We start from the raw sequence: 57061 nt of genomic DNA on the forward strand, positions 1-57061 counted from the left end.
CTGACAGCGCAGGACTACATCATTACAGCCGGCTACCAGAGTGTGAACGAGGGGCAGCCGGTTGTCTTCAACCAGGAGAGCATCGCGCAGCAGTAACCTTTTAAGCCGAAAACTATGAAATATTTCAAGCCGACCAATTGGGCCATTGATAATAGAACGAGTATCTACATCATCACCCTGATCATCGCGGTATGGGGTATATTCTCATACATCACGCTTCAGAAAGAGAACTTTCCCGACATCGTGATCCCGACGGTGTTTGTTGGCACGGTATACCCGGGCACCTCCCCGGCTGATATCGAAAACCTCGTAACACGGCCCATTGAAAAGCAGCTGAAGTCCATTTCAGGGGTGAAGAAGGTGAGCTCCAATTCCATTCAGGACTTCTCCATGATCACGGTGGAGTTCAACACCGATGTGGATGTGGTGGAGGCCAAGCAACTGGTAAAAGACGCTGTGGACAAGGCCCGCACCGACCTGCCGACCGACCTCGACCAGGACCCGGACGTGCAGGAGGTGAACTTCTCTGAATTCCCGATCATGTACATCAACGTGTCGGGCAACTACAGCCTCGACCGTCTGAAAAAGTACGCCGAGGACATCCAGGACCGCATTGAGGCGCAGCCCGAGATCACGCGCGTGGACATGGTGGGCGCGCTGGACCGGGAGGTGCAGGTGAACGTGGACCTCTACAAGATGCAGGTTGCGCAGATGACTTTTGCCGACATCAGCCGGGCCATCGCCTCTGAAAACGTGACGGTGTCGGGTGGCAACATTTCGGTGGGCGAGATGAAGCGCTCGGTGCGAGTGGTAGGCCAGTACACCGACCCGAACAAGATCGGCGACATCGTGGTGAAGTCGCTGTCGGGCGCTAACGTACAGCTCAAGGAGATTGCGGAGGTGAAAGAGGGTTTTGAGGAGCAGGAGAGCTTTGCCCGCCTGGACAACTCACCCGTTATCACGCTCAACATAATCAAGCGAAGCGGCGAGAACCTGATCGAGGCGTCCGACAACATTCATGCCTTGGTAGAAGAGATGCAGGCCAGCGTGCTGCCAGGCGACCTCAAGATCACCATCACCGGCGACCAGTCCACCATGACGCGCCATACCTTGAACGACCTGATCAACACAATCATCATCGGCTTCGTGCTGGTGACCCTGATCCTGATGTTCTTCATGGGTACCACCAACGCCATTTTTGTGGGCCTGTCGGTGCCGATCTCCATGTTCATTGCCTTCATGCTGATGCCGGTGCTGGGCTTCTCGCTCAACATGATCGTGTTGTTCTCCTTCCTGCTGGCGCTGGGCATTGTGGTGGACGATGCCATTGTGGTGATCGAGAACACGCACCGTATTCTGCACCAGTCCAATCTGGGTATAATCAAGTCGGCGAAGCTGGCTGCGGGCGAGGTGTTTATACCTGTGCTGGCCGGTACGCTCACTACCGTGGCGCCGTTCCTGCCGCTGGCCTTCTGGCCAGGTATAGTAGGGGAGTTCATGTTCTTCCTGCCCATTACACTCATTGTTACACTGATGGCCTCGCTGTTGGTGGCGTTCATCATGAACCCCGTGTTTGCCGTGTCTTTCATGAAGAGGGAGCACGAACAGGAAGCTGACGTGTCGCCGCGCGCCCGTCGTAACTTCTGGCTACTGATAGGGAGCGCCGCATTGGTGGCCATCGTGGGTTATCTGGCTGGCTGGTATGGTACGGCCAACCTGATCATGCTGGTTGTGGTGCTGGTGCTGCTCAACCGCTTTGTGTTCCGCCGCATGATCCACGGCTTCCAGAACACTACCTTGCCGCGCTTCATGCGGGGCTACGAGCGCCTTTTGCGCTGGATGCTGGTGGGCAGGCGCCCGGTCTGGATGTTTCTGAGCATGTTCGGGCTACTTATTTTCTCTATTTTCCTGACAGCGGTTCGGGCTCCCAAAGTTGTATTCTTTCCGGATTCTGATCCCAACTTCGTGTATACCTACATCAGCATGCCGGTGGGCACTGATCAGCTTGTGACTGACTCGGTTACAAAAGAAGTCGAGCGGCGCATCTACCGCGTGATCGGCGAGGGCAACACCGACGTGGAATCGGTTATTTCCAATGTGGCCATCGGCGCCGGCGACCAAAACGACCGCAGCGTGACTGCACAATCTCATTTAGGAAAGGTTACCGTAGCCTTTGTTGAGTATCAATACCGGACCGGCGAGCGCAGCACGCAGGATTACATGAACGAAATACGGGAGGCGGTGCGCGGTATACCGGGCACCAACATCACGGTGGACAAAGAGCAGAACGGTCCGCCGGTGGGCAAGCCGATCAGCGTCGAGATTGCCGGCGAGGACTTCGAGGGACTGGTGGCGCTGTCGAAGCAAGTGCAGACCTACATCGAGCAGCAGCAGATCGGAGGTATAGAGGAGCTTCGCAGCGACCTGGAGGACAGCAAGCCGGAGATCATCATCAACATCGACCGGGAGCGCGCCAACCGCGAAGGCATCAGCACCGGGCAGATCGGGATGGAGCTGCGAACGGCCATTTTCGGTGAGGAGGCCTCCAAGTTTAAGCTCGACGAAGAGGAGTACCCGATACAGGTGCGCTACGCTGAGCCATACCGCAAAAACATCGACGCCTTGCTGGGCATGCGCATCACGTACCGCGACATGAACAGCGGGCAGGTGCGCCAGATACCGCTCTCGTCGCTGGCAACAATAGAGTACGGTACCTCATACGGAGGTATCAAGCGCAAGGACCTGAAACGCGTGGTTACGCTGGAGTCGAACGTGCTGGACGGGTATAACGCCAATGAGGTGGTGCAGAACATCGGCAGTGCCCTGCAGAATTTCCAGACCCCTGAGGGCTATGAGATCAGCATGGGTGGGCAGCAGGAAGAGCAGCAGGAGTCAGCCAACTTCCTGATGATCGCTTTGCTGGCAGCGTTCCTGATCATCTTCCTGGTGCTGGTGACGCAGTTCAACTCCATCTCGAAGCCGTTCATCATTCTGTCCGAGGTGCTCTTCAGCATCATCGGTGTGCTGCTGGGCTTCTCCATTTTCGGCATGGATGTGTCGGTCGTAATGACAGGTGTGGGCATTGTGGCACTGGCAGGCATTGTGGTGAAAAACGGCATCCTGATTGTGGAATTTACGGACCTGCTGATAGAAGAGGGCCGCGACCTGAAAGAAGCGATTGTGGAAGCGGGCAAAACGCGCCTGAACCCCGTGCTGCTGACGGCGACGGCCACTATACTAGGCCTGATACCCTTGGCGTTAGGTATAAACCTGAACTTTTATACCCTGTTCACAGAGTTCAAGGCGAACTTCTTTATGGGAGGCGACAGTGCCGCTTTCTGGGGGCCGCTGGCCTGGACCATCATTTTTGGCCTGGGATTTGCGACCATCATCACGCTCCTGATTGTGCCGGTCATGTACCTGCTCAATGAGAAGCTAAGAGCTAAAGTAAAAGGAGAGAGAAAGCCCGCAGGCGGCGTAAAAATTATACCTCAGAATGAAACAGAGGTGCCTGTAAATGGAAAAGTAGTTAGAGAATACACCCAATAATATATGATTGCAACAACAGACAAGACTATTGAGCGTGAGGTAATCCGTATCATTAGCAAAACGAAGGAGATTAGACCTGCCCGTTTGCAGGCAAATGCCCGTCTGGAAAAGGATTTCGGCTTTGATGTGGTGGATGTAGTGGATATCATCCTGGAGCTGGAGAAGAATTTCCAGATCACTATTCCGGACGAAGTCCCGATTAACACAGTAGGCGACTTCGTGGACTTTGTGGCGTCGCACGCGATGCAGAAAGCCAGCTAATTAAAGGTATAACGTTATAAACAGAAGCGGCCGGGGTGCAAACCCCGGCCGCTTTTTATTTGGCCAGACAACAGCGCGAGAGGCAAGCTCCTGCGCAAGTGTTGTTTTGTGTATGTTTTCTAAAGCTTGAAGTAGTAAAGTAAGCGTTCTGTCAATAGGCTTCAGTTTAGTAAATGGAAATGCGGTAGGCTTTTAGTTTCTGGTCCAGTGCCTTGGAGTTCGGGCAAACCTTGTCGAGCAGGTTCCAGAAGCCCGGGCCGTGGTTCTTCTCAATGGTGTGCGCCAGCTCGTGCAGGATCACGTAATCGCAGAGTGAGTCGGGCAGGCGCATCAGGTGCAGGTTCAGGTTGATGTTGTTGGTGTGCGAGCAGCTCCCCCAGCGCGACTTGGCGTTTTTGATGAACACGTTCTGGTAGTCGAAGCCGAACTTGTCGGCAAAGAGCTTCACGCGCTCCGGCAGGTACGCCTTGGCCTCCTTGCGGTAGGCCTCCTCAATCGACTTGCGGATGAACTTCTGCACATCGTTGTCGCGCACGTCTTTATAGGCCGGGTAGAACACGTTGATGTAGCCGTTCTCGATCACACAGCGCATGGTATACTGGGCGTGCGTGAGCAGGCGCAGGGTATGGCTGCGGGTCCGGAAGTCGGTATTGCCATCGTACATGGTCACGCGCGCCTCCTGCTGCTTCATGCGGGCCTGGTGCTCCTTTATCCAATCGCTCTTGGTATAAATAAGCTGTTCGGCTTTCTCGAAGCTGATGTGAGGCGGCACTGCCACACGTATGCCTTTGATGGGGCGCACGCTAATGCTAAGGCGCTTGGCCTTGTCGCTTCGTTCGATCAGAACCTTCCCGATTCCGTCGATGTGAAGATTAACGGATGTTAGTCGTAGAAATGAAGAAGACACCTTGGCTAAAAGTTAAAAATACACAATCATCAGTCCAAATATAGAGAATAAATTCATTAAGAAACCAATAGCTGAGCGGCTTTTTTCTAAATTTTTTCAGATTTCAGTATTTGAATAGTACTATATTGTGCAGCTGTTATGTATTTTTTTAAGCTGTGTTATGGGCCTTTCTGATCGGTTTCGAAGCACTTATAGACCAGTGTAAAGGCCAAAAAAATAGCCGCCCTGCAAGTCGGCTATTTCTAATTTTTCTTTTGTAGAGCAGGCTTAGCGAATGTTGCCGCCGTCCGGAACATCGTCGTGCGGGTCTTTTGGAACACGGCTGCTGTCGGTGGTGGAGGCGCGCACGATGGGCTCGTGGTGACCTTTGTCTTCGGTGTCATGGCCCTGCGAAGCGTGTGCCGCGCTTTCGTGCTGCACTTCTGTGGTACCGGCAGGCTGATCGCTGTACTTGGGTGTGCCAAAAGAGCTGTCGGCGTGGTGCGGCTCCATGATGTGCACGGTCTGCTGACGCGCCTGGCGCTCGGCGTCCCACTCCTTAAAGCGGTCCAGCTCGGCCTTGATGCTGGCCATAAACCAGGCTAGCAGGGCAGCGTCGTCCAGCAGACCGACCACCGGTATAAAGTCCGGAATCAAATCAAGCGGCATCAGGAAGTACAGGATAACGGCCACGCCGCCTACCAGGGTGGTGTTCGGTATACCTTTGTACTCTCCGTTCACCGCAGCCCTGATCATCTGCGACAGCACCTGGAAACTTTCCCACACTTCGGAGGCGATGGTGCCGAGGCTTTTCTTGGCAGTGGCTTTCTTAAAGGCATCATTCAGAAGCTTGATCACCTGCGAAGGGTGCTCCAGGTATTTCTCAGCCTTTTTGAGGATGTTCTTGAAGAGCGGGCTTTGGGAGATGTTTTTTCCGTCCGGGCGCTCTTGTTGGTTTTGCGTATGCTGATCTGTCATAAAATGTCTGTGATTTTGTAAGGCCCCTTGTACAGGGGGTGTGCGAATCGGGCGCAAGTTGCTCAACTCCCGACAAGCTTCCTATACCTTGCTGCAAGTAATTTTGTTCTACCCTATAAACGAAAAACGGGCGCCTTATGCTGCAGCCCGTTTTTAAAATCTGTCACGAAGGTATGGGGTTAGTCCACACGGCCCGCCGCGTAGTAATAGTTGCGGTAGTAGGGCTCCTTCAGGGAGCTTACCATCACGCCGCCACTGGTGGCAGAGTGCACGAACTTGTTGTCTTTGAGGTAGATGCCCACATGGAAGATCGGCTGTCTGGGGCCACGACGGAAGAATACCAGGTCGCCGGTGCGCACGCTGTCTTTACGGATGCGGGTCACGTCGTCGAACATGGAGCGGGAGCTGCGGCTCAGGTCGATGCCATACACGTCGCTGTAAATGCGGGTCACGAAGCCGGAGCAGTCGGTCCCTCTTTTGGAGCTGCTGCCGTAGCTGTAGGGCGTGCCCAGCCACTTGGTAACGGTTTCGAGCAAGGTCTTGTCTTCGTTATAGTCGAGCTGGAGGCCAAGCTTGCGGGAATAGCGCTTGTAGAAGGCCGAGTCTACCGGTTCGCTCAGGTCCAGCGGCACTGTGAGGGCCAAGGCCCGGGCAATGTCCTCGCCGGTTTGCACCGGGTATAGCGTCAGGTTGGCGGCTTCTGTTTCGGCTGGCGTCGCCTCCGGCTTTTTTACATCGTAGAAGAAGGAAAGAGCGATGGAGATGAGTGCCAGTACGCTCAGTATGATTGTTTTTGTCATAGGGTTTAGCATGTTTAACACTGCCGGAGCAGCAAACTTTGTCACCTTATGGTTGCAGCGCGGTATAGGTTTTAAATTGCATTTTATACCTTACAACCTGCCCGATAGCTAAAATAACTTCCGAACGAAGTGACAAAAATAACTACAATTTTCTAAACTGACAATATAGCAATTGGCTGATGCTCACGGGGAACAGGTATAGGATTTACCCTTTAAAACGGAGCTTTCACCCGGCAGGGCGCTTTGAGGCGCCATTCTGGAAGCACAGCCTATAGGTATAACATGACGAAAATGAAGTACAAAATTGTTGAAAACTCGCCCTTCGCACGCATCGCCCGCCTGGTGCTCAAGAGCAGTAATGTGGCCATGGTATTGGGCAAAACGATACACCTGAGCGGTGTGAGGCGGGAGTCTTTTCTTAAAGACAGTGCCTGGGTAGCGCACGAGCTTTGCCACATCCGACAGTTTCAGGAGCACGGCTACCTGCGCTTTCTGTGGTTATACCTGCGCGAGTCGATGCGGGTGGGTTACTGGAACAACAAATACGAAGTGGAGGCCCGCTTAGCAGGTACAAAAGGGCGGCAGGAGTTTCTGGCAGAACTCAGGAAAGAAACGGATGCGCAGCTACCTGCCCAACCACACAGCAACATCCATCCAACAGGCTTGCCTATACCTGTTGATGTAAAGAAAAAGACTATCTGATTTTTAGCGCAGTACGTGCCTGCCAGCAAGGAAGGCCTCTGCAAAGCGGATTGCAAATCCGCGATTACTGTGCTTTCGGATTGCAAATCCGAAAGAGCATCAGCGACTGTTTGACAAAGGACTACATGACAAAAGACAAAGGACAAAAAACACGCGGGTCTTTTGTCCTTTGTCATATTATCCTTTGTCGAGTACTCCCTGAAGGAGTCGTGCTACTTGATACGTGTGTCGTGATACGCAGAATAAACTACGCTTCCCGCCACTTAATGGTGCAGCCGATTGCTTTGGTGTTTGGCTGGCTCACAGCTTTGCCGGCTACCAGTTCGTCGAGGGCGGCCTCGGCATATTTTTTCTGCACTTTCTCCGGCTCGCGCGAGTTGTCGTCGATCGTGCCGATGTAGGCTACTTTGAACTTGCCGTCTTTTTGCTTCTGCACCACATACAAGTGCGGCGTGCGGGTAGCTCCGTAGGCTTTGGTGATTTCCTGCGTTTCGTCATACACGTACGGGAACGGGAAGTTCTTTTCTTTGGCGCGCACCTGCATGTGCTTGTAAGAGTCCTTCGGCGATACTTTCACGTCGTTCGGATTGATGGCGATGATGGGGTAACCCTTCGGCGCATACTTGTTGTGCAGCTCGATCAGGCGGTCTTCATAGGCCACCGAATAGGGGCAGGTGTTGCAGGTGAAGGTCACGATAAAGCCCTTGGCATCTTTGTAATCAGCCATCGACACCATTTTGCCGTCCACGTTTTTGAGCTTAAAGTCGCGGGCCGTGTCGCCCACCTGGTAGCCTGAGTTTTCGGTGGCAGGTATAGCGGCCATCAGTACGCCCACCAATAGCAGGCAGGCCATGTACAAAAAGGGTATGCGGTTATTCTTCATAGTAGTTCGTTATGGTTTATACTTGGTGATCAGTTCCTCTAATTCCTGTTGCGAAATCTCGCGCTCGATAAACTCGTATTGCCCGCGCTTGTTGTTGAAAAACATGGTGGCAGGTATAGCGCCCGACCACTTCGGCTCGATGCGGTCGATCCAGGTGTTGCCATCGGGCTCGTCGAGCAGGTATAGCCGCGACTGCAGGTTGCGCTTCTGCACAAAAGGCAACACACGTTTCTCCTTGTCCTGCACGGCATCCATGCTTACCAGAATCACGCGCACCGGCTGGTCTTTGTATTTCGCATGGGCGGCTTCAAAATAAGGCATCTCCTTGATACAGGGCTTGCACCAGGTGGCCCAGAAATTCACCACATACAGCGTGTCGTGCGGCGCCTGGCGCAGCTCCTGCAACTGGTCGAACTTGATGGTGGTAACGGTCTGGGCCTGCGTTGCCATGCTGGTGACAAAGGCCAGTGTAATAAGCAGGAAAAACTGTTTCAGGTATACGGTCATAGTAGAATAACGAAGAAGCAAACTGCCCTATTGCGGTTGTTGCTTTCTAACAATTTGCCCTCTAAATCGTTTTGAATAAACTATACGCATGTTAAACTAAAAAAACGAATTTAGAATGGCTAATAATCTGGAAGGAAAAAAGATAGCAATTGTAGTAACCGATGGATTTGAACAGGTAGAGCTCACCGAGCCTAAGAAAGCGCTGGAGCAGGCTGGCGCCGAAACCCACCTCATTGCCCTGAAAGACGGCGAAGTGAAAGGCTGGAACCACACAGACTGGGGCGATAAGTTTAAGGTGGACAAGACGATCGACAGCGTGAACGCCGACGATTACAATGGCCTGCTGCTGCCCGGCGGCGTGATGAGCCCCGACAAGCTGCGCGCCAACGAAAAGGTGGTAAACTTTGTGAGCCAGTTTATGGAAAGCGGCAAGCCCGTAGCCGCCATCTGCCACGGCCCCTGGACGCTGATCGAAACCGGCAAGCTGCAGGGCAAGAAAATGACCAGCTACCACACCTTGAAAACCGACCTCAAAAATGCCGGCGCCGAGTGGGTGGACCAGGAAGTGGTGGTAGACAATGGCCTGATTACGAGCCGCAAGCCAGACGATATACCTGCTTTCAACAAAAAGATAGTAGAGGAATTTGCCGAGGGCCGTCACGAGCCACGCTAGTCAGGCATCCGGTCATAACAGAAACCGCCGCGCCGTACCGACAACAGGTATAGCGCGGCGGTTTTTTGTGTCTGTGCTTAACCTTGGATCAGGGGCAGCAACTGTTCGGCATGGCCCTCGAGCAACACCACCAGCGTAACATCCAGCGCCAACAGGAAAAGCGCCTGCAGCGTGATGGATTGCCCGTAGCCCAGGTACTGCTCTGCCCGGGGCGACGTCAGCGACCGCTCTTTCAGGTAGGCGGCCAGCATCAGAAAGGCCAGGTCCAGGCCAATGCTCAGGTATAGCAGCTTCAGATTCCAGGAATGGAACGCCACCGTCTCGGGCAGCGTACGTGCGGCGGCATCCACCGACAGGATATAGTAAAGCGCGCCGCCTGCTATGATCATGTTGACGATGTTCCAGTAGATGTTCATCTGGAAAAAGTAACGCTTGTTGCGCGATGACTTTGTAAGCTTAATGCTGCTGACCAGAATGTTGATCAGCGCCCAGACACCCAATGCCAGCATCCCAAACTTCAGCGTCTCTGCCTGTTTTAAGTTAATTGCCGCTGCGGCATTGCCCTGGGCGTTGGCCGTGAGGCAGAGTAGCAAAAGCGGCAACAGGCAAAGGAATTTTCTCTTCATATGCTCTCAAATGGTTTGACTAGGAACGAATCGAGGCTGGGTTTAGCGTGGGCGGGCCGGAATAAATACAGGAACAGTACAATTGCTGTAACGCAACTATGCCTGTAAGTGTTTGCTGGTTAGCTTATTGGCGATACGCTACTATGTCCAATCCAATATTGACGGCGGGGTAGATCGTCCTGTTGCCAAGAGAGTTGTCGGCCCCGTAGTTGAGCTTCCAGTGGGTGCGGTCGATGTTGAAGTTGGCTTTGGCGCGCAGCACCGAGTCTTGCAGCTCAATGCGGGCCGGAAAGCTGATGCTCCGGGTAATGCCCTTGATGGTGAGGTTGCCGGTCACTTTGTGGTTCGCGTCCTGGATGCGCATGCGTCTGGCATTGCCTTCGGGGCCAGGTGTCTGCTGGCGCTGGGTGCTGTCGAGCGGGGTGATGGTGGTGATGACAAAAGAGGCGACAGGATGCTGCTCCGCGTCAAAAAACTCGGGAGAGCGCAGGTGTTTTGTCAGCTTGGTGTTTCCTGCCTCGTCAATCGACTTGTCCTCCGAGCGCACACGCGCCATGTCGAAGATGGCCTTCCCACCACGCGGCCCTCCGTTGTGCAGCGTGACTGTGCCTTCCCGGACAGGTATAAAACCATTGTGCCGGCCTGTCACTTTAGCGCCTATCCACGTCACGGTGCTTTGGGAAGTATCGATCTGAAAGACCTGATCGGGGTTGGCCGGTGCCAGAAAACCCACGGCGGCACCAATTTCGGCTTCGTCCGTCTCCACGGTGGTGTCGCAGGACGTGCCGGCAATTGCCAGCAGGGCCCAGAGCAGGGTGCGGAACGGTCGTAGTCTGTACGGGTTCATAGGTATAGGCGCTGTGCCCGACGACACAGGGGGTGGTTTTCAGCTTTGTCTTATCAGTATAAAATACGGCATGCAGGGGCAAATGGCTGAAAAAGGGCAGGCTATACCTATGCTTTCGATAAAACAGGAATTTGCTGTAAGCCCCTGCCTCCGAAGGGAAGCGCCTTAAAATCCAAGGCCCAGGTATACCTGGAATACCCCGTGCTTTAAGTCCTGGTTAATTTTCTGGCCCTGATTATTCTCCTTGCGCAGATCCTCCAGTCCCAGGTTATACCGGGCGCCCAGCCTGAAGATGCTCAGACGCGCCTCGGCGCCGGCTGCCACCCCGTAGGCAAAAGTGTTGAGCGGCTCAATGTTCACCTCGGTGTCCTCTTCCTTGGCCGACATCAGGATGCCCACCTGCGGACCCAGGTGGATGCTAATGGTCTCTGTGACGTTGAACACGGCCAGGATGGGCACCTCCAGGTAGTCGAAGCGGAAGGTGGAGTCGTTGCGCTCGATGCCTTTGCGGGAGTAGATCGCCTCGGGCTGTATGGAAAAGGTGTTGCCGAGTGAGAACTGGGTATAGACCCCCGCATGAAAAGTAGTGAGGCCTTTGAAATTGCCCAGCACGTCTTTGTCGCTGCCGCGCAATGTGGCGAAGTTCACCCCGCCTTTTATGCCGAAGCCAGCGTTAGGGCCGGTGCCGCTAAACAGGTTGTGGTTCTGCTGCCCCGCTGAGGGGCCGTACTCAGACTGGGCAATGGCGCTAGCCGAGATCAGGAGTGCAATCAGGAAGAGGAAGGGTTTTTTCATGTTGTTGGCTGGTTGGTCTAGAGATCGATGAGGTGCGGTTGGGTGCCTTCTTTTATGTGTAGAACTCTATATACCGTTTTCTAAATAATAAAGGTTGCATCCGGCCAGATTCCAGGTGGTAGGTATAGCTTTTGGTCCGAAAAGGCTCTAAGCGTGTAGTGCTTTTATTGGACAACTCCAGGTATAGCCGCCTCTGTACAGGGCCCTCACCCGATGACAGTGAGGTAAAAATTTACCTGAAATTAACATGGAGTTAACACGGAATGGTGGATAATTCACGCTAATCAACATAGTTATCCACATTTTTCCACATGCTGAAGGCGCATTTGTGGGCAATTATATAGGGTTTCAAGAATTTATACACCTATGTGCACAGTGTGCTTTACATAATGTGTATTGCCTGTAATTGCACTGAAAACCAGGTAGAAGTGAGCTTGTGATAGAATAGAAAAGAGGCCGGTTTCCGGCTTTGAAGGAGAGGTATAGGAGCTTGGCCAGGATTAAAATGCGGCCGTGGATAAACCAGAGGACAGGTATAAATGTTAATTTTACGCTATGCTTAAAATTGCCTGGTCCGAGATATTCGCCCATTCCCTGCCCGAAGGTCACCGCTTCCCGATGGCCAAATATGACTTGCTGCCCGAGCAGCTGCTTTACGAAGGCACCATCACCCAGGACAACCTCTTTGCCCCCGAGCCGCTCGAAGAGCAGTACATCCTCGACACCCACGACGCCACCTACTGGCAACGCCTCCGCGACTTGCAGCTGAGCCCCTCAGAGATCCGCAAAACAGGCTTTCCGCTTTCTGAGCAACTGGTACAGCGCGAGGTCGTGATCATGAACGGTACGTTACAGGCATCCTTGTTCGCGCTGGAGTTCGGCATCGGGATGAACATTGCCGGCGGTACACATCATGCCTTTACCGACCGGGGAGAGGGCTTCTGTCTGCTCAACGACATCGCCATCGCCGCCAATCACCTCATCAAGTATAAAGGCATCAAAAAAGTGCTGGTGGTTGATCTGGATGTGCACCAGGGCAACGGCACGGCGCAGATTTTCCGGAACGAGCCACGGGTGTTTACTTTCAGCATGCACGGCGGGCATAACTACCCCTTCCACAAGGAACAGTCGGACCTGGACGTGCCGCTGGCGGAGGGCACGGATGACAAAACGTATCTAAAGCTGTTGGGAGAGCTCCTGCCGCGGCTGTTGGATGAGCAGGAACCGGATTTCGTGTTTTTTCAGTCGGGGGTGGATGTGCTGGCTACCGACAAGCTTGGGAAGCTGGGCATGAGCATAGCCGGCTGCAAACAGCGCGACCGCATGGTGCTGGAGGCCTGCGCACGCCACCGTATACCTGTCACGGTGAGCATGGGCGGGGGCTACTCCAAACAGATCGCGCACATTGTGGACGCGCACGCCAACACCTTCCGGCTGGCGCAGCAGCTCTTTTTCTAAGCCTAGGGCCTGGACTTCAGTTTATCGTCTTCGCTCTTGCCCCTTGCGCCCGGCAAGAGTAGCTTGAGCACGATGTAGATGATGGGCGCCAGTACCAGCACCAGGATAATAAACAACACCGCCTTGAGCACTTTCACGAAGATGGAGATAATCAGGGCGGACAGTATGATGGACACTATAAACAGGATCCAGAAGTTAAGCGTGCTTTTGTTCATGTCAGAAGGGTTAAATGAGCGATTCAGCTATACCTATTGCGTGCGTGGCGCAGCACTAGGTATACAGCCGGTTGCAGGGTGACCACCAGGGCCAGTGCCAGCCATACGTTTGTCACAAACTCACGGGACCAGGCGAAATAAAACGCCGTGGCAACCAGCAGGACCGAGAGCAGGTAAGGCACATTGATCCGTCGCATCATAATCGGGTAAGTTGGTATACCCAGTTAAGGTACTAATTGTTAGGCTTTTTTCAAAAGCAACTGCCACCGAAATGCCCACATCCAGCGCAGGCTATACTGGTCTATACCTGCCGCCTGCACCAGCCGGCCCAGTTCCTCCCGCCGGAAGGCCCGCCACACCGAGAGCGGCGCATCGTGCCGGACCAGGTGCGAGTCAGAGAAGAATTTTGTGAGCCACTTGATGGAGTGGTAAGCTAGCCAGTGCCGGTGCAGGTCGTTGACGATGACGGCTATACCTGCCTGCCGGTGCAGCTGCCGGAACATGTGCACGAGTTGCTCGTCGGTGAAGTGGTGGCAAAAGAGGCTGCACACGATGATGTCATATTGCTGGCGCTCGAACTCCTCTGAAAAGACATTATGCTGCTCCAGCTCTATTTCGGGGAATCCGCCGCAGCGCTGCCGGGCGTAGCGCACCATGTACTCGTTGGCGTCTATACCTGTGAGTTGCAGTTTTATGTTCTTGCGTCGGGCCCACTTGGCAATGTGGCGCAGCGTGTCACCGCCGCCGCAGCCAATGTCGGCCAGGCGTAGCGGCGGACCTGTATATCCGGCCAGCAGCCGCTCCAGCGCATCCGTCACCACTTTATACCCGCCCAGCCAGGTGTTGATCACTTCCAGCTCTTCGAGGTTGCGCCGCAGCTCGTCACCCGACAGACTGAGGTCGTCCATCAGCTCTGCTTGGTTAGACCTTTGCTTCAGCATAGTGCACCTTCAGTAACATCGATTCCAGAGTAAGGCCGGGGCCAAAGGCAAAGCTCAGCACCGGCTCGTCTTTTTCCTGTGTGGTCAGGCTGGCCATCAGCTCCTTCAGCACAAAGAGCACCGTGGCCGACGACATGTTGCCGAACTCGTGCAGCACCCGGTAGGCAAAGCGGTTGTCGTCGCGCGTCAAGCCCAGCTCTTGTTCGATCACCTCCAGGATGCGGCGCCCGCCGGGGTGTATGGCAAACAGTTTGATCTCTGAAACAGTCGTGCGCAGGCCTTGTAACAGGCGCTCGGTGAGTTGCTTGATGCCGTTTTTGATCAGGTCGGGCACGTAGGAGGTGAGTGTCATCTCGAAGCCCGTATCGCCAATATGCCAGGCCATTTCGCGCTTTCCGGCCGGGGCCAGGTCACAGTGAAAAGATTGCAGCTCGAGGCTCACTTCCTGGCAGGGTTGCCCTTGCATGAGCACTGCCGCCGAGCCGTCGCCAAACAACGCATTCGACACCAAATGATCCTCCTCCGGGTTCTTCTGAAAGTGGATGGTGCAGATCTCGGTGCACACCAGCATCACGCGTGCGCTAGGGTCGGCTTTGCAGATGGCGTCGGCCAGTTTGATGGCGTTAAAAGCCGCATAGCAGCCCATGAAATTAACGGCCGTGCGCCGCACGCAGGGGTTCAGTTCGAGCCGTTCCACGAGCTCAATGTCGAGGCCGGGTGCGTACATGCCGGTGCAGCTGACGGTGATCAGATGCGTCAGGCTCTGCAGCGGGGTGGCGCTGACCTGGTCCAGGCAGTTGCGCACGGCCTGCTCCGACAGGTCGAGGGCGTGTTTGCGGTATACCTCCATGCGCTGCTGCACTGTCGGGAAGGGCTCCAGGTCGTGGGTGTTGGGAAAGAAGGTATAGTCGCCGTTCTGGCGGGTAAAGTCTTCGAGCACACTGTAGCGCTGCCCTATACCTGACACCCGGTAAAGTGCTTTGAGCTTGCGACTTCCCTGTTCATCAAGCTGGTGGGCTGCTGCCATAAAGTCGGCCACCTGCATCTGCGGGACTTTGTTGGGGGGATTAGCTGTGCCGATTCCGCAGATATAGCTTTTCATAAGCTGGTGTCCGTTCTAAGATTTTGTTTCTGAGCAATAGAGTTGCTATACCTGTGTCCGGCTCGTCGGTTGCAGGTCTAAACAGCAACAGCCAGGCGATCACTATGTTTGGGCTTTCCCCCTGAAAGGATGCAGCCACAGGTTTGGATAAGTACGAAAGCGGCCGTTTTAAGATGTATGCGATTAGAAGGGTTGCCCGTGGGTCTGGCGCATGATGAGGCGCACCGCTGCCGGCAGGTGACGCAGCGTGCCCACCGCCGCCTCCGAAAGCAGGGGGTGGCCAAAGAGCCGCTGCACGGCGCGGCCTACCCGCAGGCGCTGCTCAAACTGTTTTTTCCAGGCCAAGGTATAGCCAGCCTCTAGGGCTTGCCGGTTGCGACCGCTCTGGAAGTAATGTACCACCTGCTCTGCTGCCAGTTTGCCTGCGTGAATGGCCATGGCCATGCCGTTGCCGCAAAGTGGTGTGATCATGCCGGCCGCATCGCCGCATAGCAGTAGGTGGTTCTCTACACAAGTTTTGGTGGCAAAGGAAATCTCGTTGATGACTTCGGGCTGCTCGTACAGGAACTCGGCCTCTGAGAAAATGCGGCGCAGGTGTGGGTTCTGCTGCAGGATGGCCCGCTCCATGGCAGGTATGGCCCCATGCCGGCGCAGGTTCTCACGGGTGGTCAGGTAGCAGAAACAGTAGCGTCCGTCTTCAATGGCCGAAATGCCGGCATAGCCATCCTGAAAATTATGCAGTGCGATCAGGTCTGTGGGCATGTCGAGCCGCAGGTGGTATTTGACGCCAAGGTATGGGGATCGCTTTGAAAAGAAGGAGCGGTTGAGCTGCCGGTCAAGGGTACTCCGCTTGCCAAAGGCGCCCAGCGCCACCTCAGCGGTAAGCGTATCGCCATCTGATAATTTGAGTAGAAACTGATTGCCTGCAAACTGCACGTCCTGCACCGCCGTCTGCAGCCGCACCTGCACGCCTTTTGACAAAGCCACCTGGTACAGAAATTGGTCGAAGGTATAGCGGCTCACACCGAAACCACCCAAGTCGAGTGGTGACTCCAGCACAACGCCTTTAGGGGAAGTGAGCCTGAAGCGGGAGATCGAAGCGGGTTGAAGTAGCGCCGGGTCGGCTCCGATGCTTCGCAGGTATGGCAGCACTTCATTCGAAACATATTCGCCACATACCTTATGCAGTGGGTAGGACTTTTTTTCGATCAGCGTTACCGAAAGTCCCTGATTGGCCATGGCAATAGCACTGGTCAGTCCAGCAAGGCCCCCTCCGATAACGGCTATCTGCATAATTGACAGACTTTATGTTTATAGTACAAAAAAACTTTCTTTTATTTGGTGAAAGCATCCGATTCTGTGCGTAAAATGCAAGAACAAATTATTGCTCAGAACGTTAACAATATGGAACAACTTTTGTATATACTCAGAAGGACTAGACTTTAATTCTCAATATGAAGCAAATTATACTTACTTTCTTTTTCTGTATGGCAGTTTTACTGTCACATGCTCAGGTACGCGAGCCGGCGCCCGGACAAGGCGACACTAAGAAGAGCCTGGAGCAGCAGGAAAAAGAAGTTGCTATTTATCCTAACCCCAACAACGGGGTTTTTACGATTTCGTTTGCCCAGCTTAACGCCCATCAGGTAGAACTGCGCATTTTGAATGTGATCGGGAACGAGGTGTATCAGGAAGTGATCAGCCGCCCCGACATCCAGAGTACCAAAACCGTAGACCTGACCCGGCTCGCTAAAGGGCTGTACTATGTGAAGATTGAAGCCGACGGCTACAGTTCCGTTCGTCGGGTTGTCGTTAAATAAGGAAAGAATTATAAAACAGAAAGGCCGCTCTGTTGCAAGAGCGGCCTTTCTGTTTTATGGCTTACCGGGTTTATTCGGGCAGGATAGCCTTGGATACAAAGCCAGTGTAAGCGGTGGTGTCAAGGTGCACGCGGGCTTTTACAAACATCACGTCAGTCGTGTCGAGCACCTGGATAAGTTGCGTGGTGTCGAAGTGAACCAGGCTGCCCCCTTGAAAGTTAGCCGTTTTGTACACTTCCCCGCCCATCAGGGGACGGGTTGCATACAGCACATCGGCAGGGAGTTCCCCGGTTTCGCTGGCTACAGTAGCTTCAGAACCATCCACTTCCGTGCTCCTCTGTTCGCTATTGCAGGCGGCAAGGCTGGCAAAGATGGCCAGCATGCATACTGTTAAGGTTGTTTTCATGGTGTAAGAGAGTGGCTTCTGCCCGAATATAGCGAATAAAATATGAAATCGAAAATATAGTGCTTTCGCGAAGTATTTCAGGCACTTACTATTAAAGCGTACCGGAGTGATTTAGTTCCCGGATCTTACAGAATAACAACTCTTGAAATGGTGGCCCTGAGCAGAATCGAACTGCTATCTAAAGTTTAGGAAACTCCTATTCTATCCATTGAACTACAGGGCCCTGGCAGTCATAAGGTTATATAGGCAATTTCAGGACCTGCCTATACCTTTCCCACAAGCATGTTTTATACTTTGGGTTACGCGCCTTTACGGATGAAAGCTTCGTATTGCAAAGTTTAACTTCTGTTGGCGCAAAGATAACTCTTATGGTTACATCATAAAAGACGTATTACGTTTAAAGTATGATTTACGCAGGTAAGAAATGGCTCCTGCCATCAACAGTATTTTTCTATAAGTAGATTTAGCTAAATTAGAGGCATTCTTTATACTCCTTTCATCGCAGAAGGTATAAAGGCAGACAAACTATCTTTTTAAACACCCGACGACACCTCAATGGAAATTGTCATTTTAATACTCCTGACCCTTCTTAATGGCTTCTTTGCCTTGTCGGAGCTGTCCATTATCTCCGTCAATAAGAACAGGATTGCAAATAAAGCGAAACAGGGAAGCAAGAACGCCGCCACGGTGCTGGAACTGATCGAATCCCCGGAAAACTTCCTCTCGGCCATACAGGTTGGCATTACGCTGATCGGGATTGTGTCGGGTGCTTACGGCGGGGCCGCCCTGTCCGACGACATGGAGCAGTGGCTGTCAGGTATCAGCTTTCTGGCGCCCTATGCCAGCACGCTCTCCATCGTTCTGGTAATCGGCCTTATAACCTATTTCACGATCGTAGTTGGCGAGCTTATACCTAAAACCGTTGCGCTCGGCAACGCCGACAACATCGCCCTTTTCGTGGCGCCCATCATCAAAGTGTTCACCTTCATCACCCTGCCGCTGGTGAAATTGCTCTCAGGCTCTACGAATCTGGTCATCAAGGTGCTCGGCATCAAGGAGCCGTCCGAGGAGAAGATGTCGGAAGAAGAACTCCGGCAGATCATCAAGACCGCAGGCAAGCAGGGCATTCTGGCAAAAGAGGAAATTCAGCTGCACCAGAATATCTTCACTTACTCAGAGCAGCGCGCCAAAAACCTGCGCACGCACCGCATGGACGTAGAGTACATCGACATCAACCAGCCTTTCGAAGCCATCAAGGAATTGATCCAGAGCAGCGCGCACTCCAAGTTCCCGGTGGCCGATGGCAACTTCGATAAAATACTGGGCATACTGACTGCCAAACGCTTCTACGAGTACCTGGCCGAAGATAGCGGGGCGCCGCTGGAGAGCATCCTGCAGCAGCCCATTTACATTCCCGAAACGATGATGGTGAGCGCAGTGCTGAACATATTTAAAAACCAAAAGCAGTACCTGGGCATTGTGGTGGATGAATACGGTTCAAGTGAGGGCATCATCACCCTGCACGACATTCTGGAGGCCATCGTAGGGGACCTGCCGGACGTAGACGAGCTGGATGAGCCGGATATTGTTAAGCGAAGCGACGGGTCACTTCTGGTGAACGGCTCGATGGAGGTATACGACCTCAACCGGCAACTGAAGCAGGAGGTTATACCCAAGGATGCCGACAATTACGTTACGCTCGCTGGCTTCATTTCCTACATGCTGGACAAACTTCCGGTAGCCGGCGACAAGTTTGAGGTGAGCGGCTATGAAATTGAGATCGTGGATATGGACGGGTTCAGGGTCGACAAGGTGATCTTGAAGCCCATCGAGAGCGAAGAGGCATCTTTGCATCCTTCAGACCGATAACTCATTATTAGGCTTCCTTCCCTTGAAAAAGAGCGCCCGGCATCAGTTGCCGGGCGCTCTTTCTGATTTATATCCAATACGGATTGTAAATACTGAGTTAGCAGCAATTAAGTGCCTTGGCATAAGGCTTATCTGCTGTTTTGCTCCTGTGGCGCGGGCTCCTGCGTGGTCTGCTCCTGTTGGGTAGGGTCAAGCACCGGTTCGTCGTAAAACGCGATCGAGATGCCGAAGGCGATCACCGTCAGTATGAGGCCCACCATGAAAATAGAGTAAGAAATGTGCAAAATCCTGTACTTACGGCGCAACACTTCACCTAGGTAATAGATGTCGGTGATCATGTTAGTGTACAGCGACTGCTTGTCGCGCATGATCTCGTGCATGCCGTTCTGGAAATCCTCCAGGGGAATGTTGGTGAAGTTGCCGAAGAAGAGCAGGTTCACTTTTCGGCTGTTTATCTTTTTCTTGTTAAAGTTGAAGCTGGTCACCTCTGGCTGGGCCGAAATGATGGCAAAGATCACAGAGCCGAGCGTGGTAAGCAGCAGCAGGCCCACCGGTACAAGCAACGAACGGTGCTGGGCAAACTCAGCCCCGGTAATGGAGGTCTTGGTGCTCAGGTAAGTGATGATCACGGACATAATGATGGCGTTGAGGCTGATCATCATGTTGGCCTTGTTGTCGGCGATGGCGCTCAGGTTGAGGTGCGTGCGATAGGTGTTGCGGAACATGGTTTCGATGCCGCGCTTGGGCTGGGCCAGCGTCTCGCGCTGTTCCTTCTCTTCCTGTTTCAGCTTCTTCGACTCTTTCTGCAACTGGTTGCGCTGCTCCTGAATGTTGAGGCCGAGCTGTCCGGCATACTTTTGCTGGGCTCTGGCCGTGTGGAAGGAGGTAGAAAGCAGGAAATCCATCTGAAACTGGGCCCACTCCTGGTCCGTGAAAAACTGCTCTTTAAAGATCTCCCACTCCACGCGCAGCAGCTCGGCTGTGGCAAAAAAGGTTTCCTTTCCAATGTTGGCCATGTCCGCATCCACGATTATTTCATGCAGCAGGGTCTCCGGCTTGAGGCCGTGTCGGGTGGCTTTGATGCAGTCCGTCACGCGGGCAATGCGCTCGGCCGGGTAATTCCTTTCCCCCAGCCAGGAGGTGGCGTAGTGCACGCTTTCTTCTTCGTGTCCGTCGTAGGTCTTCACATAGCCGGTGTCATGAAACCAGGCGGCAAGCTCCAGATCCTGCAGCTCCTCAGGGCTCAGGCCATACAGTTCGCCCAGTTGCCGGGCCTCGTTGGCCGTCTCGAAGGTATGTTTGTAATTGTGGTAGACAAGCTTTTTGGACAGTTGCTCCTTAAAAAGCCTGAAGACGTATTCACTGGCTTGCTTGACGATATCTTGTTCTTCCATAATGGTGTCTGCCGCCCTTGTCAGGTAGCTCTGCAGGTGATGCACAGTTATGGACGGCGGTTGTAGGTGGTGCTTGTATTCTTTTGCCGTTACGGTGAATAGCGCTTTTTGTTGAAAGGGCCGGCTGCAACGCGCACGCTGCCTATATAGTGAGACAAAAACTTAATGCAGGTGCCCTACGTTATTTATCTCAGCCCTGCCGCAACCCCGACGCTATATGCAGGCGCTGATACCAACCATGCTCTACCAAACCCAACCCTTGCTTTTAGTCCTTTCCGGCCGGCGGCAATCTTCCTCTGCGTGCTGCGGCAGGCACATTTGCCTTTGCTAGACAGGATACTCCCTACACACAGAACCCTATGAAAAACCGTCTACACGCTATACCTCTTTTCCTACGCCCCCTGGCTGTGGGCTTTATCTTAGTGCTTTTGCAAGCCTGCGCCACCCAAAAACCCTACTACAGCCGCGACGTGCTCAACTGGCAGCAAACTGAACCCAAGGCAAATAACAAGGTAAACTATACCGTCTTCCTGATCGGTGACGTGGGAGCGCCCGACCTGAAGCAGCAGGAGCCTTCGCTCAAGCTCATGCAAAAGCAGATGAACGAGGCCGGGGCCCAGAGTGCTACCATCTTTTTAGGGGACAACGTGTACCACAACGGCCTGCCCGAACCCGGCCGTTACGACCGCGAGGTGTCGGAGCAACGCCTGAATGCCCAACTGGATGTGCTACGGGGCTACCAGGGCGAGAAGTACATGATTCCGGGCAACCACGACTGGAACCACAGCGGCCGCGGCGGCCTTGAGTTTGTGGTGCGTCAGCAGAACTATGTGAACGAATACCTGACTGAAGAGGGCATAGTGGTGGGCGGCGACTTTTATGTGCCCGGCGATGGCTGTCCTGGTCCTTATGAAGTGAAGATCAGTGACGATTTGGTGCTGATTGCCCTGGACTCGGAGTGGTGGCTGCACCCCTGGGAGCGCCCTTATGGCGCGGGCAGCAACTGCTGGGCCTCTACGGAAGCCGATTTTCTGGTGAAGCTGGAAGACATCATCGAAAAGCACCAGGGCTCCAACATCGTAGTGGTAGCCCACCACCCACTGTTCACGCGCGGCAACCACGGCGGGTTCTTCACCCTCAAAGACCACGTTTTCCCGCTCACCATGCTGCGCGACTGGATTTACGTGCCACTGCCAGTGCTCGGGTCCATCTACCCGTTCGCCCGCAAGTATGGTGGCATCCTGCAGGACATTCCGCACCCGCGCTACAACGCCTACATCGAGGGGCTGCTCAACATCTTCGACAAGTATGATAACATTGTGTACGCTGCCGGGCACGAGCACTCGTTGCAGCACTACAAGCACAACAAACTGACGCACATTGTCAGCGGTTCGGGCTGTAAGATACAGCACGTGAAGGGAGGCGGCAACGCCATGTACACCCACCAGGTGAAGGGCTTTGCCAAGCTGCTGTACTACGACAATGGCGAGGCCTGGGTAGAGTACTGGGCACCGAAAGGCGACGGCTCGGAGGGTACCATGACCTTCCGGACTCCGCTCTATGCCAAGGAGCCACGGCGCAAGCGGGCAGCCATCGTAGACGAAACCAATTACGCCGACAGCACCATTGTGGTGGCCGCCAACGACAACTATACCGCCAAAGGGCTGCGCCGCACCATGTTGGGCGAGCACTACCGCCGCGAGTGGGCCACACCTGTAGAAGTACCTTTGCTGGACATGCGCAACGAATTGGGTGGGCTCACCCCATACCAGAAAGGCGGTGGTAGGCAAACGGCCTCCCTGAAAGTGCGCAACCCCGACGCCCGCGAGTACACCCTGCGCACCGTTGACAAAGACCCGACCATGGCACTGCCCGAGTATTTGCGACAAACCGCAGCCAAAGCACTCTTGCAGGACCAGGTGTCGGCCCAGCACCCTTATGGCGCGCTCGCTATACCTCGGCTGGCCAGCGCGGCTGGTGTGTTCCATACCAACCCGAAACTGGTGTACATCCCGCAGACGCCTTACCTACGCCAGTACATGGATGAGTTCAGCAACACACTCGCTTTCCTGGAAGAGGACGCTGACGAAAACCACGAGGACGTAGCCAGTCTGGGCTTTGCAGAAAACCTGGTGGGCACCGACAAGGTGCTGAAAGAGTTGCGGCAGGACAACGACAACAAAGTAAACCAGCAGGAGTTTGTACGCGCCCGGCTCTTCGACATGCTGGTAGGTGACTGGGACCGCCACGAGGGGCAGTGGCGCTGGAAAGAGGAAAAGACCGACAGCGGCAAGGTATACATTCCAGTGCCCGAAGACCGCGACCAGGTATTCTTTAAGGCAGATGGTGTTATACCCTGGCTGGCCACCCGGAAATGGGGCGTTCGTAACGTCCAGAACTTCAGCCATGATTTCGACGACATTGTGGGGCTCAACTTGAGCGCGCTCACCATCGACCGCACCTTCACCTCGGCCATCACCCGGCAGGACTGGATTCGCATTGCCAAAGAGGTGCAGGCCGGCGTGACGGACCAGGTGATTGAAGAGGCCATCAACCAGTGGCCTGAAGAAGTGCGGGCTATATCGGGGGAGGAGATCAAAGCCAAGCTGCGCTCGCGCCGCGACAAGCTGCCGCAGGCGGCCGAGACTTACTACGAGCACCTCGCCAAAATGGTGGACGTGGCCGGCAGCGACAAGCACGAGCACTTTGTCCTGAACCGCCTGAATGATAATGAAACCCACCTGACGGTCTACAAGATCAACAAGGAAGGCGTGCTCCGCGACACACTTTTCAAACGCACGTTCTATACCTCCGAAACCAAAGAACTGCGCCTTTACGGGCAACGCGGCAAAGACAAATTTGAAGTGAACGGCGACGTGGGCAAGGGCATCGTCGTGCGCATCATCGGGGGCAACGACGAGGACGTGATCACCGACAACTCCCGTGTGGCAGGCGTGAAGCGGCATACGATTGTGTATGACACGAAAGAGGGCAATGTGTTCAACTTCGGGCCGGAGACGAAAGACGAAACCAGCATCAGCCCGGATGTGAACTTCTACGACCGCGACAATTACAAACTGCCTTACCTGGGGCCCCGCCTGTCGCTGGAGTACAACGTGGATGACGGCCTGTTTGTGGGGGCTGGTGTGCTCGCCCGCACGCATAAGTTCCGTAAGTCGCCATACGCCACAGAGCACCTGCTGGAGGGCAATTACGCCTTCCATACCAACTCTTTTAATGTGCGCTATACCGGCGACGTGCGACAGGTGTTCGGCAACTGGAACATTGGCGTGAACGCAGCCCTGCAGGGGCCGCAGTACCAGCGCAACTTCTACGGCTACGGCAACGACACCCGCCAGCAGGACGGGGAGGATGATTCTTTCTACCGTGTCCGGTTTAAGCGGGCGAGCGTAGGGGCGACGCTCAACAACAACCTGGCGCCGTTCTTCAAAATAGGGATAGGCCCCACCTACGACCGCTTCCAGGTGGTCAACGCCGACCACGAGACCTTTCTGGTAAACGAGGCGCTGAACGGCCGGATAGAGCCGGGCACCTACGATGTGGAGCAGGGCCGCTTCGAGTCGCAGCACTACGTGGGCCTGATGGCCTTTGCCGACATGGATATATTGGGCGAGGGCAACCTGAAGAACCCGCGCATCGGCATGCGCCTGCACAACCGACTGAGCTTCAACAAGCAGACCGACGGCGAGAAGCTTAGCTATACCCACGTGAGTTCAGAGTTCGCCTTCTACCTGACACCGAACTTCCCGTTCCAGCTTACCTGGGCAGGTCGACTGGGCGCGGCGCATAACTTCGGTGACTTCCGCTTCTACCAGGCTAACACACTGGGCGGCATGGACAATATGCGCGGCTACCGTCGCACCCGCTTTGCCGGTCGCAGCGCCATCTTCGCCAACGCCGAGGCTCGCCTCTCGCTCCTTGACTTTAACCTATACCTGGCGCCGGGCAGGCTCGGGGTTTTGGGCCTCTACGATGTGGGCCGCGTGTACCAGGACGGCGAGCGCGACACTGCCTTCTTCCGCAGCCTGCACACAGGTATAGGCGGCGGCGTATGGGCCGACATTATGCAGAAAAACGTGATTGTGCTGACCTATGCCAAAGGCGATGTGGAACGGTTGTGGACTTTAAGCTTCGGCTTTTTGTTCTAAAATGATCCAAAGACGTATAGCAAAAAGTGCCTCAATTGCGGCACTTTTTGCATTTAACGGCATGTAATAACCCACAAACTATGAAATTAACCTTACCTAAACTGCTCCTTATACCTTTGCTCCTGATAGGAGAACGCGCACTGGCTCAGGAAACAGAGCAGGACCTGACTGATGTGCAGAGACAAACAAAAGAGTACGCCAGCCCCGGCGTAAGGGGCATGGGCAAAAGCCGCGGCATTGTGATCGGCTACGAGCGCCTGCCCCAATTCGACATCGAGTCGGAGTCGGACAACCCGGAGGTGGGCAACGGACGGGCGCGGGTGCGGCGCCACAACAAGTTTTTTGTGCGAGCGCTGGCCCCTGTTATGAACAAGCCGCAAACCAAGCTGATTCTGGGCATAGACCATAAGTTTGAGGAGTTCAACTTCGAGAGTGTATCGCCGGCCTCCTATAGCCTGTACCGCAACCTGGAAGACAAAAACCTGAAAAGCCTGGGCCTGCAGCTCGCTTTCCTGCATTCGTTTGACGAGGTGCGTTTTATACTCGTGCGGGCAAAAGGCGAACTGAACGGCGACTATACCCGCGACAATATCAACGTATCGGATTACCTTAAAACCACTGTGGATGTGGGCTATGGCTGGAAGCGCAGCCCGGACTTTGCCTGGGGTATCGGTTTTCAGTTGGGCTATACCTTCGGGCGGCAGCGCCTGTATCCGGGCATCATCTACAACCGCACCTTCAACGACCGCTGGGGAGTGGAGTCCATCTTCCCGGCCAACCTGCGCGTGCGCTACAATGTGTCTGAAAAGACGCTCCTTTACACCGGCTACCGCATCGAGGGTGCCAGCTACAACCTTTACGCCAGCGAGCCGCCGCTCTCACAGTTCAACGACATTGAGCTGCGTCGCACCGACATCAAAGGCCTGCTGCGACTGGAGCAGGAGATCTACGACTTTCTGTGGTTTGCCGTGGAAGGTGGTTTTCGGCAATATTACCGCCACCGCGCTTTCGACGATGTGGGCTCTCGCGATGAGCTGATTACCAATAAACTTGCCGGGGCAGGCTACATTGGCATAGAGCTCTACGCCGTGCCACCCCGCAAACTGCTGGAGCGCAGTCAGAACCGCTAAAAAACACAGGTATAGAAACGACAAAGCCCGATCTGCAGGTATAGCGGATCGGGCTTTGTCGTTGCTGTAAGGTATAGCTACTTCGATTTCCGGGCAGGCTTCATCCCCTCGGGGATCAACCCACGCAGGTACTCGTAGGTGGCGTACTGTGACCGGACGTGGGTAGGGCTTGCCTGCGCTACATAGTTGTTGTCAATGTCGCGGGCCTTGGTATCATCGGTTAGCTGTAGATCTATGATGGTGCGGATCTGCTCAATCAGGTCTTTCTGCAGGATCGGGAAGGCGACTTCCACGCGGCGGCTCAGGTTGCGCGTCATCCAGTCGGCGGAGGCCACGTAATACTCCTCCTTGCCGTCGTTGTGGAAGATGTATACCCGCGCATGCTCCAGGTAGCGGTCTACAATGGAGCGTACCCGGATGTTTTCGCTCAGCCCCTCCACACCGGGCACCAGGCAGCAAATGCCACGCACCACCAGTTCGATCTTCACACCGGCCTGGCTGGCTGCGTATAGTTTCTTGATCATGCGTTCGTCCTGCAGGGCGTTCATCTTGAGGATCATTTTAGCGGGTTTGCCTTTGGTGGCGTTCTTTATTTCCCTGTTGATCAGATCCATAAAGCGGTCGCGCATGTTGATCGGGGCCATCAGCAGTTTCTTGAACTTCTTGTCAAGCTGGCGATCGATGAAAAAGTTGAACACCTGCTCCACATCCTGGGTGATGACCTTGTTGGAGGTGAACAGCGCATGGTCGGCGTAAATTTTAGACGTGTCCTCGTTGTAGTTGCCTGTGCTCAGGTAGGCGTAATTCACCAATTGCCCATCCTCGTTGCGGGTAATCAGGCCCAGCTTGGTGTGTACCTTCAGGTCAGGCAGACCCAATATGACGTTGGCACCGGCCTTCTGCAGTTTCGCTGCCCAGAAAATGTTCGACTCTTCATCGAAACGGGCTTTGAGCTCCACCACCACCGTCACCAGTTTGCCGCTCTTGGCAGCCTTCACCAGCGACCTGGCAATGGCCGAGTTGTCGGCAACGCGGTAGAGGGTGGCGCTCATGGCGGTCACCTTCGGGTCGTTAGCGGCTTCCTCGAACAGGCGCAGCACGTAGTCGAAGGACTGGTAAGGGTAGTGCGCCAGGTAGTCCTGCTTTTTCATGGCCTCGATCAGGCTCTCTTCCTTTTCCAGCAGCGGGTGCACGAGCGTTGGCTGCGGCGAGTACTTCAGGTCCGGCAGGTCAAAGTCGGGGAAGCCAAAGAAGTCGCGGAAGTTGTGGTACTTGCTGCCTTCCACCAATTCGTCCTCCGAGATACCGGTATGTGCCATAATGGCCTCCAGTATAGGTCGGGGCGTAACGGGGTCGTAGAGTAGGCGAGCCGGGTAGCCGGTTTCGCGCTTCTTCAGGCTCTTCTGGATCTTGGCCATCAAACTGCCCGACACCTCTTCTTCAATGTCCAACTCAGCGTCGCGCGACACTTTCACGGCATGTGCCTCGAAGCGGCCATAGTCCGGGTATAGCGCAGGCAGGCAGAATCGGATCACATCATCGAGGAACATCACATAGCGCTGTCCGTCCACAGTGGGCAGTTTCACGAAGCGGCCACCGTGCTTTTTGGTAGGGATCTCGAGCATGGAAAAGCGCTCTGGCTTCAGGTCTTTCTCCTTCGGCTCGAAGAGCTGCACACCCAGGTATACGGTCTGGTCTTTCAGGAAAAAGTGGGTCTCGGTCTCGTCGAGCAGGAGCGGCAGGATGTGTGGCTGTATGTGCTCAGCAAAGTAAGCCTGCACCCACTTTTGCTGCTCCTCGTTCAGGTCGTTTTCGGTGAGCAGGTGGATGTTTTGCTGGCGAAGGTCAGGCAGAATGCTCTCTCTGAAGACCTTTCCGAATTCCTCCTGCTGGCGTTTTACCTCCTGCAGCACCTGCTCAAAGGTATCAGCGGGGTCCTCGGATAGTTTTTCGCGGGTCTTCTTTTTGAGCTTGATCAGGCGCTTGAGCGTGGCTACGCGCACTTTAAAGTACTCGTCCAGGTTCGACGAGAAGATGGCCATGAACTTGATGCGCTCCAGCAGCGGCACGGAGCGGTCTTGCGCCTCCTGCAGCACGCGGTAGTTAAAGGCCAGCCAGCTGAGTTCACGGTTGATCAGCGGCGTGGTGGTTGGTGTTTTATCTTTGGTATCGGTTTGCATGGTTTGGTTTGCTGCCCGGTGCGGGGCATTTGTGTAAAAGTATAAGCAGGGCAGTCGGGTATGGAGCTATACCTGGCTGTCCTGCTGTGCTGTGTTATTTATGGTTATTGGGTACATCGTAAAACAAAAGGCCAGCATTGCTGCGGTTGACGCCAGGCCAGTCCTCGCAGTCGAACCGAAGCGCGACCACCCCGGCCGTGGGCATGCGGGAAAGGTGCTTCGGCGAGAGTAGGTTGGCGAACTCCGAAATGGATTCGTTATGGCCCACGATCACCATGCTGTCTACATTGGCTGGCGCCTCGCGCACAATTTCCAGTAGTTCTGCCGCGCTGGCGCCGTAGATGCGGTCATCTATGGCAATGTCGTCGGCATCGTAGTCGAGCTCGCGTGCCACCAAGGTAGCCGTGGTAAGTGCCCGCACCGCAGGGCTCGACAGAATGAGTTGCGGATTGACGTTGTTGGCCGCCAGTTCCTGGCCCATGAGAGGCGCATCGGTGCGGCCACGTTTGTTAAGAGGTCGGTCATGGTCGCTCAGCTCCTCGAACTTCCAGCTGGACTTGGCATGCCGCATGATATATAAGGTTTTCATAAGGTGGTTCTCTTTCAGAAAGGTATAGCAGCGCGTCTGTTACATAGCGTGCATGCTATACATGGTGTTTACTGAAAGGAGTGTAAAATAGTTTTGGCGGGGTGGGGAGGATGGTGGTATGGCGCGGGCGCCCGCGCCCGTGACAGCTATGGTGTGGCCTCTGGCTCATGTATACTGGCAGTATGGCTATACCTATCGTAGCTAATTTCTTGCTATACCTAAGCTGAGTTGTTTCATAGCTTGCCCTGGCCGGGCGGGCCTTACTTTTTGTCTTGACACAAAAAGTAAGCAAAAAAGTCAAGACCCTCCAAATCGAGGGCCCCTACCCCCACTCGCTGACCGCTCGAACAGTGGAGTGTCATTTCGTGCACCTGGCACCGCTAGGTGTTTCATTGCTTCCGTGCAAGTTAGTCTTGCTATACCTGTCAGTGATAGTTTATGATAGTAGTGGTAGACTACTTCCTAGGAGGGGTTAGGGGTGGTTGGGCCCGGTATAGCAAAACAAAAACTACAGCGCTTATACCTTGAAGTGGTAATGGCGGAGATTCCCCTCTCGAGAGGGGCAGGGGTGTGTTAATCGTGCACCGGAATCCTGAAAATCCTCTAATCCTGAAAATCCTGATTCAGACAAGCTATACCTAAACAGGCACTCGCAGGAGCTGCGGACGCTGCGAGGTCTTGGCGCTCCGTAGCCACAAAAAAAGGGAGCAGTCCCTGCCAGACTGCTCCCTTTCCAATGCTTCCAGGTATACCCTACACGTTATTCGGGTAGCGCTCAAAGTGGATCTCTGCTACACGGCGCTGCAATTCGGCGCGCAACTCGTCGATGTTGATGCGGTTGGTGGCTGATATGAACAGGGCTGGGGCGTGTACCTTGGCCATGTAGGTCGCTTTCAGGTCGTCGATGGAAGGGCGCACATTGCTGTGGCCATCCTCATGCATACCTGACTCCTCTGCCAGCTCCTGCTCGCGTTGCTCCAGGTATTGGTCTATCTTATTAAACACCAGCAGCACCGGTTTGTCGGCCGAGTTGATGTCAAGCAGGGTGTTGTTTACCACCGCAATGTGGTCTTCAAATGAAGGGTGCGACACATCCACTACGTGCACCAGCAGATCAGCTTCGCGAATCTCGTCGAGGGTGGACTTAAAGGCCTCGATGAGTTTGGTAGGCAGCTTGCGGATGAACCCTACCGTGTCGGACAGCAGGAAAGGGATATTGTCGAGCACCACTTTGCGCACCGTGGCGTCTACTGTGGCGAAGAGTTTGTTCTCGGCAAACACGTCGGACTTGGAGAGCAGGTTCATCAGCGTAGATTTGCCCACGTTCGTATACCCAACCAAGGCCACGCGCACCATACCTGCCCGCGACTTGCGCTGCTCAAAGTTTTGCTTTTCGAACTTCTCCAGACGCTCACGCAGCAACGAGATTTTGTCGCGCACAATACGGCGGTCCGTCTCGATCTCCGTCTCACCTGGACCCTTCATACCGATACCACCCTTTTGTTTGGAAAGGTGCGTCCAGAGGTTGGTCAGGCGAGGGAGCAGGTACTGGTACTGGGCCATCTCTACCTGGGCGTGTGCCTGGGCGGTTTTGGCCCGCAGCGCGAAGATGTCGAGGATTAGCAAGCTTCTGTCCACGATCTTCACCTGCAGCTCGCGCTCGATGTTGCGCACCTGCGAGGGGGTGAGGTCGTCGTCAAAGATCACCATGTCCACGCTGTGCTCTTTTACATAGGCTTTGATCTCTTCGAGTTTACCACTGCCCACAAAAGTGCGGATGTCGGGTTTGTCGAGTTTCTGCACGAAGCGTTTCAGGGTCACGGCGCCGGCTGTTTCGGTCAGGAAGGCCAGTTCGTCGAGGTATTCGTTGGTTTGTTCGTCGGTTTGTTTGTAACCGGGCACAGCCACCAGTATGGCGGTTTCCTGTGGTTTGGCGGTTTCGTAGTATTTTTGTTTACCCATTGTCAGATGTTAAGCGTAGCGGTTTGTCAGCCTTTTTTCCGGCGTGCATCATTGTACGTAATTAGCTCCGGACCCGGTCAAGATGAGCAGGTATAGCGGCCTGGAGCGGTTGCAAGTTAGGTGAAAAATTTCAGAAGAAAGGGGAAAAAGCCTAACTTGCCAGCCTATAAAAGAGCAGCCGCAAATCCCCTCATACCAGCCATGGAGCACAAGACCTATGCCATCGAAGGCCTGATCGAGTTTATACCGCGGGTGTTCCGCGATGAGCGCGGCTGGTTTATGGAAACCTACAATGCCAGCATGTTCGCGCCTTTCGGCATCAATCCGGTGTTTGTGCAAGACAACGAGTCGGTGTCGAAGAAAGGTGTGTTACGCGGGCTGCATTTCCAGAAGCCGCCTTATGCGCAGGGCAAGCTGGTGCGGGTTGCTTCGGGCCGTGCCCTGGATGTGGCACTCGACCTCCGCAAAAACTCCCCTACCTACGGGCAGCATGCCACCTGTATCCTCGATGCCGGGCAGCACAACATGCTCTACATTCCGGAAGGCTTCGCGCATGGCTTTGTGGCGTTAGAAGACAACACGAGTTTCCTTTACAAATGCACCAACCTCTACCACCAACTCTCCGAAGGCGGTATTCTCTGGAACGACCCGACCCTGGGTATAGACTGGGGTATAGCCGAGCCATTGGTGTCGCCAAAAGACGAAGTGCTGCCGCTGCTACAGGATTTTGACTCGCCGTTTTAATTTATCTACCCTTTATACTTCTACATGAAGAAATTATTACTCGTATGCCTCCTGCTCTGCTCAGTTACTGCCTGGGCACAGAAGAAAGAGGTCAAATTCCAGGTGAGGTTCACCCCGAATACAGCGTATGCTACTACAGTTTCGACTTACTCGAAGTCGGTGCTGAATTTTGAGGGCAGCCCAGAGCAGATGGCTGAAATCGAAAAGGAAATAACCTTGCCTTTCGTTATAGAAAACCGAAATGAGATGGTGGCCACCACTAGCACAGGGGCTTTACAGGAAGACAAAAGCATACCTGCTACCATCGTGTATGGCAAGGCCATTTCGACTTCAAAAAACAATGGCAAGGAAACTGTGGTGGAGAACCCGGTTTCTGGGCTGGTAGCGAAAGGCCGTTATAGCGAAGAGAGTAAATTCGTGATCGATACTCTGATCAGCGACAAGCTAACGGCTGAATTAGAAAATACAATCAGGTATATGCTGGAGAACGTGCAGAATCAGATCGTTTTTCCTGCTGACCCCATGAAAGTAGGCGATACGTTTGAGCAGCGTGTGCCCATGAGCATGCCCGTAACAGGTAGCGACCCTATCCACATGGTCATCATTACGAATTACAAGCTCAAGAACATAAAAGGCAACATCGCTCACTTCGATATCAACCAAACAGTAACGTTGGACATGGTGGCTCAGGGCACAAACATTGCCGCCTCAGGTACAGGGACAGGCAGCTCGGAGTTTGACATCAAAAACAGTTTTATAACCAAGTATGAGTCTGACTTGAAAATGAGTCTCACCGCTGATGTAAATAATGTAAAGATTATCACGTCTGTGAATACCCAATCGAAGCAACACGTGAAAATCAACTAACTGTTGACAGAAGTTTAAAGGCGAGGCCCGCGATACAGCAAATCGCGGGCCTCGCTGTTTTTAGGTATAGTGGAGAGTTTCTGCTGACTCCAGGTATAAGTATAAAAAAACAGCTACTCTATTTAGAGTAGCTGCCTGGATAAGGTATAAGTAATTGCCAAAGTCTAGCACATCAGCACATTCCGCATCATCTCCACATTTTCAAATCTTCAAATCTAAAGAACCTCCACCAACGTCTCCAGCCCCATACCTCTGGAGCCCTTCACCAGCACATAGCTCTCCGAAACCGGATGCTCCTGCAGCCAGCTTTGCAGCTCAGCCTTGGTGGCGAAGTAATGGAACTTGCTGTCAGCCGAAGTCGCGTGCTTCATCTCCGGTCCGCACAACAGCACCGTGTCGAAGTGCTGCTCCGCGATGATCTCGCCGATGGCTTTGTGCTCGGATGCACTTTCGGTGCCCATCTCCAGCATATCACCCACGATCACCACTTTGCGCGGAGCATTCATGCCGCCGAAGTTGCGGATAGCCGCCGCCATAGAAGTGGGGTTGGCGTTGTAGGCATCCAGAATCAGGGTGTTGGAGCCTTTCTGCATCACCTGCGAGCGGTTGTTCACAGGGCTGTAGTTGGCGATGGCGGTGTTGGCCTTCTCCAGCGGCACCCCGAAGTACTTGCCGATGCAAGCCGCGGCCGCCATGTTCTCGTAGTTATAGCTGCCTACCAGTTGGGTATGCACTATGTGGCCTTCCTCGTCTTTGTACACTACATAAGGCGAAGCCTCCAGCAGTTCGCTGTAGTAAAAATCGCCCTGGGCCGGGTAAGTTACTTTGCTTTCGATGCGGCGGCTCATGCGCATCAGGTGCTCGTTGCCGGTGTTTACGAACACCGTGCCGCCATGCTCGAGCAGGTGCACGTAGAGTTCACTCTTACCGCGGGCCACGCCTTCCAGACTCCCAAAGCCCTCGAGGTGTGCCTTGCCGATGTTGGTAATCATGCCATGGGTAGGGGAGGCGATGCTGCTGAGCAGGGCAATCTCGCCGATGTGGTTGGCCCCCATCTCGATGATCGCCATCTCGTGCTCCGGCCTGATGCGCAGCAAAGTAAGCGGCACACCGATGTGGTTGTTCAGGTTGCCTTGGGTATAGAGCGTGTTGAATTTCTGGCTCAGTACGGTATAGATCAGCTCCTTGGTCGTGGTTTTGCCGTTGCTGCCCGTTATGCCGATCACAGGTATGCTCAGCTGACGGCGGTGATGGCGGGCCAGGTCCTGCAGCGCCTGCAGGGTGTCTTCTACCACAAACACATTGTCCGATGCCAGGGCCGGATCATCTACCACCGCATATTTGGCGCCTTTTTCCAGGGCACCCTGGGCAAACTTAGCGCCTTTAAAGTTGGGTCCGTTCAGGGCAAAGAACAGGCTCTGGTCCTGCGGAGCACGGGAGTCGGTGCTGACGTGGCGGCACTCCAGATATTTTTGATAAAGAAAGTCGATGCTGTTCGGCATGAAATGCTTATTTTTAGTCTCTTAAATTGGTGGCAGCTACCGGAGTTTAGGTATAGCCCTCAGCCGCCGCGGCAATATACGTTCAAAACGGCAAAAGCAACAGCCTGATTGCCTAACAAACTGTCTATGCGCTACCTATTCTCCATTCTCTTTTTCCTGCTGCTTGTACCTGGAGTAATGGCGCAGGAGCCGCTTCGATTCAGCCAACGAGCCGATGTGCCGGTGATTGCCAACGGGGCCCTGTTGCAAAACCCCTGGGGCGGCGGCCTGAACACATCACAATTCTCCACCATCGACCTGAACAAAGACGGCCGCGACGACCTGTTTGTCTTCGACCGCATGCTGCGCAAAGTCTATACCTACCTGGCCGTGCAGGAGGGAGGCCAATGGCGATACAGGTATGCGCCCGAGTACGAGGTGATGTTTCCGGCTGAGCTCGAAAACTGGGTGCTGCTGCGCGACTACAACTGCGATGGCCTGAAAGACATTTTCACCAGTACGCCCTTGGGTATACGCGTATACCGGCAGGAGGCCACAGGCAACAAATACCCCACTTTCGTGCTGGCCGAGGATGCCCTCTTTTACCGGAGCCGCAACGGGGTGAACAGCATCAACATGCAAATGAACATCTCTGACATCCCTGCCATTGTGGACATGGACGGCGATGGTGACCTGGATATCCTGCTTTCAGAATTCTCAGGTGGTTATACCCTGGAGTATTACCAGAACATGCAGGTAGAAGAGGGTAAGCCCTGTGGCTCGCTAGAGTTTGCGCTTGGCTCTGATTGGTGGGGGCAGATTACCGAGTGCCATGGCTGCAACAATTTCGGCTTTGGCATACAGTGCCGCATGGCCGGTCCGCTGCATTCGGGCCACGACGGTTCTGCGCTGCTGGCCATCGACCTGGATGGCGACGGCGATAAAGATCTGCTGATGGGCAGCGTGGAGTGCGATAACCTGGTGAGGATGGAGAACGTGGGCACTAAGGCACAGGCCCGGATGGAAAGCTTCGAGGCGGTTTTTCCGGCAGGTGATCGTGCGGCCAATCTCAAGCTTTTCCCGGCGGCTTACTTTGAGGATGTCACCTTCGACGGTATACCGGACCTGCTTGTAGCGCCGAACAGCAACGAGAACATAGGTGACCTAGAGCTACAGCGCTCTGCCTGGCTTTACCGCAACACCGGCACTGCCAGCAAGCCGAACTTTGAGTTTGCGCAGGATAACTTTCTGCAAAGCCAGATGATTGACCTGGGCGAGAACGCCTACCCCGCCTTCGCGGACATTGACGGCGACGGCCTGCTCGACCTGCTGGTGGGTAACGGGCGGGCAAATCGCAATGGACGCTTTGTGGCAACGCTCAGCCTCTACCGCAACACCGGCACGCTGGCCGAACCCGCCTTCACGTTTGTCACAGACGACTACCTGAATCTGTCCAGCAAGGAAATGCTTTCGCTGAAACCATCTTTCTTCGACATCAACCAGGATGGGGTGCTGGATCTGGTGCTGACTTACAGAACACAGACGGGCTCAGAGCACCATGCTGGCGGCATGACGCACATGGAGTATTTTGTAAACAACGCGAAAGCCGGTCAGCCTTATGCCTTCAACACGACCCGCTCGTTTCACCTGCACACCCTGGCCAATGGCGATACGCCTTACTTGTTTCGGGTGGATGGGCAGCGCGTGGAAATGCTGGTGGGGAGAGCCGGCGGCACCCTGGACTATTACCGCTCTGCCGGCAGCGGCTTTGAGTTGGTTAAGGAAAGCATCGGGGGCATCAAATTTGACTTCTTCCGTCGCAACCTGGCACCCGTTGTGGTGGACATAGACGGCAATTTCAAGCTCGACCTGCTCACTGTAGACGATAGCGGCGCGCTGCGCATTTACAACGATTTTCTGGACAAGCTGGACGGCGACTTTACGGAAACAACCGAGGTGCTGGAAAACGAGCTGACAGGCGAGGCGCAGACTTCCCGCTTTGGTCGCGGACTAGGCCTGACGGTGGCCGAACTGAGCGGACCCTATCAGCTATACCTGGCTGTTGGCACACAGGGCGGCGGCCTATACCTGCTGCAGCAAACGGGCGGCCACTACGGCAACCCAAATGACAGGAGCGGTGCGCTGGAACTGAAGGTATACCCGAATCCGGTGGCAGGCAAGCAAGAGCCCGTGCAGGTTCAGGCAAGCGAGGCAGTCTCGATTGTGCTCCACGACATGATCGGCCGCAAGGTTTACGACGGAGCCGAAAGCTTCAACCGCCGCCATACCTTAGATGTGAGCAGCTTGAAAGCGGGCGTATACCTGCTGCGCGCCACCTCCCGCGACGGCCGCCACGAAACACGCCGACTGGTCGTACACTGATGCAGGCTTTTCTACTGATAGATCTTTCGGAGGAGATTGCTTTTGAGAAGCCCATCCTGAAAATGGTGCGCCAGCACGCGCCGGCTATACCTGTTTTCGACATTGATGCCCGGTCTGATGCTACCTTGCAACAGTACGCGGTGCGTCTGCTGCAGGAGAATCCGGAAACAGTGGTCTGTGTAAAGAGTGGGGCAGGAGACCTGAACCGGCTGCTACCGTTGCTCGAAGAGTTGCTTTTGCCACAACCACAACGTCATATCCTGCTTATCGGTGAGCATCCCCGCTTCCTGCGTATGCTGCAGGCCCGACCAGGTATAGCCTATACCTTGCTGGCTAACGAAGAAGCGCTGCGCCAGTTCCTGACTAAATCAGTTTAGCGTAAAAACATCTGCATCAAGGTGGGCCGGGAAAGCCTCCCGGAAATCCGTCAGCTCCTGTTTGCTCAGCGTGAGGGTGTGTATACCTTCCGCTTCGGAGGTCTCGAGCAGTTTATACCCTTTAGGGTGGATGATGGCCGAGCCGCCGGTATAGGGGTGGCCGTTGCCGTCAGTACCAACGCGGTTCACGCCCACCACATAGCTCAGGTTCTCGATGGCGCGGGCCTGCAATAGTGTGCTCCAGGCGTTGGCACGGGGCTTCGGCCAGTTGGCCACGTAAAGCAGCAGATCGTATTGACCGCCCACGTTGCGGCTCCACACCGGGAAGCGCAGGTCGTAACATACCAGCGGGCAGACGCTCCAGCCCTTTAGCTCGACCAGCAGCTTTTCTTTGCCCGGGGTATAACTGTGGTGCTCCTTTGCCATCCGAAAGAGGTGACGTTTATCGTAGTGCTCGTAAGTGCCGTCGGGGCGCACCCAATACAGTCTGTTATAAAATTGCTCGCCTTCCTTCACCATCACGCTGCCGGTCAGCACGGCGCTATACCTGGCTGCTTCCTCCTTCATCCACTGCAGGGTAGGGCCATCCGCGTTTTCTGCCAATCCGGCTGCATCCATACTAAAGCCCGTCGTGAACATTTCCGGAAGCACGATCAGGTCAGTCGTGGGTGCTGTAGCCGCTAGTTTTTCGGAGAACATCTTCCGGTTAGCGGAGGCGTCCTGCCAGTGTAGTGCGGTTTGGATGATGGTGATGCGGAGGTCCATTTTTAAAGAGTAATGAATAGAGAAGAATGAGTAATGAATAATGAGTAGTGATTAATGATTAAAACAATCAACAATCAACAATCAACAATCAACAATCAACAATCAACAATCAACAATTACAGCCCTACCAACCGCTCCGCTGCCTGCCTTAGCGTTTCCTCACTTTTGGCGAAGCAGAAGCGGAGGTAGTGGTGGTCGGTTTTGTTGTGGTAGAAGGCGGAGACAGGTACGGAGGCGACGCCGATTTCCAGGGTCAGGCGTTTGGCGAAATCCAGGTCGTGCTCGGTGGAGATTTTATCGTACTTCAGCAGCTGAAAATAAGTGCCTGCCGAAGGGACAAGCTCAAACCGCGATGGACGCACCAGCTCGCAGAACAGGTCGCGCTTGGCCTGGTAAAAGTCGGGGAGGGAGCGGTAGTGGGCTTCGTTGTCCATGTAGTCGGCAATGGCCAGCTGCAGGGGGGTAACCGAGCAGAAGGTGATGAACTGGTGCATCTTGCGCAGCTCAGCCGTTAGCGCAGGAGGGGCCACCACATAGCCGATCTTCCAGCCGGTAGTATGGTAGGTTTTCCCGAATGACGAGATGACGAAAGTCCGCTGCCGAAGACCCTCGATTTGCAGGGCGCTCACGTGCTCCTTGCCATCAAACACCATGTGCTCGTATACCTCGTCGCTCAAAATCAGGATGTCGGAACCGTCGGTCAGGCTGGCCAGCTTTTCCAGGTCTTCGCGCGGAATCACGGCGCCGGTCGGGTTATGTGGCGTGTTGATGATAATCAGGCGGGTACGGCTCGAGATGTTCTTCTTCAGCAAATTCCAGTCGATGCTGAAGTCAGGTATAGCCAAGGGTACGTAGATCGGGATGCCGCCCGCCAGGCGTATGGCAGGCGCGTAGCTGTCGTAGCAGGGCTCCAGCACCACTACTTCGTCGCCGGGTTTCACCACAGCCGTGATGGCGGCAAACAGTGCCTCCGTAGCGCCTGTCGTGACCGTTACCTCCTGGTCCTGGTCCGGACGGTAGCCGTATACCTTCTCCGTCTTTTCGCTGATCTTGTGGCGCAGCGCCGGCATGCCGGGCATCGGGGCGTACTGGTTATAGCCCTCCTGCATATACTTCGTCACCAGCGCAATCAGTTCATCCGGGCAGTTGAAATCAGGGAAGCCCTGCGACAGGTTAATAGCGCCGTGCTCGTTGGCCATCGCCGACATCACTGCGAAAATACTGGTGCCAACATCGGGTAGTTTGCTGCTTGGGTAGTTGATCATAGGGAGGGTTTTTACCGATGAACGAAGATAGAAGTTAAAGGCAATATTCCAAGTATATTTAGCCCAGGGCCGCTGCCACGAGCTGCTTTAGAACAGGTATAGCTTCCTGCTCAAACCAGGGATTTCGCCGCAGCCAGAACTGGTTGCGCGGAGAAGGGTGGGGCAGTGGCATGTAGGCAGGCAGGAAGTCTGCCCAGTTTGTTACGGTTTCGGTAAGCGTAGGTCTGGCCCTTTCACCTAAAAAGTAGTCCTGTGCATACTTGCCTACCAGCAGTGTGAGCTGGATATTGGGAAGCAAGGGCAACAGTTGTCGATGCCAGTGTTGGGCACACTCAGGGCGGGGCGGCAGATCCCCGCTTTTGCCCTTGCCGGGGTAGCAGAAGCCCATCGGGATGATAGCCACCTGCTGCTCGTCATAAAACACCTCGGGCGCTATGCCCATCCACTGCCGGAGGCGCTTGCCGCTCTGGTCGTCCCAGGGAATGCCGCTGGCGTGCACCTTGGTGCCGGGCGCCTGTCCCACGATCAGCAGCCGGGCGGAAGGGGCGGCCCGCAGCACAGGCCGGGGACCGTGCGGCAGGTGTTCGGCACAGAGGCGACAGGCGCGCACCTGTTCGAGTAAGCTGTCGAGCGTCGTGTTCATAAGGTACGAAGGTACGGCGATCTGCTAACAAAATGCGTTTTATCCTGTATACTCAGGTTATATGCAGCGAAGCTTACCCGTACTTTTCCTGTTGATCATCCTGCTCCTCTTTTCCGGTGTGAGCCGGGCGCAGGAGCAGCCTATCTATAAAAATGCCTTCACCGTGAAGTTCTTTGGCCTGTCGATGCACCTGCGCCAGACGCCTTACCCGGAACTGTTCAAAAACAGGCTCGACCGAAAAGGTATAGCCGTGCTCAATTTTGGAGGCATCGTGGGCTACGACCGCTTTGTGGTGCGCGACGTCATCAGTGTGCGGGTAGAGCAGGGGCTGTATTCCGACTGCGCCTCTTCGCTGGCGGGTTTCACGCACCTGGGCTGGCGCGGGCAGATCTTCAGGACAGGGCGGCACTCGCTCAACGGCGGTTTCGGGCCCACCCTGGTCTACCGCCGCGACTGGAACCGGCTGCCGGGCTACGAAGACGACGGCTACTTCAGCCGCAGCGGCGACTGGCAGTACAAGTTCTATTGGTACGGCGGCGAGTTTGAGTATAATTACCAGCTAAAGGGACAGTACGATCTGTCGCTCAACCTGGTGCCCGGCATACCGGAACTGGTGTCGTTCGGGGCAGGGTTCAGGAAGCGTTTTTAAATAGGTTGGCACTTTTACCAGCCGCGTTCTTCCCAGTCCTCGTCGGGGCGGCTCTGGTGTCGGCGGCGCTGCTCGCGCAGCGGAGGGAGTTGGTCCTGCTGTTGCCATCTGTCGCGGGCATGCTGGTTTTGCGGGCTATATTGTCCGCCATCGTCGCGCCAGTTACGGTGCTCGTGCCTTCTGTAAGGCGTGTGGTGATCGTCTGAGAAACCGTGCAGGTGGCGGTTTATGTTCTCGTGCTGCCGATAATCACTTTGCCGCTGCTGGTACTCGTGCCGCTCGCGTTCCGCGCGCGCGCGCATCTCCTGTTCATAACGCCTTCTTTCCTGATCATGCATAAAGGGCGTTGGTTCATCCCAGCGGCTGCGAAAGTTCTGCTGCTCTGTTTCGTGGTGTGGATGCGGACGGCCCGTGCGTCCGTGCCGCTCATGGTGTCTTCTTTCTTCCTCGTGATGCATGTCTTTTCTATTTAATTCCTGAGATATCTAACATAAAGCACCGGTGACAAGACTGACTGTAACTGAAAACGCTTACGGCCAGACAGGTCACAGTACCGGATTTTTATGTACGGGCACGCGGGCCCGATGTTTATCAGCGCTCGGAACGCGCATAAAAAAAGGCAGCCCGCCGGTGACGGGGGCTGCCTTCATACTAATCTACTACCAAAGTAACCTAATCTGTCTGCTATACGCATTAGCGGCGGTTGCGTTGGTTTCTGTCAGCATCTTTGTAATAATCATCGCGGCCGGAGTCTGTTTCATCGGCCCAGAGCGGCCCACCTTCGTAGCCACGGTCAAAATTGCGGTCGCGGAACGACTCACCGCTGTAACGGTGGCGGCTGCTCAGTTGCTCGGCCCGTCGGTCTGAGTCGTATTGGTGGCGAGGCCGGTATTCCGGGTCATCGGAGTGCATGATGTCGTTCCAGGTGTCGCGTACGCGCTCAAAGAAGCCGCGCTTGTCGTTATCATTGGTTTCAGGGCCTACGTGACGGGAGTAGCGGCCTTCGGTATACCAGTTGTGCGAGCCGCTGCCGTAGCGGTAGTCGGTCTCTTTGTAGCGGCTGCGGGTGCCGGGGCCTTCGCGCCACAAACTGTCCTGCGAGGTTGGAGGCTCGTTGTAGTTGCCTGGCTGTGACCCGCTGCCCATCTGCTGGCCGTAAGGGCGCTGACTGCCGCTTTCCTGGCCTCTATAGCCGTGGTTCAGGTACTGGCTCTCGTTGCGGTAGGGGCTTTCGCGGCGGCTGCCGTAGTGGCCGGTTTGGTAAGAGTCGCGGTCGCTCTGGTATGAGCCTGGCCTGTTGCCTGTGTACTGGCCGCCCCCGGTCTGCCGGTTGCGGTCCTGTGCTCCGCGCGGGCTGGGGCCGGTATGGAAGAAGTTGCGCTCATCCCATTTCTTTTCGCTCGTGTTCTGACCTCGGTAGGTATAGCGCTGCGGGTGACCTTGTTCTCTGTCTTTGTTGTATAGCTCGCGGCCGATGCGCTGGTTGTAGTCGCCCGGCTTGTCGTGGTGTTCTGCGTCGTTTCTCATGATTTTATTTGTTAAATAATAGATGCCCTGTTCTTGCGCCGTTTAAACGGTGGCGCTATTTTTTACGGCTTACGGGGGCTATTGTTGGCACAGGCTCAGGTATAAAAAAAGAGGCGCCCCTTGTGAGGGCGCCTCCTGAACTATAAAATGGGTGCTTTAAAAATAAGTTTCCATGATCTCGCGCACATCGGCCTCCGCCAGCGGCTTGGAGTAGTGCTTGCGCACCTCCGGGTATTTTTTGAGTCGCTCCAAGTCGTAGAAGCTGGCCGAAGAGGTGAGCATCAGCATGACGGTTCGCAGCTTTTTATCCTCCTCAAAGCGCTGGTACTCGTCCAGAAACTCAAAGCCATCCATCACTGACATTTTGATGTCAACAAAGATCAGGTCCGGCTTCGGGTAGTTCTCCTCGCCGTTGAAGGCTCTGTTCAGGTAGTCGAGCGCTTCCTCCCCATTGGTTACCACCCTGATGTCCGAAGCCGCCTCCATGCGGGAGAGCAGGCGCTGGTTCAGGTAATTGGTTGTATCATCGTCGTCTATCAGCAGGATAGTCTTTACAGATTTCATAGTCGGTATTTTGTGTTCTTTTACAAATTATGACCTTTTTTGTTCTAAACAAAGTTAAAAAACTTAAGATCCGGATTCCCCTTTGGCCAGCGCCTCGGCTCTCTGCCTGGCTTTCACGAGGTTAGTCACCTCTACGGCCGATATCATAATGCCTTCTATTCTGGAAGTGCTGTCGAACAAAGGCTGGTACTTAAAGTTAAAATAAGCATCGCGCAGGTCGCCGTTCAGATCCTGGTCAATCTGCGTGAAGTACTCGTTGAGGTATACGACGCGGCCTTTGGTGTATACCTCGTCCAGCATACGGAAAAAACCGAGCGACTCCAGTTCCGGCCAAAGCTCCCGGGCGGTGCGGCCAATGTAGTTGCGGTTGCCATAGAGCTTGTATACACCCGGCGTTACATACTGGCACACATGATCCGGGCCGTTCAGCATGCACAGGTGTACCGGCGATAGGCGCAGCATGTTTTCCAGTTGTATGTCTTCGCGGTCCTCCGGCGGGTTCTTCTGGTCGTCTATATCGGTGAAAGTGCCAATCCAGAGCGTAATGTTGCCGTCGGCGTCGCGCATGGGCAAACCGCGCTCCTGAAACCAGCGGTAGCTGCCGTCCAGGTGATGGCGGATGCGGTACTCCAACTCGTAACTGGCGCCTGAAGTGATGGCATTATGCCAGTTGGTGAGCACGGTGGCGGAGTCTTCGGGGTGAACGACGCTAATCCAGCCGTCGGTCTGGCCGGAGCGCATACCGGTATAGCTGTACCAGTTTTCGTTGAAGTAGAGCACCTTGCCCTTAGGTGAGGCCGTCCAGGCCATGTGCGGGAGCACCTCCAGCAAATGGTGGAAGCGGGCGTCGCTTTCTTTCAGCGCTTCCTGCGTGTCGTGGCTCTGTGTAATGTCGATAATGGAACCGATGGTGCGGATAGGCTCGCCCTGCGCGTTGTAGGTCGTGTAGCCCTGGTCCAGGATGTAGGCGTAGGTGCCGTCGGCTTTCCGGAAACGGTACTCGCCCTTCCAGGTGCTTTGCTTGTTGGCGAGGGCCTCTCGGATACCGCTCTGTACCCGCTCGAAATCATCAGGGTGCACCCGCGAGTCCCAGGAGTCGCCGTTTTTCCCCATTTCCTCAGGCTTGTAGCCAAATATTTCCTGAAGTCCTTCGCCCCAGATCATGCGGTCGTTCACGATGTCGTACTCCCAGGCAATGGCCTTGGTGGCGTTGCTGATCAGGTTGAGCTGCTCCTGGCGCTGCTGGTTCAGGCGGTCGCCCAGGATCTTGTCGGTTATGTCGCGTATTTCGTGCACCAGGTACTGCACCTCGCCGTTTTCACCCACAATCGGAATAGTTGTCGTCTTCCAATAACGCTCCTTAAAACCGTCTGCCGTCGGGATGTCGTAACGGAGCACGTCGGTATGGTAGGGCTTTTTGTGCAGCAGCGCTTGCTGCAGCGAGCGGTATACGGTGCCCTCGGAGTCCAGCAGCGGAGTGTCGGGGTTGTTTGGGAAAATACGGAAAACGTGCTGGCCCATCGCCTCGGCGCGCTTCACGTGCGTTTGCTCAAGCAAAGCATCTGTCGCCTCAAGAATGACGAGGTCAGGCGTCAGGACAAGGTATAGCCCTGGCAAAGCCCTGAAGATAGGCTCCAGCATGGGAGGAGATGTCGCGATATTTGGATGCACAGGTATAAAACTAAAGTTCGGTTTTCACAGCGTAAGAGCACTAAAATAGCAAAATTTAGTCTAATGCTTGTCCTAAATGTAGTGCTCCCTCAAAATATCAGTCAGCTGCGCCTGCCATCACACCAGGATAGCAAGCGCAGCCGCGCTAATGTGTTTATCTTCAAGGGTTTGGTCTACATGACGTTACCCCTTCACGGTAGCTTTCATGTCGAGACTGTCGAACACCTCGCGGGCATCGGCAATGCTCTGGATGTCCTCCACAATCACGATCAGTTTATCCTTGGCCTCTTTGAGACGAGAACGGCGCGGGTGCTGCTGCACGTACTTGAGGATGTTGCCGAAAGTCTCGGACTGGAAGTAGGCGTCGTTGTTCTCGCTCGGCAGGTAACCCTTCATCACTTCTTTCTTGATGGTGAGCTTTTCGAAACCGAGCTGCTGTGCCTGCCAGCGCAGCTTCACAATTTCCACCAGCTTTTGCACTTCCTGCGGCAGCGGACCGAAACGGTCTACAATGCTGGCTTGCAGCTTCTCGAGGTCCTGCAGGTCTTTGGTGCTGTCGAGCTTGCTGTAGAGGTTGAGGCGCTCCGAAATGTTGCCCACATACCAGTCCGGTATCAACACCTCCATGTCGGTCTCGATGTTGCAGTCGCGCACCGGCTCCACAAACTCGGCCAGGTTGTCTTTCAGGAAGAGGTCGCGGAACTCGGTTTCTTTCAGCTCCTTGATGGCGTCGTCGAGCACCTGGTGGTACATCTCAAAACCGAGGTCGTTGATGAAGCCGCTCTGCTCGCCGCCCAGCAAATTGCCCGCCCCGCGAATGTCGAGGTCGCGCATGGCAATTTTAAAGCCTTCGCCCAGATCAGAGAACTCCTCGAGCACGCTCAGGCGCTTGCGGGCGTCGGTCGGCAGGCCGGCCACCGGCGGTGTAAGCAGGTAACAGTAGGCCTTTTTGTTCGAGCGGCCAACGCGGCCCCGCATCTGGTGCAGGTCGGAGAGGCCAAACATATGCGCCCGGTTGATGATGATGGTGTTGGCGTTCGGGATGTCCAGTCCGGATTCGATGATGTTGGTCGACACCAGCACGTCGTACTCGCCTTCCACGAACTTCATCATGCGCTTTTCGAGGGTTTCGCCGTCCATCTGGCCGTGTGCGTAGGTGATGCGGGCATCGGGCACGAGCTTCAGGATCATGTTGGCCATTTCCTCGATGTCCTTCACGCGGTTGTGCACAAAGAATACCTGCCCGCCGCGCTTGAGTTCCGAAGATACCGCATCGCGGATGAGCACCTCGTCAAACACATGCAGCTCTGTCTTTACAGGCTGGCGGTTTGGCGGCGGTGTGGCGATCACGCTCAGGTCTCGGGCGCCCATCAGCGAGAAGTGCAGTGTACGAGGTATAGGCGTAGCCGTCAGTGTCAGGGTATCCACGTTTACGCGCATCTCCTTTAGCTTCTCCTTGGTCTTCACCCCAAATTTCTGCTCCTCGTCTATCACCAGCAGGCCCAGGTCTTTGAACTTCACATCCTTGCTCACGATGCGGTGTGTGCCGATCAGAATATCCACCTTGCCCTCTTCCACGCGCTTCAGGGTGTTCTTGATGTCCTTGGCCGTTTTGAAGCGGTTGATGTAGTCCACGGTAACCGGGAACTGCTCCAAGCGGTCACGGAAGGTTTTGAAATGCTGCATGGCCAGTACGGTGGTGGGCACGAGCACGGCGACCTGTTTGCCGTCGCAGGCTGCTTTGAAGGCGGCGCGCATGGCCACCTCGGTTTTGCCGAAGCCCACATCGCCGCAAACAAGGCGGTCCATTGGGTGGGGCTGCTCCATGTCGGCTTTCACGTCTTCGGTGGACTTGGCCTGGTCCGGGGTGTCTTCGTAGATGAACGAAGATTCGAGCTCGGCCTGCAGGAAGCCGTCTTTGCTGTAGGCGTAGCCCGGCGCGGCCTTGCGCTTGGCGTATAGCTGGATGAGCTCGGCGGCAATGTCCTTTACCTTGCTCTTGACCTTCTTCTTCTTGTTCTCCCACTCCGGCGAGCCCAGTTTGCTCATGGTCGGCGGTCCGCCCTCTTTGCCGCTATACTTTGAGATCTTGTGCAGCGAGTGGATGGAAACGTAGAGCAGATCGTCGTCGCGGTATACCAGTCGGATGGCCTCTTGCAGTCGACCGCCAACCTCTACCTTCTCCAGACCGGCAAAGCGGCCCACGCCATAGTCGGTGTGCGTGATGTAGTCGCCGGGCTGCAGGGTGCGCAGCTCTTTCAGCGTCATGGCCTTGGACTTGGAGCGGCCCTCCTTGGCCTTGTGCTGGTAAAAGCGGTCGAAGAGCTGGTGGTCGGTATAGCAGGTGATTTTGAGCTGATCGTCGATGAAACCCTCGCGTAACGATACTGCCAGATGCTGGAAACGCACATCGTGGTCCAACTCGTCGAAGATGGTCGTGAGGCGATTGATCTGGCGCGGCGACTCCGTGGCGATGACGTTCACAAAGCCTTTGCTCTGCTGCTCGTGCAGGTCCTTGACCAGCCTGTTGAAATCCTTGTTAAACGAGGGCTGCGGCTTGGACTGCAGCTGCAGCACTTCGGTGTCTTTGTAGTTGAAGCGCTTGCCGAACTCCACGATGCTGAACTTCTCGAGTAGCTTCTTGAACTGCTTCTGCGTCTGAAACAGCTGCTCCGGATCCGACACGATCTGTGTGCCGCCGCTGCCCGCCATCAGCTTGTCAAACGCATGAGAAGCCTTGTCAAAATACTCGTCGATCACGTCCAGCGTCTGCCGCACATCCTTGAACCAGATGGTGGTGTTTTTGGGCAGGAAGTCGAGAAACGCCTCGCGGGTTTCCTGTAGCAGTTTGGTTTGTACGTTGGGTATAATCGAGATGCTCTTCTTGGTCTCTACCGATAGCTGCGTGTCGGGGTCGAAGGACCGGATACTCTCAATCTCGTCGCCGAACAGTTCGATGCGGTAAGGCAGGTCGTTGGCATAAGAGAACACGTCTACGATGCCCCCGCGCACTGCATACTGGCCCGCCTCGTACACAAACTCGGTTCGCTCGAAGCCATATTCGGCCAGCATCTCGCTCAGGAAGTTTACATCCAGCTTTTCGCCCACCTTCGCGCCCAGCGTGTTTTCTACCAGCGACTTTTTATTGATCACTTTTTCGGTCAGCGCTTCGGGGTAGGTCACAATCAGTTCGCCTTTCTCGGACTTGCTGTTGAGGCGGTTGAGCACCTCGGCCCGCATCAGGATGTTGGCGTTCTCGGTGTCGTCGAAGCTGTAAGGACGCTTATAGGACGTCGGGAAGAGCATCACCTCTTTCTCCTCGCCGAGTAGGTTTTTGAGGTCGGTATAGAAATAGGCCGCCTCCTCCTTGTCGTGCAGCACAAAAAGTTGGTGCTGCGGGTGCAAGGTATAAACGGCCGAGGCCATCACGGCATCCAGACTGCCCGCCATGCCCTTGAGTTGCAGACGGTAGGGTTTATCAGCTTTAAGTCGCTCGGCAATGGTTTGCACCACCCCATCGAGACGGTATAGCTCTAAAAAATCAGTTACTTTCATGCAGGTATATCACAAAACAGCAAAGGCAGAACACAGGACTTTTCGATAGTCGTGTTCTGCTGGTTGTAGTTTACAAAGGTAAATAAACTAATGCTTTATCAGAACTGTGGGGAGGGGTAGAAAGTTGCGGGGAAAGAGAAATGTATTTCGGTGGAATAGGCTTAAGGTGATACAATGGGATGGAAGTGACAGTATTGTCCAAGTGAATTTGCATCCACTTTTTTCACAAAAATCCATACCTTGTATACCCATGGAAACACCTCTACTCCGCTACAGACTAACCGACCCGATCGGCGTCACGACGAAAGTATACGCTCTCGTTATTATCGCTGGTAGCGTCTGGTTGTTTATGTCCCATCCTGTAGCCGGTATTCTCATGCTGCTGTTCGGGATTTTTCCATTAGTCCAGTACAAGTGCCTCGAAATTGATCTCTACAGCGGTACTTACTGCATGGGGATAAACATATTAGGCCATACTGTTGGTACCAGAGAGCCATACCCCGGCACAAAGTGCATTTTCCTGAAGAAGAACAGAACCATTGCCTCTCACTCCCGACGTTCCTGGCGGCCCATCGCATCCACTTCTTTTGATAGTTTTCTTTGGTTGGAGGATGGCACTAAAATTTTGCTGTCGTGCGACGGTACGAAAGACGCCGCCATACAACGAATACAGCCACTGGCCGAGGAACTGAAGACGGAAATCTTGGACCTTACGGCCCCACTGTCGCAGGCATAGTCGAGGTGTTATCTGTCAAGATTCACTCCCAAAGCAACAACGTAAGACCTCGCACTTCCGATAGCCTTTCTATTTGCAGAGGCTTTGCCTTTCCACTCGTCCAAATATGCCAAAACAGGTATAGCACAGCATAATAACCATTTCAAGAGTGTAATCAGCACTAAACTTTTAGCAGAATCAGTTATAGTTATATTTTAAATTCGTATAAGCATATAAGTGCTTTTGTTACGTTACAACTAGCTTAATAGAGAAGCAACTAGCGGGACTTAAAATGGATGTGCTCAAGCGAAATAACATCAATATGTTCGGAAAAGGCGAACAGGCGCTTATGTTCGGCCACGGCTTTGGGTGCGATCAGAACATGTGGCGCTTTGTCACGCCTGCTTTTCAGCAGCAGTACAAGATTGTGTTGTTCGACCATGTGGGGGCTGGCAACTCCGACCTCGAGGCGTATGACACCCACAAGTATGGCAGTCTACAGGGCTACGCTTCCGACATCCTGGAGATGTGCCAGGAGCTGGACCTGGAGAATGTGATCTTTGTCGGGCATTCAGTGAGCGCCATGATGGGAGTGCTTAGTGCCATCAGAGAGCCGGACTTGTTCAGCAAACTGATTCTGATTGGCCCATCGCCTTGCTACATCAATGACGAGAATTATGTCGGCGGTTTTGACCGGGCCGATGTACTGTCGATGCTCGCTTACATGGAGCACGACTACCCGCTTTGGGCCGATACGTTTGCTCCCCTGATCATGGGGAACCCGGATAAGCCTTCTTTGGGGGAGGAGCTGGCGCAGAGCTTCTGCAACACAGATCCGGATATCGCCCGGCATTTTGCGCAGGTCACCTTTCTATCGGACAACCGCCAGGACCTACCCAAGCTGCAGACTGAAACCCTGATCATGCAGTGTGCCGAGGACATTATTGCCCCAGCCGAAGTCGGAGATTACGTGCACCACGCGATCCGCAACTCCACTCTGGTGCAGATGGAGGCCACCGGTCACTGTCCCAATCTGAGCGCCCCATTGGAGACCATTGCCATCATCGACGACTTCCTTCAGGTATAGCCGCTTTCATAACAAGAGCTGTTTGATTTGAAGAGTAATAGGATATACCTATATTTTAATTATATTTAAGCTGCAATCTATTTGCAGTACTAAATTAATTTTATGCTCCAAACCTTTACGCTTCAGCTGAAACAAACCGCCTCCGATCTATGGGCATTCCTCAAAACTCCGAAAGACGAGCCCGCTACGCTGGATAGTTCCTCAAGTAAGTTCCGCATCCTGCTGTATGTGCTCCTGATTGATGTGCTACTCGTGTTCGCGCTGACGGGCATCAAAGGGTTGGTAGAACTCATAGGCTGGCATACTGGCAATACGCACGCCGTGCTCGAATTTATGCGGTCTTTCCCGGTATGGGCTTTTCTGCTGTTGGGTGTGCTGATAGTGCCTTTTCTGGAGGAACTGGTTTTCCGCTATGGGCTACGGTTTAAGAGCGGCTACATGGTTTTGCTGGCTTTTGCGGTGGCAATTGCACTGGGTGTTGTGGCCTATTCGCTGGTGCCACTGGAAGGCGCCATCGGTGCATGGATTATACTGGGTATGGCCATGGTTTTGTATGGGCTGAACGGCGAAGCGGTCACCGGTTTCCTTGAAAAAATATGGCGAAAGGTATACGCCGTCTTCTTTTACCTGATGGCCTTTGCGTTTGGCCTGATTCACATCACCAATTTCACTGACTTCGACTACGCTTCTGCGGCTGTACTGCTTATTCCGATCCTGGTAGCGCCTCAGATCGTGGGAGGTATGCTGATGGGGTATATGCGGGTGAAGCATGGCTTCCGTTGGGGTTATTTTCTGCATGCAAGTCACAATGCCTTGTTTTTCGGACTGGCGCTGGCCTTTATGGGCACCTTGGAAGAGAAACTGCAAATCCAAAACGAGAGCTATACCCTGCAGGTAGAGGAGCACATGCGCCACGACCAAACTGCCATCGCTTCTAAATTTATTGGACCCGACTCGATCGGGTTTGAGAACCAAAAACTACACGATGTCATCCTGGCGCTGCTGGATAAAGAAGAGTCTTTGGTAGAGCTCGACAAAAAGAAGCATCAGTACACAGCCATCGACCTGAGGTTTAAAGCCCACAACCCATCTGAGGATGTGATAGAAAGCAAACAGCAGGTACTCGAGCAACTGCAGCAGGTCTACAAGTTCGAGGTGACCTACCGCTCGCAAAAAAGGGACGCCTGGGATGTGGCGGTTGCCGATGCTGATCTACTGGCGACCCATTATGTAGCCGACCTGGGCCGTTCTACCGTTCAGTATAACGAGGAGGAGATCACATTCGAGAACGTGACGCTGGGGGAGTTGGTAGGCGCTGTGGAGAAAAACTTCAAGGTAGGACTTATCTCTGATCGGAAACTGCTGGAGCTAGGCAAGTACGACTTCAAACTACCCAAAAACGATTTCGAGCAGGCAAAAGAAGACCTGAAAACCAAGTATGGCATCCTGCTGCAATCACGCATGGAGCTGGCTGATTTGGCGGTGGTGTCTTTTAAGTAGGGCCGGGATAGATGTACACAGGTATAGGCCCCCGTCTTGAGTGCCTTCAGGTATACGGTTAGCTAAGCCTTATTTCAGAATCACCTTGATCTGCACAGGGTCCTGCAGCACACGCAGGTTCTGCTTGAGCTGCTCGAGTTCGTAGGTCAGGCTTTCTTTGGCGCGCTTAAACTTTTGGTTCATCTGCTTGGGAGAGCCGCAGAAGTTGTCGTAGAAGGTGGCGTTGGGGCCGAAGATAAAGGCGTTGAGCTCCGCCTGAAGCTCGCTGAGCTGATCATCCAAAAGTTTGATGTAGTAAGTCAACTGCTCGTCGGGCAGTTTGTCGAGGGCCTGGCCTTGCTCCTCCATAAACTCCATCTGCAGGCGCAGCAGCTCAAAAAAGTCGTCGTGGTGGTAGGCTTGCGTCACGCGCTTCATGGCTTCTTCTTTCCAGGCGCGCTTGGTTTCGTCCTGTTCTTTGTCGGGGTGAAGCTGCTTGGCCAGATCGGTGTACACGCGGCGACTGGCTTTGCTGATTTTGCTGAGTTCGGCCTTGGCTTTTGCCTCCTTCTCTTGCTGCGCTTTGGTCTTGCGGCCTCTCTGGCGGTCCTGCCGGGCACGTTCCCGCGCTTCCTCTTCGCGGTCCAGCTGGGCCTGCAGGCGCTCAAATTCATCGAGCTCGTCCCAATTGTCAGGTATAGCTCCCTCTTCCTCGTTGGCTATACCTTCCTCCGGAAATTCCTCATCTGGTAAGTATAGGGTGCGCTCGGCATAAGGAACTTCAGCATAGCGGTCGTGCAGGGCGATCAGGTCTTGGCGTTCGTAGTCGCGGATCAGGTCGAGGGCCATGCTGGCGATCAGTTGGGCGAGCTTTTCTTTCTCTCTAAAACTGAACAGCGGCAGGGCAAAAGCCTCGTCCAGCAGCTTGACCAAGGCCACGCGCTGCGCCACCTGCTGCATGATGATGGGGCGCAGTTCCTTTTCGATACGCTTCTGAGCCAGGTCCATGCTGTCGCGCCGTGTGGTCAGTTCCTGCTTCAGTTGCTCTATCTGGGCTACTTTCCTGTTAAATTCCTGTTGCAGCTGACTCAGCCGGCGCTGGTCCGGCGAGGTGATCTGGGGCGTGAGCGATGGAACAGGTTTGTCGGACTTGGGAGAAGGCATAAGCAATGGGCAGGTATAGGAACAGGTATAGCGCCGGCAATTTACGGATAAGCCGGTGCTATACCTACCTTACTGCTGCGCATCGAACGGTATAAAGCGGTTGTTCTGCAGCAGGTATAGCGTGGTGCGGTTGCCGTCGAGCACCGACACGCCGTCGGTTTTCAGGTTGGTGAACTGCTGCTTGCGGGGGTTGCGCACGAGCGAGTCCTGCGGGGCGAGCCTGAGTTGCAGGTTGCTATACCTGCGCTCGTTCAGTTGCTGCGCGGGGTAAGCGGCCACTTTCATTTCGCGGGCCTGCGGAGTGCTGTAGTCTAGGAAAGCGAGGATGTAGATGGAGTCGTTCTGCAGCACCTGCACCGCATAGTCGGGTGTGCGGTTGCCGTTGAGGTTGCCGCGCAGGTATACCGGGTTGTCGACCTGCTGGGTGCGGTTGGACATGGCCTGGTCGGTGAGCACGGCTACTTCGGCCTGTGGCTGGCGTTGTTGCAGCAAGGTAGTGAGCGTGTCGGGCAGTGGATGCAGAATGGCGCCTTCATCAGTGGCGCGGGCTACGCTGTCGATAGAGGCTTTGGTGTCGGAGTCGATCTGACTTTCGATCAGGTCATCGTCGGCAGCGCGCTTGTAGTTGCCGTCGGCGGAGTCGGAACCGCAGGAGGCGAGGGCCAAAAGCCCAGTCAGGGCAAGTAGGTATGGTTTCATAGGTATAGCGTTCGTTTTAAATAAGTTGCTTTGCATACCGTGCAGACTGGCAGAAAGTTGCAAGGCTCCGCCATGACAGGTATAAGTTAAAGCTCCAGGTATAGCTTCCGGTAACAACTATACCTGCCGGACATCTGCAAGATATATGCGCTAAATGTATAGCAGACATGAAGCATCCTACCGGATCAGCTCCACCTTGCGCTCGCCGATCTGCTGGCGCCACATGGCGTAGTAGAGTCCTTTTTGCTCCACCAGTTCGGCATGGGTGCCCTGCTCCACGATCTTGCCTTTTTCGAGCACATAAATGGTGTCGGCGTGCATGATGGTGCTAAGTCGGTGGGCGATTAGGATGGTGATCTGCTCGCGGAGGGCGGATATTTCCTTCACGGTGGCGGTGATCTCTTCTTCGGTGAGGGAATCGAGGGCAGAGGTGGCTTCGTCGAAAATGAGGAGGCGTGGGTTACGGATAAGGGCGCGGGCAATGGAAAGGCGTTGCTTTTCACCACCCGACATCTTCAGACCGCCCTCGCCAATTTGGGTATGGATGCCTTTCTCGGAGCGGGTGAGCAGTTGGGTGGCGGAGGCCTTTTCCATGGCCCGGATCACTTCCTCATCGGTGGCATCGGGTTTTACATACTGCAGGTTTTCCTTGATGGTGCCTGAAAACAGGTTGGTCTCCTGCGTCACAAAACCCAGCTGCCGCCGTGCTTCGTTCAGCCAGATTTCCTTCACGGGCGTGCCGTTGTAGTAAATCTCGCCGCTGGCCGGCAGGTATAGCCCGACCAGCAATTTCACCAGCGTGGATTTTCCGGAGCCCGACGGTCCCACAAAGGCAACAGTGTCGCCGGTGTTCGCCTCAAAGGAAATGCCATCGACGGAGTTTTGCGGCGCCCCTTTGTGCCGGAACACCACATTCTCAAACCGCAGCTGCTGCAACGGCCCGACGTTTATTGCCGACTCCGGCCGGGTCTCGACAGGCTTGTTCATGAGCTCGTCGAAGTTGTGGAGCGAGGCCTCGGCTTCGCGGTAGGTGAGGATGATGGTGCCCATGTCCTGCAGCGGCCCGAAGATGCTGACGGAAATAAACTGCATCGAAATCAGCTCGCCGGTGCTGAGCACATCCCGGAAAATAAGCCAGAGCAAGGTGAACAGGATGGATTGCTTGAGCAAATTAAGGGCTGTGCCCTGTAGAAAAGAGAGCGTGCGCACCCGTTTCACTTTGGCCATTTCCAGCGAGAAAATCCGCTCGGTGTGCTCGCGCAGGCGGCGTATTTCGGGATAAGTCAAACCCAGACTTTTCACCAGTTCAATGTTGCGCAGCGACTCCGTGATCACACCCGACATCTTATTGGTGGCGCGGTTGATGGAGCGCTGCATGGTCTTGATCTTGGCGCTGAGCAAACTGGTCAGTCCGCCGAGCACCACCATCCCGATAATGAAAATAGGCACCAGCGCCCAGTGCTTCGTGATGGCATACCACACCAGGAAGCCAACGCCGACCAAAGACGAAAACAGGATGTTGATGAACGAGTTGATGAAGCGCTCGGTGTCGCGGCGCACGCGTTGCAGAATGGAAAGCGTTTCGCCACTGTTCTGGTCGGCGTATTCCTGGTAAGATAGTTTGAGGGTTTGCTTGAGGCCGTCGTTGAAGATCTGTACCCCGAACTTTTGCACCACCAGGTTGGTGAAATACTCCTGAAAGGCCTTTGCCAGGCGCGAGAGCAGCGCCACCACCACAGCCAACAGCATCAACCACAGCGCACCCTTCACGCGTTCCTCGCTGGTCATGGTAAATGGCGGCGTGGCGTAGTTGTCGATGATCTTACCGAAGATGATCGGGTCGACCAGAGCCAGCACCTGGCTGGTGCCGGCCAGCAGCAGCGAAAGGATGACGAGCCCCCGATGAGGCTGCAGGTAGTTCCAGAGTACGCGCATGGGGTGTTTAGCTTTAAGTTCTCTTCCTACGGGTGTACCCGCTGCAGGTATACGGCTTGGCTGGTTTCGGCTCTGGGATGCAATCAGGTCAGCGACAGGTATAGCTTTGAAACACAGGTATAAAAAATGCCCGAAGCGGGGCTCCGGGCATTTTCATTAAGTATTTACAAAACGGGTGCTTAGTCCCAGTAGGTGGGCTCGGTTACTTCTTTTCCGTCTTTCGACAGCACCACTTTCTTGTCTTTGCCTTTCTGGTCGAGCTCCAGTTGGTAGTAGGTGTTGCCGTCTTTCTCTACCTGCTCAATGTCATCCACACGCATGCCTTTGTAGTTCTGGCTGATGGCGCTTTGAATAGCCTGCGGCAGGTCCTTCTCCATCAGGTCGTGTCGCGTCATCAGAATTTTGCCCGATGGGTCGATCATCGCGGCGTGGTCAATGCGGTCCACGTCAAAGTCTGCCTCGTAGTTCTCACCGTGCTTTTCCCACTCCAGATCGGTGGCGTTGGCATACTTCTGCGACAGGGCGCTCTTCACGGCTTCCGGAACATCCTGCTCTTTCACGTCCTGTGCCTGAACGGCCATCACGGAACCTATAACAAAGGCAAATCCAACAAATATCTTTTTCATAACTTCTATATTTTAAGTTTTAAAAATGGGTATGGTGCAAGTTTACGGTGCAATTCTGAAGCAAATCTGAATTTTGGAAATTATTGATAATAAAATACTTGTATCTTATACGTTGCCAGTGTTTTGAAGGCCGGTTTGCGCGGGAGTACCATCGGGGTTGATGAACTGCACCTGCTGCCGTGGGTATACCGGTATGATTTTATTTATATACTCGGGTTTGTTCAGCTCCATGGTGAGGCGCAATGTGAGTTCGCTTTTCCATTTGCGTCGCTCGCGTGCTCCCACCAGGTAGCGGATGGTGATATTGGTCCACGACTCCTCCATCGAAACAAACACCTGTGGTTTGTCCGGCACCGTATTGTTCAGACCCGCCTCCTGCAGTAACTGGGAGTAGGAGACTGTCGGCGCCTTCATGTAATCGCCCAGGAGTTCCAGCGCCACAGTTTCGACTACCTGCATGGCAAGCGGCATGTCCGACTCGTTTGCCACGCCCACATCCAGTTCATCCCACACGTAGGGGAAATCGGCGGTCAGGTTGATGACCGTGCCTGTCAGTACTTCGTTGTTGGGGAAAGTAACCAGTCGGCCCGTGGGCTGCTCGGCACGCACAAAGCCCGGCTGATAGGGTGCACCGATCTCCCAGACCGTGGTGGTGAGGAAATCGATGCGGTAGACGTCGCCGAACACATCGCCAACCTGGATGCGGTCGCCCACCCGGTAGTAGCCCTGGTAGGAGTTCATGAGCCAGCCTGTAAAGCTTTCGATAGGCGTCTGCAAGGACCACGACAGGGCCAGGCCGATCAGGCCGAATGAGCCGACCAGCGCCCGGATGTCGCCGGCCACCACACTCAGCGCCACCCCAATGGCCAGCAGCCAGACGGCAATGGAGACCAGCGAGATGATGGCGCTGGCGCTCTGCCACTTACCGATGGAGCGGAGGAGGATGGCCCGCAGTAGCCGAACCGCCAGCCAGGCCAAAATAAGGGTTATGAAGGCAATGATGATTTTAGGCAGGTTGTAAATGAAGCCTTCCCAAAGCCCCTGCAGTGCCCCGATCGCCTCATCAGTGGCTTCTTTGGTGGAGCTTTTCTTTTCCGCTGCTGCCTCTTCCGTAAGCGTGTCGCCCGGTATCAGGTCCTGCACCGCTACCTTTTCCACCACAGCCACGGTGTCGGGGTAGTTGTCTTGCGTCAGGCCGGCCTCGCTTGGGGCAAACATGAGCAGGATCAGGCCCGTAATGGCCACGGCCAGGAGGGAGGCCTGCCGGAAATTGCGCAGCCGGTGCTGGGCTCCTTTCACGGCGGAGCCACGTGCACGCTTTCTGTTTCGGAATTTGGTACGAAGCTTTCTGCGCGTGGCACTGGTGGTATAGCGCTGCGGCTGACCAGGACGTTGTGTGCCATCGCCGGGTATTGGAATGCGTGGGTTTCGCTTGGAAATTCTTCTGTTTCGATCGTAAGCAGGCATAGTTTCCGCGGCTTTCTCTTTGGGAGCTTTTTGCTTCTATACGCAGGAAAAGCCGGGGTGCTGCAAAGGGTGTGCGACAGACTCCCAATTCTTTGCCTTGCCGGCACAATCCAGAGGCACCGAAATTCGTTAGCTAAAAGGCCGATCAACTTGTAGTAAAACAGGAGCCAATTGTTTATCTTTCAGTCAAAACCAAAATAAAACACTATGAAAAACCTGAAATTCACAAATGTACTCGCCATGCTGCTGGTAGGTATGCTGGTATCATTCTCAGCCTGGGCGCAGGACGCCAAGCCAAAAGCAAGTCCGCCAGCTACAGCTACAGGCAAGATTGGCACCGCCACTGTCACCATCAACTACGGCAGCCCATCGGTAAAGGGCCGCACCATTTGGGGTGAACTGGTACCGTACGACAAGGTATGGCGTTCGGGCGCAAACGAGGCCACGACCATCACCACCGACAAAGCTTTGATGGTAGAAGGCAAGCAGCTACCGGCAGGCACCTACAGCTTTTACACCATTCCCGGCGAAAACGAGTGGACGGTGATCTTCAACAAGACCGCCAAGCAGTGGGGCACGCAGTACGACGAGAAGCAGGACGCGCTGCGCGTAAAAGCCAAGCCACGTCAGGCAGCTGCCATGAGCGAGCAACTGAAG

General features: G+C 54.6%; 51 protein-coding genes and 1 tRNA gene (2 of these 52 running past the window's edge). 19 read left to right on the plus strand and 33 right to left on the minus strand.

Features of this window, described 5'->3' with window-relative positions:
• The 3 genes in view from B0B12_RS11195 to B0B12_RS11205 are tightly spaced (at most 18 nt apart) and all read left to right on the plus strand, a layout consistent with a single transcriptional unit that may run on beyond the window.
• Positions 1-96, plus strand: the 3' end of a protein-coding gene (locus B0B12_RS11195; RefSeq protein ID WP_076668907.1) for an efflux RND transporter periplasmic adaptor subunit. 1053 nt of this gene lie to the left of the window's left edge; the window shows 96 of its 1149 coding nt (coding positions 1054-1149); its start codon lies beyond the left edge, outside the window; its stop codon occupies positions 94-96.
• A gap of 18 nt (positions 97-114) precedes the next feature.
• The gene (locus B0B12_RS11200; protein ID WP_076668909.1) at positions 115-3549 is read left to right on the plus strand and encodes an efflux RND transporter permease subunit; all 3435 of its coding nucleotides are present in this window, start codon (positions 115-117) and stop codon (positions 3547-3549) included.
• Between the two features lie 3 nt (positions 3550-3552).
• A complete protein-coding gene (locus B0B12_RS11205) occupies positions 3553-3810 on the plus strand; it encodes an acyl carrier protein (RefSeq protein ID WP_076668911.1) in 258 nt (85 codons plus the stop codon).
• A gap of 166 nt (positions 3811-3976) precedes the next feature.
• Here B0B12_RS11205 and B0B12_RS11210 read toward each other — a convergent pair whose 3' ends face one another.
• The 3 genes from B0B12_RS11210 to B0B12_RS11220 form a co-directional block, all read right to left on the minus strand.
• A complete protein-coding gene (locus B0B12_RS11210; protein ID WP_076668913.1) occupies positions 3977-4717 on the minus strand; it encodes a M48 family metallopeptidase in 741 nt (246 codons plus the stop codon).
• A 267-nt stretch (positions 4718-4984) separates the two neighbouring features.
• Entirely contained in the window at positions 4985-5674 is a 690-nt protein-coding gene (locus B0B12_RS11215; RefSeq protein ID WP_076668915.1) for a DUF1232 domain-containing protein, read from the minus strand.
• Between the two features lie 179 nt (positions 5675-5853).
• Positions 5854-6474: a C40 family peptidase gene (locus tag B0B12_RS11220; RefSeq protein WP_170871851.1), complete on the minus strand. Its 621-nt coding sequence runs from the start codon at positions 6472-6474 to the stop codon at positions 5854-5856.
• 291 nt (positions 6475-6765) lie between these two features.
• Between B0B12_RS11220 and B0B12_RS11225 the strand changes: the two genes are divergently transcribed.
• Positions 6766-7176, plus strand: a complete 411-nt coding sequence (locus tag B0B12_RS11225; protein ID WP_076670275.1) for a hypothetical protein — start codon at positions 6766-6768, stop codon at positions 7174-7176.
• Between the two features lie 247 nt (positions 7177-7423).
• Here the strand turns inward: B0B12_RS11225 and B0B12_RS11230 are convergent, their stop codons facing one another.
• Together B0B12_RS11230 and B0B12_RS11235 are read right to left on the minus strand one after the other, a co-directional pair.
• Positions 7424-8059: a thioredoxin family protein gene (locus tag B0B12_RS11230; RefSeq protein WP_076668917.1), complete on the minus strand. Its 636-nt coding sequence runs from the start codon at positions 8057-8059 to the stop codon at positions 7424-7426.
• 9 nt (positions 8060-8068) lie between these two features.
• The gene (locus B0B12_RS11235; RefSeq protein ID WP_244554686.1) at positions 8069-8566 is read right to left on the minus strand and encodes a TlpA family protein disulfide reductase; all 498 of its coding nucleotides are present in this window, start codon (positions 8564-8566) and stop codon (positions 8069-8071) included.
• Between the two features lie 115 nt (positions 8567-8681).
• Here B0B12_RS11235 and B0B12_RS11240 point away from each other — a divergent pair, with 115 nt between their 5' ends.
• Positions 8682-9239, plus strand: a complete 558-nt coding sequence (locus B0B12_RS11240; protein ID WP_076668919.1) for a type 1 glutamine amidotransferase domain-containing protein — start codon at positions 8682-8684, stop codon at positions 9237-9239.
• A 77-nt stretch (positions 9240-9316) separates the two neighbouring features.
• On the opposite strand, the gene B0B12_RS11245 is transcribed toward B0B12_RS11240, so the two are convergent.
• The 3 genes from B0B12_RS11245 to B0B12_RS11255 all read right to left on the minus strand — a co-directional run bounded on the left by B0B12_RS11245 (position 9317) and on the right by B0B12_RS11255 (position 11507).
• Positions 9317-9865, minus strand: a complete 549-nt coding sequence (locus B0B12_RS11245) for a DUF6992 family protein (RefSeq protein ID WP_244554687.1) — start codon at positions 9863-9865, stop codon at positions 9317-9319.
• A 124-nt stretch (positions 9866-9989) separates the two neighbouring features.
• Positions 9990-10712: a YceI family protein gene (locus B0B12_RS11250; RefSeq protein WP_076668921.1), complete on the minus strand. Its 723-nt coding sequence runs from the start codon at positions 10710-10712 to the stop codon at positions 9990-9992.
• A 165-nt stretch (positions 10713-10877) separates the two neighbouring features.
• Positions 10878-11507, minus strand: a complete 630-nt coding sequence (locus B0B12_RS11255) for a porin family protein (protein WP_076668923.1) — start codon at positions 11505-11507, stop codon at positions 10878-10880.
• A 555-nt stretch (positions 11508-12062) separates the two neighbouring features.
• Between B0B12_RS11255 and B0B12_RS11260 the strand changes: the two genes are divergently transcribed.
• Positions 12063-12965, plus strand: coding sequence for a histone deacetylase family protein (locus B0B12_RS11260; RefSeq protein ID WP_076668925.1), 903 nt, complete (start codon positions 12063-12065; stop codon positions 12963-12965).
• Positions 12966-12967: 2 nt separating this feature from the next.
• On the opposite strand, the gene B0B12_RS11265 is transcribed toward B0B12_RS11260, so the two are convergent.
• From B0B12_RS11265 to B0B12_RS11280, 5 genes are all read right to left on the minus strand, one after another.
• Entirely contained in the window at positions 12968-13180 is a 213-nt protein-coding gene (locus B0B12_RS11265) for a hypothetical protein (protein ID WP_076668927.1), read from the minus strand.
• Between the two features lie 23 nt (positions 13181-13203).
• Positions 13204-13380, minus strand: coding sequence for a hypothetical protein (locus B0B12_RS20330; protein ID WP_170871852.1), 177 nt, complete (start codon positions 13378-13380; stop codon positions 13204-13206).
• A 39-nt stretch (positions 13381-13419) separates the two neighbouring features.
• On the minus strand, positions 13420-14121 hold the full coding sequence (locus B0B12_RS11270; RefSeq protein WP_076668929.1) for a methyltransferase domain-containing protein: 702 nt from the start codon (positions 14119-14121) through the stop codon (positions 13420-13422).
• On the minus strand, positions 14102-15223 hold the full coding sequence (locus B0B12_RS11275) for a type III polyketide synthase (RefSeq protein WP_076668931.1): 1122 nt from the start codon (positions 15221-15223) through the stop codon (positions 14102-14104). Before B0B12_RS11275 ends, B0B12_RS11270 begins: the two co-directional genes overlap by 20 nt.
• Before the next feature lie 183 nt (positions 15224-15406).
• Positions 15407-16516 carry an NAD(P)/FAD-dependent oxidoreductase gene (locus tag B0B12_RS11280; RefSeq protein WP_076668933.1) on the minus strand — a complete coding sequence of 370 codons (1110 nt, stop codon included), beginning with the start codon at positions 16514-16516 and terminating at the stop codon, positions 15407-15409.
• A gap of 194 nt (positions 16517-16710) precedes the next feature.
• On the opposite strand from B0B12_RS11280, the gene B0B12_RS11285 reads away from it, so the two are divergent.
• The gene (locus B0B12_RS11285; protein WP_076668935.1) at positions 16711-17043 is read left to right on the plus strand and encodes a T9SS type A sorting domain-containing protein; all 333 of its coding nucleotides are present in this window, start codon (positions 16711-16713) and stop codon (positions 17041-17043) included.
• Between the two features lie 70 nt (positions 17044-17113).
• Here the strand turns inward: B0B12_RS11285 and B0B12_RS11290 are convergent, their stop codons facing one another.
• Positions 17114-17449 (minus strand): hypothetical protein, encoded by a 336-nt coding sequence (locus B0B12_RS11290; RefSeq protein ID WP_076668936.1) that lies wholly within the window; start codon positions 17447-17449, stop codon positions 17114-17116.
• A 148-nt stretch (positions 17450-17597) separates the two neighbouring features.
• Positions 17598-17672 (minus strand) — tRNA-Arg (locus B0B12_RS11295).
• A 332-nt stretch (positions 17673-18004) separates the two neighbouring features.
• Here B0B12_RS11295 and B0B12_RS11300 point away from each other — a divergent pair.
• The gene (locus B0B12_RS11300) at positions 18005-19318 is read left to right on the plus strand and encodes a hemolysin family protein (RefSeq protein ID WP_076668938.1); all 1314 of its coding nucleotides are present in this window, start codon (positions 18005-18007) and stop codon (positions 19316-19318) included.
• A 128-nt stretch (positions 19319-19446) separates the two neighbouring features.
• Here B0B12_RS11300 and B0B12_RS11305 read toward each other — a convergent pair whose 3' ends face one another.
• Complete coding sequence (locus B0B12_RS11305; protein ID WP_076670284.1) at positions 19447-20712, minus strand: Pycsar system effector family protein; 1266 nt, start codon at positions 20710-20712, stop codon at positions 19447-19449.
• 359 nt (positions 20713-21071) lie between these two features.
• Here B0B12_RS11305 and B0B12_RS11310 point away from each other — a divergent pair, with 359 nt between their 5' ends.
• A complete protein-coding gene (locus B0B12_RS11310) occupies positions 21072-24881 on the plus strand; it encodes a metallophosphoesterase (RefSeq protein ID WP_244554688.1) in 3810 nt (1269 codons plus the stop codon).
• An 80-nt stretch (positions 24882-24961) separates the two neighbouring features.
• Positions 24962-26011 carry a DUF6268 family outer membrane beta-barrel protein gene (locus tag B0B12_RS11315; RefSeq protein ID WP_139337795.1) on the plus strand — a complete coding sequence of 350 codons (1050 nt, stop codon included), beginning with the start codon at positions 24962-24964 and terminating at the stop codon, positions 26009-26011.
• Between the two features lie 77 nt (positions 26012-26088).
• Here B0B12_RS11315 and ppk1 read toward each other — a convergent pair whose 3' ends face one another.
• The 3 genes from ppk1 to hflX form a co-directional block, all read right to left on the minus strand.
• The gene (gene ppk1, locus B0B12_RS11320; RefSeq protein WP_076668942.1) at positions 26089-28191 is read right to left on the minus strand and encodes a polyphosphate kinase 1; all 2103 of its coding nucleotides are present in this window, start codon (positions 28189-28191) and stop codon (positions 26089-26091) included.
• 94 nt (positions 28192-28285) lie between these two features.
• Positions 28286-28780: a SixA phosphatase family protein gene (locus B0B12_RS11325; protein WP_076668944.1), complete on the minus strand. Its 495-nt coding sequence runs from the start codon at positions 28778-28780 to the stop codon at positions 28286-28288.
• Positions 28781-29533: 753 nt separating this feature from the next.
• The gene (gene hflX / locus B0B12_RS11330; protein ID WP_076668946.1) at positions 29534-30742 is read right to left on the minus strand and encodes a GTPase HflX; all 1209 of its coding nucleotides are present in this window, start codon (positions 30740-30742) and stop codon (positions 29534-29536) included.
• Positions 30743-30943: 201 nt separating this feature from the next.
• Here hflX and rfbC point away from each other — a divergent pair, with 201 nt between their 5' ends.
• Both rfbC and B0B12_RS11340 read left to right on the plus strand, forming a co-directional pair.
• The gene (gene rfbC / locus B0B12_RS11335) at positions 30944-31486 is read left to right on the plus strand and encodes a dTDP-4-dehydrorhamnose 3,5-epimerase (RefSeq protein WP_076668948.1); all 543 of its coding nucleotides are present in this window, start codon (positions 30944-30946) and stop codon (positions 31484-31486) included.
• Positions 31487-31510: 24 nt separating this feature from the next.
• Positions 31511-32353, plus strand: a complete 843-nt coding sequence (locus B0B12_RS11340) for a hypothetical protein (RefSeq protein WP_076668950.1) — start codon at positions 31511-31513, stop codon at positions 32351-32353.
• Positions 32354-32568: 215 nt separating this feature from the next.
• Here B0B12_RS11340 and B0B12_RS11345 read toward each other — a convergent pair whose 3' ends face one another.
• The gene (locus B0B12_RS11345; RefSeq protein WP_076668952.1) at positions 32569-33855 is read right to left on the minus strand and encodes a UDP-N-acetylmuramoyl-tripeptide--D-alanyl-D-alanine ligase; all 1287 of its coding nucleotides are present in this window, start codon (positions 33853-33855) and stop codon (positions 32569-32571) included.
• Positions 33856-33981: 126 nt separating this feature from the next.
• On the opposite strand from B0B12_RS11345, the gene B0B12_RS11350 reads away from it, so the two are divergent.
• Together B0B12_RS11350 and B0B12_RS11355 are read left to right on the plus strand one after the other, a co-directional pair.
• Positions 33982-36216, plus strand: coding sequence for a T9SS type A sorting domain-containing protein (locus B0B12_RS11350; protein ID WP_076668954.1), 2235 nt, complete (start codon positions 33982-33984; stop codon positions 36214-36216).
• Entirely contained in the window at positions 36216-36593 is a 378-nt protein-coding gene (locus B0B12_RS11355) for a hypothetical protein (RefSeq protein WP_076668956.1), read from the plus strand. Before B0B12_RS11350 ends, B0B12_RS11355 begins: the two co-directional genes overlap by 1 nt.
• Here the strand turns inward: B0B12_RS11355 and B0B12_RS11360 are convergent.
• The 3 genes from B0B12_RS11360 to B0B12_RS11370 all read right to left on the minus strand — a co-directional run bounded on the left by B0B12_RS11360 (position 36585) and on the right by B0B12_RS11370 (position 39266).
• A complete protein-coding gene (locus B0B12_RS11360) occupies positions 36585-37358 on the minus strand; it encodes an amidohydrolase (protein WP_076668958.1) in 774 nt (257 codons plus the stop codon). The two genes, B0B12_RS11355 and B0B12_RS11360, sit on opposite strands and share 9 nt — an antisense overlap.
• A 116-nt stretch (positions 37359-37474) precedes the next feature.
• Positions 37475-38623, minus strand: a complete 1149-nt coding sequence (locus tag B0B12_RS11365; protein ID WP_076668960.1) for a methionine aminotransferase — start codon at positions 38621-38623, stop codon at positions 37475-37477.
• A gap of 58 nt (positions 38624-38681) precedes the next feature.
• Positions 38682-39266, minus strand: a complete 585-nt coding sequence (locus B0B12_RS11370) for a uracil-DNA glycosylase family protein (RefSeq protein WP_076668962.1) — start codon at positions 39264-39266, stop codon at positions 38682-38684.
• A 61-nt stretch (positions 39267-39327) separates the two neighbouring features.
• On the opposite strand from B0B12_RS11370, the gene B0B12_RS11375 reads away from it, so the two are divergent.
• The gene (locus tag B0B12_RS11375) at positions 39328-39915 is read left to right on the plus strand and encodes a hypothetical protein (protein WP_076668964.1); all 588 of its coding nucleotides are present in this window, start codon (positions 39328-39330) and stop codon (positions 39913-39915) included.
• 14 nt (positions 39916-39929) lie between these two features.
• Here B0B12_RS11375 and B0B12_RS11380 read toward each other — a convergent pair whose 3' ends face one another.
• The 5 genes from B0B12_RS11380 to mfd form a co-directional block, all read right to left on the minus strand.
• Complete coding sequence (locus tag B0B12_RS11380; protein WP_076668966.1) at positions 39930-40373, minus strand: acyltransferase; 444 nt, start codon at positions 40371-40373, stop codon at positions 39930-39932.
• A 235-nt stretch (positions 40374-40608) separates the two neighbouring features.
• On the minus strand, positions 40609-41442 hold the full coding sequence (locus B0B12_RS11385) for a hypothetical protein (RefSeq protein ID WP_076668968.1): 834 nt from the start codon (positions 41440-41442) through the stop codon (positions 40609-40611).
• Between the two features lie 156 nt (positions 41443-41598).
• Positions 41599-42006, minus strand: coding sequence for a response regulator (locus tag B0B12_RS11390; RefSeq protein ID WP_076668970.1), 408 nt, complete (start codon positions 42004-42006; stop codon positions 41599-41601).
• Between the two features lie 63 nt (positions 42007-42069).
• The gene (locus tag B0B12_RS11395; protein ID WP_139337796.1) at positions 42070-43677 is read right to left on the minus strand and encodes a PAS domain-containing protein; all 1608 of its coding nucleotides are present in this window, start codon (positions 43675-43677) and stop codon (positions 42070-42072) included.
• A 183-nt stretch (positions 43678-43860) separates the two neighbouring features.
• Positions 43861-47232 carry a transcription-repair coupling factor gene (gene mfd / locus B0B12_RS11400; RefSeq protein ID WP_076668974.1) on the minus strand — a complete coding sequence of 1124 codons (3372 nt, stop codon included), beginning with the start codon at positions 47230-47232 and terminating at the stop codon, positions 43861-43863.
• 250 nt (positions 47233-47482) lie between these two features.
• Between mfd and B0B12_RS11405 the strand changes: the two genes are divergently transcribed.
• The 3 genes from B0B12_RS11405 to B0B12_RS11415 all read left to right on the plus strand — a co-directional run bounded on the left by B0B12_RS11405 (position 47483) and on the right by B0B12_RS11415 (position 50534).
• Positions 47483-47968 carry a hypothetical protein gene (locus B0B12_RS11405; RefSeq protein WP_076668976.1) on the plus strand — a complete coding sequence of 162 codons (486 nt, stop codon included), beginning with the start codon at positions 47483-47485 and terminating at the stop codon, positions 47966-47968.
• Between the two features lie 271 nt (positions 47969-48239).
• A complete protein-coding gene (locus B0B12_RS11410) occupies positions 48240-49034 on the plus strand; it encodes an alpha/beta fold hydrolase (RefSeq protein WP_076668978.1) in 795 nt (264 codons plus the stop codon).
• Positions 49035-49136: 102 nt separating this feature from the next.
• On the plus strand, positions 49137-50534 hold the full coding sequence (locus B0B12_RS11415; RefSeq protein WP_076668980.1) for a CPBP family glutamic-type intramembrane protease: 1398 nt from the start codon (positions 49137-49139) through the stop codon (positions 50532-50534).
• Between the two features lie 69 nt (positions 50535-50603).
• Here the strand turns inward: B0B12_RS11415 and B0B12_RS11420 are convergent, their stop codons facing one another.
• From B0B12_RS11420 to B0B12_RS11440, 5 genes are all read right to left on the minus strand, one after another.
• Entirely contained in the window at positions 50604-51677 is a 1074-nt protein-coding gene (locus B0B12_RS11420; RefSeq protein WP_076668982.1) for a J domain-containing protein, read from the minus strand.
• Between the two features lie 69 nt (positions 51678-51746).
• Positions 51747-52376 carry a hypothetical protein gene (locus B0B12_RS11425; protein ID WP_076668984.1) on the minus strand — a complete coding sequence of 210 codons (630 nt, stop codon included), beginning with the start codon at positions 52374-52376 and terminating at the stop codon, positions 51747-51749.
• A gap of 177 nt (positions 52377-52553) precedes the next feature.
• A complete protein-coding gene (locus B0B12_RS11430; protein WP_076668986.1) occupies positions 52554-54311 on the minus strand; it encodes an ABC transporter ATP-binding protein in 1758 nt (585 codons plus the stop codon).
• A 179-nt stretch (positions 54312-54490) separates the two neighbouring features.
• Complete coding sequence (locus B0B12_RS11435; RefSeq protein ID WP_076668988.1) at positions 54491-54937, minus strand: PepSY-like domain-containing protein; 447 nt, start codon at positions 54935-54937, stop codon at positions 54491-54493.
• Between the two features lie 105 nt (positions 54938-55042).
• A complete protein-coding gene (locus B0B12_RS11440; protein WP_170871853.1) occupies positions 55043-56404 on the minus strand; it encodes a mechanosensitive ion channel family protein in 1362 nt (453 codons plus the stop codon).
• Positions 56405-56611: 207 nt separating this feature from the next.
• Here B0B12_RS11440 and B0B12_RS11445 point away from each other — a divergent pair, with 207 nt between their 5' ends.
• Positions 56612-57061 carry the 5' portion of a DUF2911 domain-containing protein gene (locus B0B12_RS11445; RefSeq protein ID WP_076668990.1) on the plus strand. The gene runs 78 nt beyond the window's last position, so only the first 450 of its 528 coding nucleotides appear in the window; it begins with the start codon at positions 56612-56614; its stop codon lies beyond the right edge, outside the window.

It is taken from the genome of Pontibacter indicus, assembly GCF_900156345.1.
Taxonomy (GTDB): Bacteria; Bacteroidota; Bacteroidia; order Cytophagales; family Hymenobacteraceae; genus Pontibacter; species Pontibacter indicus.

Bases quoted from the DNA above. Each gene is read 5' to 3' on its own strand.
- B0B12_RS11200 (WP_076668909.1), top strand. From the start codon at position 115: ATGAAATATTTCAAGCCGACCAATTGGGCCATTGATAATAGAACGAGT.
- B0B12_RS11205 (WP_076668911.1), top strand. From the start codon at position 3,553: ATGATTGCAACAACAGACAAGACTATTGAGCGTGAGGTAATCCGTATC.
- B0B12_RS11215 (WP_076668915.1), bottom strand. From the start codon at position 5,674: ATGACAGATCAGCATACGCAAAACCAACAAGAGCGCCCGGACGGAAAA.
- B0B12_RS11220 (WP_170871851.1), bottom strand. From the start codon at position 6,474: ATGACAAAAACAATCATACTGAGCGTACTGGCACTCATCTCCATCGCT.
- B0B12_RS11225 (WP_076670275.1), top strand. From the start codon at position 6,766: ATGAAGTACAAAATTGTTGAAAACTCGCCCTTCGCACGCATCGCCCGC.
- B0B12_RS11230 (WP_076668917.1), bottom strand. From the start codon at position 8,059: ATGAAGAATAACCGCATACCCTTTTTGTACATGGCCTGCCTGCTATTG.
- B0B12_RS11235 (WP_244554686.1), bottom strand. From the start codon at position 8,566: ATGACCGTATACCTGAAACAGTTTTTCCTGCTTATTACACTGGCCTTT.
- B0B12_RS11240 (WP_076668919.1), top strand. From the start codon at position 8,682: ATGGCTAATAATCTGGAAGGAAAAAAGATAGCAATTGTAGTAACCGAT.
- B0B12_RS11245 (WP_244554687.1), bottom strand. From the start codon at position 9,865: ATGAAGAGAAAATTCCTTTGCCTGTTGCCGCTTTTGCTACTCTGCCTC.
- B0B12_RS11250 (WP_076668921.1), bottom strand. From the start codon at position 10,712: ATGAACCCGTACAGACTACGACCGTTCCGCACCCTGCTCTGGGCCCTG.
- B0B12_RS11255 (WP_076668923.1), bottom strand. From the start codon at position 11,507: ATGAAAAAACCCTTCCTCTTCCTGATTGCACTCCTGATCTCGGCTAGC.
- B0B12_RS11260 (WP_076668925.1), top strand. From the start codon at position 12,063: ATGCTTAAAATTGCCTGGTCCGAGATATTCGCCCATTCCCTGCCCGAA.
- B0B12_RS11265 (WP_076668927.1), bottom strand. From the start codon at position 13,180: ATGAACAAAAGCACGCTTAACTTCTGGATCCTGTTTATAGTGTCCATC.
- B0B12_RS20330 (WP_170871852.1), bottom strand. From the start codon at position 13,380: ATGATGCGACGGATCAATGTGCCTTACCTGCTCTCGGTCCTGCTGGTT.
- B0B12_RS11270 (WP_076668929.1), bottom strand. From the start codon at position 14,121: ATGCTGAAGCAAAGGTCTAACCAAGCAGAGCTGATGGACGACCTCAGT.
- B0B12_RS11275 (WP_076668931.1), bottom strand. From the start codon at position 15,223: ATGAAAAGCTATATCTGCGGAATCGGCACAGCTAATCCCCCCAACAAA.
- B0B12_RS11280 (WP_076668933.1), bottom strand. From the start codon at position 16,516: ATGCAGATAGCCGTTATCGGAGGGGGCCTTGCTGGACTGACCAGTGCT.
- B0B12_RS11285 (WP_076668935.1), top strand. From the start codon at position 16,711: ATGGCAGTTTTACTGTCACATGCTCAGGTACGCGAGCCGGCGCCCGGA.
- B0B12_RS11290 (WP_076668936.1), bottom strand. From the start codon at position 17,449: ATGAAAACAACCTTAACAGTATGCATGCTGGCCATCTTTGCCAGCCTT.
- B0B12_RS11300 (WP_076668938.1), top strand. From the start codon at position 18,005: ATGGAAATTGTCATTTTAATACTCCTGACCCTTCTTAATGGCTTCTTT.
- B0B12_RS11305 (WP_076670284.1), bottom strand. From the start codon at position 20,712: ATGGAAGAACAAGATATCGTCAAGCAAGCCAGTGAATACGTCTTCAGG.
- B0B12_RS11310 (WP_244554688.1), top strand. From the start codon at position 21,072: ATGAAAAACCGTCTACACGCTATACCTCTTTTCCTACGCCCCCTGGCT.
- B0B12_RS11315 (WP_139337795.1), top strand. From the start codon at position 24,962: ATGAAATTAACCTTACCTAAACTGCTCCTTATACCTTTGCTCCTGATA.
- ppk1 (WP_076668942.1), bottom strand. From the start codon at position 28,191: ATGCAAACCGATACCAAAGATAAAACACCAACCACCACGCCGCTGATC.
- B0B12_RS11325 (WP_076668944.1), bottom strand. From the start codon at position 28,780: ATGAAAACCTTATATATCATGCGGCATGCCAAGTCCAGCTGGAAGTTC.
- hflX (WP_076668946.1), bottom strand. From the start codon at position 30,742: ATGGGTAAACAAAAATACTACGAAACCGCCAAACCACAGGAAACCGCC.
- rfbC (WP_076668948.1), top strand. From the start codon at position 30,944: ATGGAGCACAAGACCTATGCCATCGAAGGCCTGATCGAGTTTATACCG.
- B0B12_RS11340 (WP_076668950.1), top strand. From the start codon at position 31,511: ATGAAGAAATTATTACTCGTATGCCTCCTGCTCTGCTCAGTTACTGCC.
- B0B12_RS11345 (WP_076668952.1), bottom strand. From the start codon at position 33,855: ATGCCGAACAGCATCGACTTTCTTTATCAAAAATATCTGGAGTGCCGC.
- B0B12_RS11350 (WP_076668954.1), top strand. From the start codon at position 33,982: ATGCGCTACCTATTCTCCATTCTCTTTTTCCTGCTGCTTGTACCTGGA.
- B0B12_RS11355 (WP_076668956.1), top strand. From the start codon at position 36,216: ATGCAGGCTTTTCTACTGATAGATCTTTCGGAGGAGATTGCTTTTGAG.
- B0B12_RS11360 (WP_076668958.1), bottom strand. From the start codon at position 37,358: ATGGACCTCCGCATCACCATCATCCAAACCGCACTACACTGGCAGGAC.
- B0B12_RS11365 (WP_076668960.1), bottom strand. From the start codon at position 38,623: ATGATCAACTACCCAAGCAGCAAACTACCCGATGTTGGCACCAGTATT.
- B0B12_RS11370 (WP_076668962.1), bottom strand. From the start codon at position 39,266: ATGAACACGACGCTCGACAGCTTACTCGAACAGGTGCGCGCCTGTCGC.
- B0B12_RS11375 (WP_076668964.1), top strand. From the start codon at position 39,328: ATGCAGCGAAGCTTACCCGTACTTTTCCTGTTGATCATCCTGCTCCTC.
- B0B12_RS11380 (WP_076668966.1), bottom strand. From the start codon at position 40,373: ATGCATCACGAGGAAGAAAGAAGACACCATGAGCGGCACGGACGCACG.
- B0B12_RS11385 (WP_076668968.1), bottom strand. From the start codon at position 41,442: ATGAGAAACGACGCAGAACACCACGACAAGCCGGGCGACTACAACCAG.
- B0B12_RS11390 (WP_076668970.1), bottom strand. From the start codon at position 42,006: ATGAAATCTGTAAAGACTATCCTGCTGATAGACGACGATGATACAACC.
- mfd (WP_076668974.1), bottom strand. From the start codon at position 47,232: ATGAAAGTAACTGATTTTTTAGAGCTATACCGTCTCGATGGGGTGGTG.
- B0B12_RS11405 (WP_076668976.1), top strand. From the start codon at position 47,483: ATGGAAACACCTCTACTCCGCTACAGACTAACCGACCCGATCGGCGTC.
- B0B12_RS11410 (WP_076668978.1), top strand. From the start codon at position 48,240: ATGGATGTGCTCAAGCGAAATAACATCAATATGTTCGGAAAAGGCGAA.
- B0B12_RS11415 (WP_076668980.1), top strand. From the start codon at position 49,137: ATGCTCCAAACCTTTACGCTTCAGCTGAAACAAACCGCCTCCGATCTA.
- B0B12_RS11420 (WP_076668982.1), bottom strand. From the start codon at position 51,677: ATGCCTTCTCCCAAGTCCGACAAACCTGTTCCATCGCTCACGCCCCAG.
- B0B12_RS11425 (WP_076668984.1), bottom strand. From the start codon at position 52,376: ATGAAACCATACCTACTTGCCCTGACTGGGCTTTTGGCCCTCGCCTCC.
- B0B12_RS11430 (WP_076668986.1), bottom strand. From the start codon at position 54,311: ATGCGCGTACTCTGGAACTACCTGCAGCCTCATCGGGGGCTCGTCATC.
- B0B12_RS11435 (WP_076668988.1), bottom strand. From the start codon at position 54,937: ATGAAAAAGATATTTGTTGGATTTGCCTTTGTTATAGGTTCCGTGATG.
- B0B12_RS11440 (WP_170871853.1), bottom strand. From the start codon at position 56,404: ATGCCTGCTTACGATCGAAACAGAAGAATTTCCAAGCGAAACCCACGC.